The sequence below is a fragment of the Herbaspirillum sp. C9C3 genome (assembly GCF_013359625.1).
In the GTDB taxonomy this organism is placed as follows: Bacteria; Pseudomonadota; Gammaproteobacteria; order Burkholderiales; family Burkholderiaceae_D; genus Herbaspirillum.
Map to the genome: position 1 here is coordinate 1 of NZ_JABFMQ010000023.1, position 56,909 is coordinate 56,909.

General features: G+C 63.0%; 51 protein-coding genes and 1 pseudogene (1 of these 52 running past the window's edge). 35 read left to right on the forward strand and 17 right to left on the reverse strand.

Annotated features, from left to right (window positions below):
- Positions 1-35: 35 nt before the first annotated feature.
- From HNO82_RS17955 to HNO82_RS17975, 5 genes and pseudogenes are all read left to right on the forward strand, one after another.
- Entirely contained in the window at positions 36-2,987 is a 2,952-nt protein-coding gene (locus HNO82_RS17955) for a hemagglutinin repeat-containing protein (RefSeq protein WP_349627575.1), read from the forward strand.
- 2 nt (positions 2,988-2,989) lie between these two features.
- Complete coding sequence (locus HNO82_RS17960) at positions 2,990-3,421, forward strand: hypothetical protein (RefSeq protein ID WP_175344642.1); 432 nt, start codon at positions 2,990-2,992, stop codon at positions 3,419-3,421.
- An 86-nt stretch (positions 3,422-3,507) separates the two neighbouring features.
- A pseudogene (locus HNO82_RS22475) lies at positions 3,508-3,723 on the forward strand (hemagglutinin repeat-containing protein); the annotation flags it as partial.
- Positions 3,724-3,801: 78 nt separating this feature from the next.
- Complete coding sequence (locus HNO82_RS17970; RefSeq protein ID WP_175344643.1) at positions 3,802-4,014, forward strand: hypothetical protein; 213 nt, start codon at positions 3,802-3,804, stop codon at positions 4,012-4,014.
- Positions 3,998-4,636, forward strand: coding sequence for a LysE family translocator (locus HNO82_RS17975; protein WP_008326316.1), 639 nt, complete (start codon positions 3,998-4,000; stop codon positions 4,634-4,636). Before HNO82_RS17970 ends, HNO82_RS17975 begins: the two co-directional genes overlap by 17 nt.
- Before the next feature lie 74 nt (positions 4,637-4,710).
- On the opposite strand, the gene HNO82_RS17980 is transcribed toward HNO82_RS17975, so the two are convergent.
- Positions 4,711-6,258 (reverse strand): methyl-accepting chemotaxis protein, encoded by a 1,548-nt coding sequence (locus HNO82_RS17980; RefSeq protein ID WP_175344644.1) that lies wholly within the window; start codon positions 6,256-6,258, stop codon positions 4,711-4,713.
- 448 nt (positions 6,259-6,706) lie between these two features.
- On the opposite strand from HNO82_RS17980, the gene HNO82_RS17985 reads away from it, so the two are divergent.
- Both HNO82_RS17985 and HNO82_RS17990 read left to right on the forward strand, forming a co-directional pair.
- On the forward strand, positions 6,707-7,618 hold the full coding sequence (locus HNO82_RS17985) for a LysR family transcriptional regulator (RefSeq protein ID WP_175344645.1): 912 nt from the start codon (positions 6,707-6,709) through the stop codon (positions 7,616-7,618).
- A 183-nt stretch (positions 7,619-7,801) separates the two neighbouring features.
- Complete coding sequence (locus tag HNO82_RS17990) at positions 7,802-8,995, forward strand: acyl-CoA dehydrogenase (RefSeq protein ID WP_175344646.1); 1,194 nt, start codon at positions 7,802-7,804, stop codon at positions 8,993-8,995.
- A gap of 59 nt (positions 8,996-9,054) precedes the next feature.
- Here HNO82_RS17990 and HNO82_RS17995 read toward each other — a convergent pair whose 3' ends face one another.
- The 6 genes from HNO82_RS17995 to HNO82_RS18020 all read right to left on the reverse strand — a co-directional run bounded on the left by HNO82_RS17995 (position 9,055) and on the right by HNO82_RS18020 (position 16,934).
- The gene (locus tag HNO82_RS17995) at positions 9,055-10,263 is read right to left on the reverse strand and encodes a CaiB/BaiF CoA transferase family protein (RefSeq protein ID WP_008326320.1); all 1,209 of its coding nucleotides are present in this window, start codon (positions 10,261-10,263) and stop codon (positions 9,055-9,057) included.
- A 72-nt stretch (positions 10,264-10,335) separates the two neighbouring features.
- A complete protein-coding gene (locus HNO82_RS18000; protein ID WP_175344647.1) occupies positions 10,336-11,136 on the reverse strand; it encodes an oxepin-CoA hydrolase, alternative type in 801 nt (266 codons plus the stop codon).
- A complete protein-coding gene (locus tag HNO82_RS18005) occupies positions 11,133-12,278 on the reverse strand; it encodes an acyl-CoA dehydrogenase family protein (RefSeq protein ID WP_175344648.1) in 1,146 nt (381 codons plus the stop codon). Before HNO82_RS18005 ends, HNO82_RS18000 begins: the two co-directional genes overlap by 4 nt.
- Before the next feature lie 10 nt (positions 12,279-12,288).
- Entirely contained in the window at positions 12,289-13,485 is a 1,197-nt protein-coding gene (locus HNO82_RS18010) for an acyl-CoA dehydrogenase family protein (RefSeq protein ID WP_175344649.1), read from the reverse strand.
- A gap of 39 nt (positions 13,486-13,524) precedes the next feature.
- Positions 13,525-14,715, reverse strand: a complete 1,191-nt coding sequence (locus HNO82_RS18015) for an acetyl-CoA C-acyltransferase (RefSeq protein ID WP_175344676.1) — start codon at positions 14,713-14,715, stop codon at positions 13,525-13,527.
- Between the two features lie 77 nt (positions 14,716-14,792).
- Complete coding sequence (locus HNO82_RS18020; RefSeq protein ID WP_175344650.1) at positions 14,793-16,934, reverse strand: 3-hydroxyacyl-CoA dehydrogenase NAD-binding domain-containing protein; 2,142 nt, start codon at positions 16,932-16,934, stop codon at positions 14,793-14,795.
- A gap of 360 nt (positions 16,935-17,294) precedes the next feature.
- Between HNO82_RS18020 and HNO82_RS18025 the strand changes: the two genes are divergently transcribed.
- The 6 genes from HNO82_RS18025 to HNO82_RS18050 all read left to right on the forward strand — a co-directional run bounded on the left by HNO82_RS18025 (position 17,295) and on the right by HNO82_RS18050 (position 22,896).
- A complete protein-coding gene (locus tag HNO82_RS18025) occupies positions 17,295-18,095 on the forward strand; it encodes an IclR family transcriptional regulator (protein ID WP_008326330.1) in 801 nt (266 codons plus the stop codon).
- A gap of 301 nt (positions 18,096-18,396) precedes the next feature.
- On the forward strand, positions 18,397-19,581 hold the full coding sequence (locus HNO82_RS18030) for an ABC transporter substrate-binding protein (protein ID WP_175344651.1): 1,185 nt from the start codon (positions 18,397-18,399) through the stop codon (positions 19,579-19,581).
- A gap of 64 nt (positions 19,582-19,645) precedes the next feature.
- Complete coding sequence (locus HNO82_RS18035; protein ID WP_008326334.1) at positions 19,646-20,518, forward strand: branched-chain amino acid ABC transporter permease; 873 nt, start codon at positions 19,646-19,648, stop codon at positions 20,516-20,518.
- A gap of 4 nt (positions 20,519-20,522) precedes the next feature.
- Entirely contained in the window at positions 20,523-21,503 is a 981-nt protein-coding gene (locus tag HNO82_RS18040) for a branched-chain amino acid ABC transporter permease (RefSeq protein ID WP_175344652.1), read from the forward strand.
- Entirely contained in the window at positions 21,490-22,194 is a 705-nt protein-coding gene (locus HNO82_RS18045) for an ABC transporter ATP-binding protein (protein ID WP_175344653.1), read from the forward strand. Before HNO82_RS18040 ends, HNO82_RS18045 begins: the two co-directional genes overlap by 14 nt.
- Entirely contained in the window at positions 22,195-22,896 is a 702-nt protein-coding gene (locus HNO82_RS18050) for an ABC transporter ATP-binding protein (RefSeq protein ID WP_175344654.1), read from the forward strand.
- A 74-nt stretch (positions 22,897-22,970) separates the two neighbouring features.
- On the opposite strand, the gene HNO82_RS18055 is transcribed toward HNO82_RS18050, so the two are convergent.
- Both HNO82_RS18055 and HNO82_RS18060 read right to left on the reverse strand, forming a co-directional pair.
- A complete protein-coding gene (locus HNO82_RS18055; RefSeq protein ID WP_175344655.1) occupies positions 22,971-24,245 on the reverse strand; it encodes a glucarate dehydratase family protein in 1,275 nt (424 codons plus the stop codon).
- Between the two features lie 44 nt (positions 24,246-24,289).
- Positions 24,290-25,609 (reverse strand): MFS transporter, encoded by a 1,320-nt coding sequence (locus HNO82_RS18060; RefSeq protein ID WP_175344656.1) that lies wholly within the window; start codon positions 25,607-25,609, stop codon positions 24,290-24,292.
- Between the two features lie 211 nt (positions 25,610-25,820).
- Between HNO82_RS18060 and HNO82_RS18065 the strand changes: the two genes are divergently transcribed.
- Positions 25,821-26,528, forward strand: coding sequence for a GntR family transcriptional regulator (locus HNO82_RS18065; protein ID WP_008326349.1), 708 nt, complete (start codon positions 25,821-25,823; stop codon positions 26,526-26,528).
- Between the two features lie 96 nt (positions 26,529-26,624).
- On the opposite strand, the gene HNO82_RS18070 is transcribed toward HNO82_RS18065, so the two are convergent.
- Positions 26,625-28,901 (reverse strand): NADP-dependent malic enzyme, encoded by a 2,277-nt coding sequence (locus tag HNO82_RS18070; RefSeq protein WP_175344657.1) that lies wholly within the window; start codon positions 28,899-28,901, stop codon positions 26,625-26,627.
- 514 nt (positions 28,902-29,415) lie between these two features.
- Here HNO82_RS18070 and HNO82_RS18075 point away from each other — a divergent pair.
- The 4 genes from HNO82_RS18075 (at position 29,416) to HNO82_RS18090 (ending at position 33,788) form a co-directional block, all read left to right on the forward strand.
- Positions 29,416-30,162 carry a DUF2076 domain-containing protein gene (locus tag HNO82_RS18075; protein WP_175344658.1) on the forward strand — a complete coding sequence of 249 codons (747 nt, stop codon included), beginning with the start codon at positions 29,416-29,418 and terminating at the stop codon, positions 30,160-30,162.
- Positions 30,163-30,362: 200 nt separating this feature from the next.
- The gene (locus tag HNO82_RS18080; protein WP_175344659.1) at positions 30,363-30,800 is read left to right on the forward strand and encodes a MarR family winged helix-turn-helix transcriptional regulator; all 438 of its coding nucleotides are present in this window, start codon (positions 30,363-30,365) and stop codon (positions 30,798-30,800) included.
- A gap of 103 nt (positions 30,801-30,903) precedes the next feature.
- Entirely contained in the window at positions 30,904-32,199 is a 1,296-nt protein-coding gene (locus tag HNO82_RS18085) for an MFS transporter (RefSeq protein ID WP_175344660.1), read from the forward strand.
- Between the two features lie 203 nt (positions 32,200-32,402).
- Complete coding sequence (locus tag HNO82_RS18090) at positions 32,403-33,788, forward strand: S1C family serine protease (RefSeq protein ID WP_237713508.1); 1,386 nt, start codon at positions 32,403-32,405, stop codon at positions 33,786-33,788.
- A 92-nt stretch (positions 33,789-33,880) separates the two neighbouring features.
- On the opposite strand, the gene HNO82_RS18095 is transcribed toward HNO82_RS18090, so the two are convergent.
- Genes HNO82_RS18095 through HNO82_RS18105 form a run of 3 tightly spaced genes read right to left on the reverse strand, consistent with a single transcriptional unit; the run spans position 33,881 to position 36,690 of the window.
- Positions 33,881-34,300: a GtrA family protein gene (locus HNO82_RS18095; RefSeq protein WP_157174185.1), complete on the reverse strand. Its 420-nt coding sequence runs from the start codon at positions 34,298-34,300 to the stop codon at positions 33,881-33,883.
- Positions 34,293-35,279 carry a glycosyltransferase family 2 protein gene (locus HNO82_RS18100; RefSeq protein ID WP_008326363.1) on the reverse strand — a complete coding sequence of 329 codons (987 nt, stop codon included), beginning with the start codon at positions 35,277-35,279 and terminating at the stop codon, positions 34,293-34,295. Before HNO82_RS18100 ends, HNO82_RS18095 begins: the two co-directional genes overlap by 8 nt.
- A gap of 10 nt (positions 35,280-35,289) precedes the next feature.
- A complete protein-coding gene (locus HNO82_RS18105; RefSeq protein ID WP_175344662.1) occupies positions 35,290-36,690 on the reverse strand; it encodes a DUF6056 family protein in 1,401 nt (466 codons plus the stop codon).
- Between the two features lie 103 nt (positions 36,691-36,793).
- Here HNO82_RS18105 and HNO82_RS18110 point away from each other — a divergent pair, with 103 nt between their 5' ends.
- From HNO82_RS18110 to HNO82_RS18120, 3 genes are all read left to right on the forward strand, one after another.
- Entirely contained in the window at positions 36,794-37,909 is a 1,116-nt protein-coding gene (locus tag HNO82_RS18110; protein ID WP_175344663.1) for a LacI family DNA-binding transcriptional regulator, read from the forward strand.
- Between the two features lie 202 nt (positions 37,910-38,111).
- Positions 38,112-39,458, forward strand: coding sequence for a glucarate dehydratase (gene gudD, locus HNO82_RS18115; protein WP_175344677.1), 1,347 nt, complete (start codon positions 38,112-38,114; stop codon positions 39,456-39,458).
- A 113-nt stretch (positions 39,459-39,571) separates the two neighbouring features.
- Positions 39,572-40,927, forward strand: coding sequence for an MFS transporter (locus HNO82_RS18120; RefSeq protein ID WP_008326370.1), 1,356 nt, complete (start codon positions 39,572-39,574; stop codon positions 40,925-40,927).
- A gap of 93 nt (positions 40,928-41,020) precedes the next feature.
- Here HNO82_RS18120 and HNO82_RS18125 read toward each other — a convergent pair whose 3' ends face one another.
- Positions 41,021-41,281 (reverse strand): hypothetical protein, encoded by a 261-nt coding sequence (locus HNO82_RS18125; protein WP_175344664.1) that lies wholly within the window; start codon positions 41,279-41,281, stop codon positions 41,021-41,023.
- A gap of 125 nt (positions 41,282-41,406) precedes the next feature.
- On the opposite strand from HNO82_RS18125, the gene HNO82_RS18130 reads away from it, so the two are divergent.
- Entirely contained in the window at positions 41,407-42,330 is a 924-nt protein-coding gene (locus HNO82_RS18130; RefSeq protein ID WP_175344678.1) for a DedA family protein/thiosulfate sulfurtransferase GlpE, read from the forward strand.
- On the opposite strand, the gene HNO82_RS18135 is transcribed toward HNO82_RS18130, so the two are convergent.
- The 3 genes from HNO82_RS18135 to xseA all read right to left on the reverse strand — a co-directional run bounded on the left by HNO82_RS18135 (position 42,312) and on the right by xseA (position 45,159).
- Positions 42,312-42,698 (reverse strand): OsmC family protein, encoded by a 387-nt coding sequence (locus tag HNO82_RS18135; protein WP_008326374.1) that lies wholly within the window; start codon positions 42,696-42,698, stop codon positions 42,312-42,314. The two genes, HNO82_RS18130 and HNO82_RS18135, sit on opposite strands and share 19 nt — an antisense overlap.
- A gap of 138 nt (positions 42,699-42,836) precedes the next feature.
- Positions 42,837-43,415, reverse strand: a complete 579-nt coding sequence (gene sodB / locus HNO82_RS18140) for a superoxide dismutase [Fe] (RefSeq protein ID WP_175344665.1) — start codon at positions 43,413-43,415, stop codon at positions 42,837-42,839.
- Between the two features lie 337 nt (positions 43,416-43,752).
- A complete protein-coding gene (xseA, locus tag HNO82_RS18145) occupies positions 43,753-45,159 on the reverse strand; it encodes an exodeoxyribonuclease VII large subunit (protein WP_175344666.1) in 1,407 nt (468 codons plus the stop codon).
- Between the two features lie 173 nt (positions 45,160-45,332).
- Here xseA and HNO82_RS18150 point away from each other — a divergent pair, with 173 nt between their 5' ends.
- From HNO82_RS18150 to HNO82_RS18210, 13 genes are all read left to right on the forward strand, one after another.
- Positions 45,333-45,938: a MotA/TolQ/ExbB proton channel family protein gene (locus tag HNO82_RS18150; protein ID WP_008326395.1), complete on the forward strand. Its 606-nt coding sequence runs from the start codon at positions 45,333-45,335 to the stop codon at positions 45,936-45,938.
- 21 nt (positions 45,939-45,959) lie between these two features.
- Positions 45,960-46,388 carry an ExbD/TolR family protein gene (locus HNO82_RS18155; RefSeq protein ID WP_175344667.1) on the forward strand — a complete coding sequence of 143 codons (429 nt, stop codon included), beginning with the start codon at positions 45,960-45,962 and terminating at the stop codon, positions 46,386-46,388.
- Between the two features lie 113 nt (positions 46,389-46,501).
- Positions 46,502-47,530: a tetraacyldisaccharide 4'-kinase gene (gene lpxK, locus HNO82_RS18160; RefSeq protein WP_175344668.1), complete on the forward strand. Its 1,029-nt coding sequence runs from the start codon at positions 46,502-46,504 to the stop codon at positions 47,528-47,530.
- Positions 47,511-47,690: a Trm112 family protein gene (locus tag HNO82_RS18165; RefSeq protein ID WP_034349859.1), complete on the forward strand. Its 180-nt coding sequence runs from the start codon at positions 47,511-47,513 to the stop codon at positions 47,688-47,690. The genes lpxK and HNO82_RS18165 overlap by 20 nt, the downstream gene beginning before the upstream one ends.
- Before the next feature lie 55 nt (positions 47,691-47,745).
- A complete protein-coding gene (gene kdsB, locus HNO82_RS18170; protein WP_034349860.1) occupies positions 47,746-48,561 on the forward strand; it encodes a 3-deoxy-manno-octulosonate cytidylyltransferase in 816 nt (271 codons plus the stop codon).
- Between the two features lie 280 nt (positions 48,562-48,841).
- Complete coding sequence (adk, locus tag HNO82_RS18175) at positions 48,842-49,498, forward strand: adenylate kinase (RefSeq protein ID WP_008326404.1); 657 nt, start codon at positions 48,842-48,844, stop codon at positions 49,496-49,498.
- A gap of 271 nt (positions 49,499-49,769) precedes the next feature.
- Complete coding sequence (locus HNO82_RS18180) at positions 49,770-51,809, forward strand: sodium-translocating pyrophosphatase (RefSeq protein WP_008326405.1); 2,040 nt, start codon at positions 49,770-49,772, stop codon at positions 51,807-51,809.
- Positions 51,810-52,024: 215 nt separating this feature from the next.
- Positions 52,025-52,783: an SDR family NAD(P)-dependent oxidoreductase gene (locus HNO82_RS18185; protein WP_175344669.1), complete on the forward strand. Its 759-nt coding sequence runs from the start codon at positions 52,025-52,027 to the stop codon at positions 52,781-52,783.
- 60 nt (positions 52,784-52,843) lie between these two features.
- Entirely contained in the window at positions 52,844-54,049 is a 1,206-nt protein-coding gene (locus tag HNO82_RS18190) for a patatin-like phospholipase family protein (RefSeq protein ID WP_034349863.1), read from the forward strand.
- Between the two features lie 125 nt (positions 54,050-54,174).
- A complete protein-coding gene (locus HNO82_RS18195) occupies positions 54,175-54,570 on the forward strand; it encodes a guanyl-specific ribonuclease (RefSeq protein ID WP_034349949.1) in 396 nt (131 codons plus the stop codon).
- 33 nt (positions 54,571-54,603) lie between these two features.
- Positions 54,604-55,110: a barstar family protein gene (locus HNO82_RS18200; RefSeq protein WP_488928476.1), complete on the forward strand. Its 507-nt coding sequence runs from the start codon at positions 54,604-54,606 to the stop codon at positions 55,108-55,110.
- A 100-nt stretch (positions 55,111-55,210) separates the two neighbouring features.
- On the forward strand, positions 55,211-55,822 hold the full coding sequence (purN, locus tag HNO82_RS18205; protein WP_008326418.1) for a phosphoribosylglycinamide formyltransferase: 612 nt from the start codon (positions 55,211-55,213) through the stop codon (positions 55,820-55,822).
- A 63-nt stretch (positions 55,823-55,885) separates the two neighbouring features.
- Positions 55,886-56,909 carry the 5' portion of an RsmB/NOP family class I SAM-dependent RNA methyltransferase gene (locus tag HNO82_RS18210; protein WP_008326420.1) on the forward strand. The gene runs 239 nt beyond the window's last position, so 1,024 of the gene's 1,263 nt are visible here — the first part of the coding sequence; it begins with the start codon at positions 55,886-55,888; its stop codon lies off the right edge, out of view.

Here is a 56,909-nt window from a genome sequence, read left to right on the forward strand (position 1 = left end):
TCAGCATTCTCGCTGCACAGCAGAGCAGCCGCACCGTGACCGAGGACAAGTTCCGACAGCAAGGGGTGACGGTGGCGGTGACCAGTCCGGTGTTGTCGGCGGTGCAGACGGTGCAGCAGATGGCGGAGGCGGCAGGCAAGACAAGGAATGGTCGCATGCAGGCGCTGGCTGCTGCCAACATGGGCTTTGCGGGCAAGCAGGCGTATGACGCCATCAGTGCCGGACAAGGCAGCACGATCAACGACAAGCCCAACCAGATCGCTACCGGTCCTGCCGATGCGCAAGGCAAGGTGCCGAGCCGCGATGCCAATGCGGCTGACAAGGTGGGCGGTATCAACCTCGCCTTCAGCATAGGCGGCAGCAGCAGCAACAGCCGTAGCGAACAGAGCAGCAAGACGGTACGTGGCTCCGCTGTTGCCGCAGGAGGCAACGTCGGTATCAAAGCACAAGGTGGCGGCAAGGACAGCAGCATCCTCATCCAAGGCAGTGACATCAAGGCCGGCGTCAATGCTTCGCTACAGGCCGAGAACGAAATCCGCCTGCTGGCCGATCAGAACACCTCAGCACAGAACAGCAGCAACCAGAGCAAATCTGGATCGGTAGGCTTCTCCATCGGTACGGATGGATTCATGGTCAATGCCAATGCGTCCGGCAGCCGGGGCCGCGGCGATGGCAGTGACGTGGAACAAGTCAACACGCATGTCGATGCGGGCAACAAGGTCGAGCTCAGATCCGGCACGGACACTACGCTGCGCGGTGCAGTCGTGGCGGGTAGACGGGTGGAGATCGACGCAGGAACCAGCGGACATGGCAATTTGAATATCGAGAGTCTGCAAGACAGCAGCAACACCAAGAGCAAGCAGCAGGGTTTTGGCGCCAGTGTCTCGGTAGGGGCGGGCAAGATGAACGGGAGTGTCAACCTCAGCCACAGCAGGGTCGAGGGTGAGTTCGCGAGCGTCAATGAGCAGTCCGGTGTCCGGGCTGGAGATGAGGGGTTCCAGGTCAGGGTGGCAGGTAACACCGACCTGAAAGGCGGCAAGATTGCCAGTACGGACAAGGCCGCCATTGAGGGCAAGAACAGCCTGAGCACGGAGACGCTGACGCAATCTGACATCCGGAATCGCAGCAGCTACAAGGCGGAGAGTATCAGCGTTGGGGCGGGGCTGGATGGCGCGAAGGGATCATTGGCCGGCACGGGAATAGGCATCGGCAGTAGCAGTGGCAATGAGAGTAGCGTCACGCGTAGTGGCATCAGTGCAGCGGATGTGAGGATCAAGGATGACCTCGCACAGCAGGCGAAGACAGGCAAGACCGCTGCGCAGACGATTGCAGCAATCAATACTGAGGTGAGCAGTGAACGCGACACCAGCGGCAAGCTGAACAAGCAGTGGGATGCGCAGGCGCTGCAGGAGGATGTGCAGGCGCAGGCAAAGATCATGGAGACGTTCGGAACGAATGCCGCTCGGGAGATCGGCAACTACGCCACGTCGAAGGTCGACGAACTGGATCGCAGGATTGGGCTAGCCAGCGAAAGTGAGAAAGTTGCGCTGATTGCCGAGCGGGATAAATGGAACGAGGGAGGGTTCTATAGAACGGTATTGCATGCCGCAGCGGGGTTGTTGAGCGGAGGCATTGGTGGTGCAGCCGGTGCAGCAACCTCATCGATGACGATGCCCCAGTTTGTAAAACTGGTCAATGGCTCAGATCTGCCTGTGCCGGTTCGGCAGGCGCTGGCTCAAGCAGCCGCTGCCGCACTTGGCGGAATCGCTGGCGGCGTCCCCGGCATGGCGGCTGGCCTCAACGTGGAAGCCAACAACCGAGAGTTGCACAAGACGGAAACGGAGAAGCTGACCGGACTGAAAAAGGGAAAATCTCTTGAGCAGCAACAGCGTCTTGACGCTGCGGCATGTGCATTGACCCGGTGTGCTGAGGGTGTACCGGCAAGTGATCCTTACTACGGCTTGTTGAAGGGAATGCAGGAAAAAGGAGCGACGTACAAAGATGAAATGACGACGTTGCTCAACACCGGGGAATTCATCTATCAGCCTTACCTTGATGCTGCACGGGACGCATTGACCAGATACGGTGAGACCAGGCAGCGCACGGGAGGTGCTGCCGATTTGCTCGTTGGGTCGGTCGGGATGGTTGGAGGTGGAGCGTTGACGGTAGCAGGGGCAGCAGCATGTGTCCCGAGCGCAGCCGCCAGCTGTGCGCTGGTGCCATTGGGGGTTTACCTTGCCAAAGTGTCCAATGACCAGGTGCAAACTGGTAATGAGGCGGTCTTTGGGACATACAAATCGAAGGAGGGAAAGCGTGTTGTAGATTCTTTCGATATAGCGACGTATCCAGGAGAGCGTGATCCGCTGGCGGACATTGGTATCGATGCAGGGAAGCTTGGTCTAACTTATCTGCTTGGGAAGTACGTGCCCAAGGGGCTTGCAAAAGCGGAAGAGAAGCTCTCTGATGTACCGGCTAAAGTTTCAAGCAAGCGCACTCCTGAAAGGGCGTCGCCGCCTGGTCGAGGTTTGGACGACAAGTTGCTGCATGAGGCTGATTTTGCAGGTCGGATTCCCGTTCGGGAAGATCTGATCGATCACTTGAGAAATGGAAAGATAGCCGGCAAAGAAATCAGCGGGGGACATAATGAAGAGAACTTTATGCAGACGTTGGTTAGCGCCAAGGGAACGTTGGTGAGTCGGACTGAGGTTGCACCGGGAATCTATGAGATTGAATATCGCTTGCCCAAAGGATCGGGAAAGACTCCTAAAACCAAGACTGTCTATGACCCGAAAGTTCATGACGATATCAGCATGGGAAATTCGGCCCAAGAGGCGGCCGCGAAGGGAATGATTCAGTATCAATCAGGAGAAGGCTACAAGCATCCGAATGGCAGTATGGTGCTAGATGTTCAGGTGAATGGTATTAATTTCAAGGTGCCAATTAATAATGGACGGATTCCAAGCGTATTTCCAGGTAGGAGGAATTAGTAATGAATGTTGATTTATTTAAGGGAGAGCAATTTTCTAGTGAGAAATTAGCGCACCTAAATCTCCTGTTCTGGTGTTTGCTGTGGGCCGTGCATACAAACCCTTTAGATAGATTTCTCAAAGGTATTCTCTTAAATGACTTGATGTCACCGGGCGGTGGCGATCCCGGCTGGTCCTTGGACCTGATCTTGGATAGAAAATTGGCGGACTTTCCGATCGAATGGGACGCATGCGTAAGGCGATCTGCTCAACCTGAAGCTGGATGTTACGAAGCATGGGCAAATTCTGAGTTCAGTGAAATTCTCCCGGAGACGGCTTATTACACGGTCGAAGAGGTTCGTCACTATATTCGGGTCGCATTGAGCAACATAGCGCAACAAAAGCCAGAAAGTGCGGAGGAGGCGCTCGCGACCATTGCCAGATTTGGCTTATGAGACCGGGAGGGGGCTTCAATCAAGGCCGACAGCGTCAAGCGGGCCTTCAGCATCCGCAGCAGCAGTAGCTTAACGCCACGCTCCAAGCGGCGAACGAAATCCGCCTGCTGGCCGATCAGAACACCTCAGCACAGACCAGCAGCAACCAGAGCAAATCTGGATCGGTGGGCTTCTCCATCGGTACGGATGGCTTCCTGGTCAACGCCAATGCGTCCGGCATGGTGGCCGGTGGAGATGAAGTGCGACTGCAGATCGATCAAAAGTTCAGCGTTGAAGCTGAGTTATGTCATCAGTATTGCTGATAGTGGCTGTCATTAAACTCAATTTTACCAATGACTTCGATTGGCGGATGATCTGCCCATTCATCCAGGGAGAAGTCCATGCGGCACATCGTCAGCCAGGTCCTTGCCCGCGTCCTCGGGGACCATCACGCTTCACACGGGGGCGCCGCGCGGGAGTTGCGGGAGATGGGGCCGCGCGAGCTCAATGACCTGGGCATCGGCGCGAGCGAGGTGCCGTTCTTCCTGGAGAAACAACCCAATGAGGACCGTCCTCACCGCCAAAAGGAGGTTATCCATGCAACATCTTGCTGAAATGATCGGACTGGCCGCCACGCTGAGCCTGGCCACCATGAGCCCCGGCCCCAGCTTCGTGATGGTGGCGCGCACCTCGGTGGGCGGCGGACGACCCAATGGCCTGCTGGCGGCACTGGGTATGGGGATCGGCGGCGTGCTCTTTGCCGCAGCGGCCTTGCTGGGGCTGCAGGCAGTGCTGCTGGCAGTGCCTTCGCTCTATCTGGTGTTGAAGTTCGGGGGTGGTGTTTATCTGGCCTACATGGGATGGCGCATCTGGCGCGGGGCGCGTACGCCCCTGATGGCTGACGACGTCGCACCGCGCGACCAATCACCCTCCTTGTCCCGCCGGTCCCTGTGGCTGGGCCTGGTCACCCAGATCAGCAATCCGAAAACCGCCATCGCCTATACCAGCGTGTTCGCCGCCTTTTTGCCGGCCCAGACTTCCCTGTCCTTCAAGGCGCTGACGCTGCTGCTGGTCTTCGTGATCGAAGCGGGATGGTATGGCCTGGTGGCCGTTGCACTCTCTTCATCGCGTCCACGCCGCTGGTATGTGCAGGGCAAGCACTGGTTCGACCGCATCGCGGGCGGCGTCATGATAAGCCTCGGGTTCAGGCTGCTGCTCTCGCGTACGGGGCCGTGACCGCCGGAGCTTGGCTGCACGCGAGGCCAGCGCACGCGGCCGACACCAGGCAATCTGGCGTCGGCCATATCGCTTCAATCCAGCTTGAACTTGCCCACTACAGCTGCGAGATTGCCTGCCTGTCCCTTGAGTGAGTCCGCTGCTGCCGCCGCCTGCTCCACCAGTGCGGCATTCTGCTGCGTGGTCTCATCCATCTGCGTGATGGCGAGGTTGACTTCATTGATGCCGCCACTTTGCTCCTGCGTGGCCGCGCTGATCTCGGCCACCACGTCAGTGACGCGGCGCACGCTGGCCACCACTTCGGTCATGGTGCTGCCGGCGCGTTCCACCAGAGCGCTGCCGGCGCTGACCTTCTGCACCGAGTCGTCAATCAATTCCTTGATTTCCTTGGCCGCACCGGCCGAACGCTGCGCCAGTGAGCGCACTTCCGAGGCCACCACCGCAAAGCCGCGTCCCTGTTCGCCGGCGCGGGCCGCCTCCACCGCCGCATTGAGCGCCAGGATGTTGGTCTGGAAAGCGATACCATCGATCACGCTGATGATGTCGGCGATGCGGCGCGAACTCTCGGTGATGCCTTCCATGGTTTGCACCACCTGACCCACCACTTCACCACCCTGGCTGGCGATGTCCGATGCGGTGGCCGCCAGCTGGTTGGCCTGACGGGCGTTGTCGGCGTTCTGGGTCACGGTGGAGGTCAGTTGTTCCATGGCCGAGGCGGTCTCTTCCAGCGAACCGGCCTGTTGTTCGGTACGGTTCGAGAGATCCAGATTGCCGCGCGCGATTTCGTTGGAGGCGGTGGCGATGGTGTCAGTCCCCTGGCGCACCTCATTGACGATGTCGCGCAGGCTGTCGTTCATCAGGCGCAGGGCTTCCATGAGGCGTCCGGTTTCGTCGCGACCGGCCGGGCGAATGCGCAGGGTCAGGTCGCCACGTGCCACGCGCTGGGCAATCTCTACCGCTTCCTTCAGCGGACGCGAGACATTGGCCGCCACCACGAACGCCAGCAGCGAACCGACGGCAACGGTGGCCGCCAGCAGTCCTACGATCCAGCGCTGCGCACCCCGGAATACGCCCGAGGCTTCTTCATCGGCATCGGCGCTGCCGCTGGCATTGAGCTTCACGATGGCATTGAGGTTGCCGACCATCGCGGCATAGAGCCTGGCCGATTCCCCATGGAACAGGGCACGCGTCTCGTCATACTGCTGGTTGGCAGCCATCTCGGCCAGTTGCTCATCTACTTTCAGATAGGCTGCCAGATTCTTGCCGAACTGGGCGTACTGTTGCTTTTCCTCCGGCTCGGACATGCGCTGCTCAAACACCACGCGCTGCTTGGCCAGCGCATCCAGGCGCTTCTTGATGGCCGCATTGGCCGCACTGCGTTCCTGCGGCGTGACGGCGGTCACCAGTTCCAGTTCAGTGAGTCGTAGCGGCGGCAGCGAACCCTGCAGCTCGCGGGCGGCATCCATGGTCGGCATCCACTTGTTGACGATCTCGCCGGAAGCGCTGTTGACCTGCTTGAGCTCCTTCATGGCAAACAGCCCCTGCAACAGCGTCAGCGCAATCACCACTGCAAAGGACAGGGCCAGTTTCTTGGCGATGTTGAGGTTGTAGAACCAGATCATGTCTTCCTCGCATTTGTTTTATATCGTTTTCAGTTTCGGATCCCGACGATGCGGTCGACGCGTCGATGGCGAGGTCACCCGTTTGGCGTGCGGGCGTCAAGAGGGGCATGCGGCCGGGGGCGTGGTCGCGAGGAGCAATGAAGTGCTGGTGATGTCATGCTGTCATGCCGTCACGAAGCGTCGGCTTCCTGCCCATCCTGTCTCTCTTGTCGCCAACGGCCTCCCTCGGCCGCCGGCGCTTGCTGTTCGATGGTCGCATGGCTGGATCGGGCTTGATCTTAATGAGCGGCAAGAATTCCATCCAATGAAATTAATCATGCAGGCAATGCGCTAATTGATATCGATAGTGATCTGGATGTCAGACAAGATTATTCATATGATCATTTTGGAATGCGCCGCCGCTGTAATAAGATGTGCATAAAATTCACTTCAGAGCCATTTTTGCCCGATGCGCCGAAAGATCCCTTCTACCCAGGCCATGGCGGTCTTCGAGTCTGCTGCACGCCATCAGAGTTTTACCAAGGCGGCGCAGGAAATGGCCGTGACGCAAAGTGCAGTCTGCCGTCAGGTGGCTGCGCTGGAGGAATTCCTGGGCCTGAAGCTGTTTCGCCGTACCAAGCGCGGCGTGCGCCTGACCGAGGCCGGGGTGAGCTACAGTCATCAGGTCGGTCAGCGCCTGGACGAGATCGAGCGCGATGCCCTGCACCTGATGTCGCGCGACGGTCATGGCGATACCCTGGAGCTGGGCGTGATGCCGACCTTCGCCACCCGCTGGCTGTTGCCGCGCCTGCGTTCCTTCCTGGAGGCGCATCCGGGCGTGACCGTCAACCTGCGGCCGCGCACCCGGCCCTTCCTCTTCGAAGAGACCAATCTCGATGCCACGCTCTACGCCGGGCAAGCCAGCTGGCCCGGTACCGAGGGTGTGTTCCTGATGCGCGAGAGCATGGTGGCGGTGGCCAGCCCGGAACTCATCGGTCCCGACCGCAAGCTCACGCCCACCGGGCTGCTCGCTTATCCGCTGCTGCAGCAGAGCACTCGTCCCTACGTGTGGCGGCAGTGGTTCGCCTCCTTCGGCATGCAGGTGCAGAACGATCTGGTGGGCACCCAGCTGGAACTGTTCTCCATGCTGACCCAGGCGGCCATCGTGGGGATGGGCGTGGCGCTGATCCCGCGCTTCCTGATCGAGGATGAATTGCGGCGCGGCCTGCTGGTGGTGGCCGTTGATCACGATTACCTGAGCACCCACTCCTACTACCTGATCTATCCCGAGCGCACCTCCGAGCGGCCGCTCCTGCGCCTGTTCCAGGACTGGCTGGAAGAGCAGGCCAAGGCCTATCGCCTGCCCAGCGGATTGGGTTGAGCCGGGTCGGAGAAGGCCGTCTCGACAGGCGGAACCGGAGTGCGAAAAACGCACACGGTGATGCAAACAATTCGTTTGCGCCGGGGCAGGGCAGTCCGTATATTTTTGTCCACCGCCGCTGCGGGATCACTGTCTGCGCGACAGTGATCCCGCAACGATTCCTGATGCACAAATGAGGCTTCCATGAGCAAAACATCGCAACGACATTCCTTCGATTACGCCGATCCCCTGATGCTGGAGCAGCAACTGAGCGACGATGAACGCCAGGTGCGCGACGCCGCCCAGGCCTATTGCCAGGATCGCCTGGCCCCGCGCGTGCTGGAAGCCTTCCGCCACGAGAAGATGGATGTGAGCATCTTCCGCGAGATGGGCGAACTGGGCCTGCTGGGCGCGACCATCGATGAGCAATACGGTGGTGCCGGTCTGAATTACGTTTGCTATGGCTTGATCGCGCGCGAAGTCGAGCGCGTCGATTCCGGCTATCGCTCCATGATGAGCGTGCAGTCCTCGCTGGTGATGACCCCCATCAATGCCTTTGGGACGGAGGCGCAGAAACAGAAATACCTGCCCAAGCTGGCCAGCGGCGAATGGATAGGCTGCTTCGGCCTGACCGAACCCAACCACGGTTCCGACCCCGGCAGCATGATCACCCGCGCGCGCAAGGTGGACGGCGGCTACAGCCTGTCCGGCAGCAAGATGTGGATCACCAACAGCCCGGTGGCCGACGTCTTCGTGGTGTGGGCCAAGGATGACGAAGGCGAGATTCGCGGCTTCATCCTCGACAAGGGCGCCAAGGGCTTGTCGGCCCCGGCCATCCACGGCAAGGTCGGCCTGCGTTCTTCCATCACCGGGGAAATCGTGATGGACAACGTCTTCTGCCCGGAAGAAAACGCCTTCCCCGACGTGCGCGGATTGAAGGGCCCCTTCACCTGTCTGAACAGCGCGCGTTACGGCATCGCCTGGGGCGCACTGGGGGCGGCCGAAGACTGCTACGAGCGTGCGCGCCGTTACACCATGGAGCGCCAGCAGTTCGGCCGTGCGCTGGCGGCCAACCAGCTGGTGCAGAAGAAACTGGCGGACATGCTCACCGAAATCTCGCTGGGCCTGCAAGGCTGCCTGCGCCTGGGGCGTTTGAAGGATGAAGGTTATTCAGGCATCGAGCAGACCTCGATCATGAAACGCAACAGCTGCGGCAAGGCCCTGGACATCGCCCGCATGGCGCGCGACATGATGGGCGGCAACGGCATCTCCGACGAGTTCGGCGTGGCGCGTCATCTGGTCAATCTGGAAGTGGTCAACACCTACGAGGGTACGCATGATGTGCATGCGCTCATCCTCGGCCGCGCCATCACCGGGCTGGCGGCTTTCTCCAACTGATGCCGCATCGCCTGCGGGCCGCCTCCATGGTGGCCTGCAGGCGGTCTACCCCCCTCTCGCTACAACACCCCTCGCTCGCGCAGCGCGGCGATCTGCGCTTCTTCCATCCCCAGCAGCGACTGCAAGACTTCTCCCGTGCCTTCACCCAACGAGGGCGGTGCCCTGCGTACCGGCAGACGTTCCCCATCGAAACGATAGGGCGGCGTCAGCACCTGTACGCTGCCCGCTTGCGCATGCGGATGCGTGCTGACCAGGCCGGCAGAGCTAGCGCGCGGGCTGGTCAGGGCCTCATGCAGGCCCAGCACTTCACCGCAGGGAATGCCGGCCTGGTGCAGCTTGGCCAGCAGGTCGGCGCGCTTGCGGGCCTTGAGTTCGCGGTTGATTTCCGGGACCAGCACGTCGCGATGCTGGCCACGGCTGACGTTGGTCTTGAAGCGCGCATCCTCGGCCAGGTCGGGACGGTCGATGACGCTGTGGCAGAAGCGCTGGTACTGGCTGTTGGTGCCTACCGTGATGACCAGGCGGCCATCGGCCGCATCGAAGACGCCATAGGGAATGATGGAAGGATGCGCATTGCCATAGCGCGGCGGATCGTCGCCCAGGATCAGTGCTTCCAGTCCGTAATACGAAGTGATCATGACGCCGCAGTCGAACAGCGCCATCTCCACATGTCGGCCCTGTCCGGTCTGCTGGCGCTGGTACAGCGCGGCCAGCACGCCCTGGGCGGAATACATGCCGGTGAACAGGTCCACCGCCGCCACGCCCAGTTTCAGCGGCGGCTGGCTGGCCTCGCCATTGAGTGACATCAGGCCGGATTCGCCCTGGATCACCAGGTCATAGCCGGGCCGTGTGGCCTCCGGCCCGCTGCTGTCGTAGCCGGTGATGGAGCAATACACCAGACCGGGATTGTCGCGGCGCAGGGTCTCGTAATCGAGGCCAAATTTCTGCACGCCGCCGAACTTGAAATTCTGGATCACCACATCGCTCTTGCGGGCCAGCTGGCGCACGATGTCCTGGCCTTCTTCGGTCTGCAGGTCCACGCTGATGGAGCGCTTGTTGCGGTTGACGCTGTTGAAATACGCGGTCTCGGTCGAGCCGATGCGGGTACCCCAGTCGCGCGTGTCGTCGCCGCGTTCGGGGTGCTCGACCTTGATCACTTCGGCGCCCAGGTCGCCCAGTACCATCGCACACCAGGGGCCGGCCAGCACGCGCGAGAGGTCCAGTACGCGCACGCCGGCCAGCGGCAGGGATGCAGTTTGTTCAGTCATGTCGTCTCCTCATGGACGGGATGCGTGCTGCGCTTGTTGTTCTGTATGACGTCCGTGCGCATCCCGGTACAGCTATTGTTTCGGTGCCTGACGCAGCCGCCGGAAATCGGCAGGCCGTTTTTCGAGGAAGGCGTGAATGCCCTCGGCCGCTTCGTCTTCGCCCTGCGAGAGCACCATGTGCTGCGCTTCCAGTTCCAGTTGTTCTTCCAGCGTGGCGCCGTAGGCATGCTGGCACAGGTGCTTGATGCGGGCCATGGCCTGTGCCGGACCGTCGGCCAGGGTGGCGGCCAGTTGCACGGCCGCTTCCAGTGCCTGTCCTGCCTCGGCCAGCTGATTGACCGCACCCATGGCATGCAGGCGTTCGCCATTGAAACGCTCGCCCGACAGGCACAGCTGCGTCAGCATCTGGCGCGACAGGAATTGCGCGAGGAAGGCCGTCACGCCGCCATCAGGCGTGAGCCCGACCTTGACATAGGCCACCGAGAACTGCGCTTGGCGCGTCGTCACCAGCAGATCGCAGGCCAAGGCCAGCGACAGCCCGGCACCTGCTGCGCCACCTTCGACGGCGGCGATCACCGGCTTGCTGCAGCGGCCGATGTGGCGGATCAGGTCGTGCAAACCTTCCAGCTTTGCACGGCGCTGCTGGGGTGCCATGCTGCGGCGCTGGGCCAGCAGGCGCAGGTCGCCGCCGGAGCAGAAGAAATTGCCGCCCCCGGCCAGCACGATGGCCCCCACTTGCGGATCAGCCTGGGCCTGGTCGAGCGCGGCCATCAGAGCGGCATACAGGTCAGCGTTGAGGGCATTGCGCGTGGCCGGATCGTGATTGATGAGCACGCGCACCGCACCGCGCTGCTCCTGCAGGACTTCGCTCATGCCGGCATGTCGCGGCTCAGCGCGATATAGCGTTGCAGGTGGTAGTCCTCGTCACCGAGCTGGTGGTCGATCATCACCAGGCGCTTGGCGTAATGCGACAGCGGCAGTTCCCAGGTCATGCCGATGCCGCCGTGCAGCTGGATGGATTCTTCGGCCACCAGCGTACCGATGCGGCCGATGCTGAACTTGGCCGCCGACAGGGCGCGTTCACGTGTGAGGCGATCGGCCTCCAGTGCAGCAGCGGCATTGATGACCGCCGAGCGCGCCTGTTCCACTTCCAGCAGAAGATCGGCCATGCGATGTTGCAGGGCCTGGAAGCTGCCGATGGGCAGGCCGAACTGCTTGCGGGTGCGCAGGTAATCCAGCGTGGCTTCCTTGGCCACTTCCATCGCGCCCAGTGCTTCGGCGCACAGCGCCAGCACGCCGCGTCCGAGGATGCGCTCCAGCAGCGCAGCGCCTTGGCCCGCGCTGCCCAGCAGGGCGTCGGCGGGCAGGGCCACATCTTGCAGCAGCAGGTCGGCTACGCGGCCACCGTCGATGGTGTCGCTGCCTTGCAATTGCAGGCCCGCCGTATTGGCCGGGATCAGGAACAGCGAGATGCCGTCAGCGTCATCGCTCGCGCCGCTGGTACGGGCTGAGACCAGCAACACATCCGCCGCTTCCGCTTGCACCACGACCGCCTTGTGGCCTTGCAGGCGCCAGCTTCCGTCGGCTTCTTGCGTGGCGCGCGTGGTCACATGCGTGGGTGCATAGTGACTGTCGGCTTCTTCATGGGCCAAGGCGGCCAGGGTCTGGCCGGCGATGATGGGTTCCAGCAAGGCCTTCTGTGCGGGTGTGCCAGCCGCCGCGATGGCCTCGCCGACCAGGATGGCGCTGTCCAGCAAGGGCTCCAGCAGCAGGCCGCGGCCGATTTCTTCAAAGACCACGGCAATATCGAAACCGCCACCGCCGTAGCCGCCGTCTTCCTCACGGAAGAGCGCGCCGATCACGCCCATCTCGGCCAGTTGCGACCACATGTCGCGGCTCATGCCGGGTGCGGATTGCAGCAGGTGCTTGCGTTCTTCAAAACCATACTGTTCGGTAATGAGACGACGCAGGCTGTCGGCCAGCATGCGGCGTTCTTCGGTGTGCTCGAAATTCATGGGCATTCCCTCACAGGCCAAGGATCATCTTGGAGATGATGTTCTTCTGGATTTCATTGGAGCCGCCGAAGATCGACAGCTTGCGATTGTTGAAGTAATGCGCGGCCGCGCCGGCAGCGGCCTCCGGGCCGAGCGTGTGTCCGTCGTGGCCTTCGTCCTGCGCCTGCCATTGATACGGGCGCGCGTAAGGGCCCATGGCACGGCGGGTGAGGGCGGTGATTTCCTGGCGGATCTCGGTGCCGCGTATCTTGAGCATGGAGCTTTCTGCACCGGGTGCGCCACCGCCGGCGACCGCCGAGATGACGCGCAGGTTGGTGGTCTTCATGTTTTCCAGATCGATTTCCACGCGGGCCATGCGGGCAGCGAAGAGCGGGTCGTCGGCCAGCGGACGACCATGGCTGCGTTGCGTGGTGGCGATTTTCTTCAGGCGTTGCAGGGCGGCCACCGAGAAGCCGATGCCGGCGATGTTGGTGCGCTCGTAGGTCAGCAGGTACTTGGCGCAACTCCAGCCGCGATCTTCCTCGCCGACCAGGTTTTGTACCGGCACGCGCACATCGGTGAAAAAGACCTCGTTGACTTCGTGCTCGCCGTCCAGGGTGATGATGGGGCGCACTTCCACGCCCGGTGCATTCATGTCGATCAAGAGGAAGCTGATGCCTTCCTGCTTCTTGGCTTCGCGGTTGGTACGTACCAGGCAGAAGATCATGTTGGCGTAGTGGCCCAGCGTGGTCCAGGTCTTCTGGCCATTGACGATGTAATGGTCGCCATCGCGAACCGCATGCGTCTTCACGGCGGCCAGGTCGGAACCTGCACCGGGTTCCGAATAGCCCTGGCACCACCAGTCCTCGCCACTGAGGATGCGTGGCAGCCAGTATCGCTTCTGCGCTTCGTTGCCGTACTTGATCAATACCGGCCCCAGCATGTTGACGCCGAAAGGCACCACGCGCGGCGCATGCGCCAGGCAACACTCATGTTCGAAGATGAATTTCTCGATCACGGTCCAGCCGGTGCCGCCATATTCTCGGGGCCAGTGATTGGCCAGCCAGCCGCGTTCGTTGAGGATGGCGTGCCATTGTTCCATGTCGTCGCGGCTCAGGTGCTTGCCGCTGGCCACCTTGTCCGACAAGGCCTTGGGCAGCTTCTCGGCGAGGAAGGCGCGCACGCTGTCGCGGAAGGCTTCTTCGGCCGGGGTGAAATTCAGATCCATTCCAGTCTCCTTGGGGATGCAGTGCAGCGATGCTGCGCTTCAATAGATTTCAAACAGGCCGGCCGCACCCATGCCGCCGGCGATGCACATGGTCACCACGGCGTAGCGCACACCGCGCCGCTTGCCCTCGATGAGCACGTGGCCGGCCAGGCGCGCTCCGGTCATGCCGAAGGGATGGCCGATGGCAATGGCACCGCCGTTGACGTTGAGCAGTTCGTCCGGAATGCCCAGGCGGCGCTGGCAGTACAGGGCTTGCGAGGCGAAGGCTTCGTTGAGTTCCCACAGGCCGATGTCATCCATGCGCAGGCCATGACGCTGCAACAGGCGCGGCACCGCAAAGACCGGGCCGATACCCATCTCGTCGGGTTCGCAGCCGGCCACCACCAGGCCACGGAAAGCGCCCAGCACCGGCAATCCGGCGCGTTCGGCGGCGCGCGCTTCCATCATCACGCAGGCCGAGGCGCCATCGGAGAGCTGCGAGGAATTGCCGGCGGTGATGAACTGGTCCGCACCCATCACCGGGGCCAGCTTGGCCAGCGCCTCATAGGTGGTGCCGGGACGATTGCAGTTGTCGGCCTCCACCGTGACTTCGCGCAGGCTGGTCTGGCCGCTGGCCTTGTCGGTGACCTGCATGGTGGTGGTGCAGGCGATGATCTCGTCGCGGTAGCGTCCGGCTTCCTGTGCTTCGGCGGTCTTGCGCTGGCTGGCTTCGGAGAAGCGATCCTGGTCTTCGCGCGAGATACCGTAGCGCGCGGCCACGATGTCGGCGGTCTCGATCATGGGCAGATAGAGATCGGGCTTGTGTTCGACGATCCACGGGTCCATGCCGCTGTCGCCGCTGTCGGTGGCACTACGGCTGCGGATCTGCGAGATGCTTTCGACACCGCCTGCGATCATGGCGTCAGCACCATCGACCACGATGCGCCCAGCCGCCATGGCAATGGCTTGCAGGCCCGAGGCACAGAAACGATTGACGGTGGTGCCGGCGATGCTGATGGGCAGGCCCGCGCGCACGATGGCCTGGCGCGCGATATTGCGGCCGGTGGTACCTTCCGGATAGCCGCAGCCGAGGATGGCATCCTCGATCTGGCCCGGATCGATGCCGGCGCGCTCAACCGCTGCGCGCACCGCAAAGGCCGCCAGGGTAGGACCGGGCGTGACGTTGAATTCGCCGCGATGGGCCTTGGTCAAGGGGGTACGCGCGGTGGATACGATGACGGCTTCCCGCATCATGGAATTCTCCTGGAAGGATGGTGCAATGGGGAGACCGGCGATGCGCACGGTCTCCGGCGAGTCCGGTTTGGCGATCAGCCGGCCTGGTTCAGCGAATCAAAATTGGCACCGCGTTCGACCAGCTCCACCAGCAGCGGCGAGGGTGTCCAGAACAGCGGGTCTTCGGCGGCAAAGGCACGGATGTCGGCCAGCACATTGGGCAGGCCGACCATGTCGGCATATTTCATGGGACCGCCACGATGGCGCGGGAAACCGTAGCCGTACAGGAAGGTGATATCCACATCCAGCGGGCGTAGCGCAATGCGCTGGTGCACGACATTGGCGCCCTCATTGATCATGGCGGCCAGGTAGCGGCGCTGGATCTCTTCCTTGCTGAAGCTGCGCGGGGTGATGCCGGCGCGTGCACGTTCCTCGTCGATGAGCGCCAGCACTTCCGGATCGGGTGCGCCGCTGCGCGGACCATCGGGATAGCGATAGAAGCCGCGTCCACTCTTCTGTCCGAACCAGCCGCGCTCGCACAGGCGGTCGGCAATGTGGACGTAGCGCGCGCGCGGATCGCGGGTAGCGGCACGGCGTTTGCGGGTGGCCCAGCCGATGTCGCCACCGGCCAGGTCCACTACCTGATAGGGCCCCATGGCAAAACCGAAGTCGCGCACGGCGGCATCGATCTCATAGGGTGAAGCGCCATCTTCCATCAGGGCATCGGCTGCCTGGCGATACACGGCCAGGATGCGGTTGCCGATGAAGCCATCGCAGACACCAGCGCGCACCGGCACCTTGCGCAGGCGCTTGGCCAGTTCGAAGGCGGTGGCCACCACATCGGCGGCGACCTGGCGCGGCACCACGATTTCCAGCAGCTTCATCACATTGGCCGGCGAGAAGAAATGCAGGCCGATCACGTCCGCAGGACGGGAGATGCTGGCGGCAATCGCATCGATGTCGAGGTAGGAAGTGTTGGTCGCCAATACGGCACCGGGTTTGCAGACGCGGTCCAGTTCAGCGAAGACGGCTTGTTTCACGTTCAGATCTTCGAACACGGCTTCGATCACCACATCGGCGGCGGACAAGTCTTCATAACGGGTGCTGCCGTGCAAGCGCGCCAGCACGGCATCGCGGGCCTCATGCGTGAGACGACCCTTGGCCACCTGCGCGTCGTAAACTTTTTCCACATGGCCGCGTCCACGTGCGAGGGCTTCATCGTCGCGTTCGATCATGGTCACCGGCAAACCGGCATCGAGTACCGCCACGGCGATGCCCGCGCCCATGGTACCGCCGCCGACCACGCCGATCCGGGCGATGGGGCGGGGCTGGGCGTTGCGGGTCTCGGGGGCTTTCTGCACTTCGCGTTCGGCGAAGAAGGCATGGATCAGACCGGCGCGCTGCGGGCTGTCCAGACATTGCAGGAAGAACTGGCGTTCCAGCGCCAGGCCCTGGTCGAAGGGCAGGGTGGTGGCGGCTTCGACGGCATCGATGATCTTGTGCGGGGAGAACAGGCCGCGCGATTTCTTGCCGGTCTCGGCGCGGGCGGCGCTGATGGCGGCCTGCGCGGCAGCGCTGTCGGCCAGGGCGCTGCCGTCGCGACTGCGGCGCACCGGGGCGCCCATGTCCAGCAGCGTCTGCAATTCGCGCAGACCGGCCGCGCGCGCTTGTGCGGCGTCCTCACCCTCGGCCAGATGGTCGACCAGTCCCAGCCCCAGGGCTTCCTTGGCGCTCAGGTGGCGACCGCTGAGCATCATCTCCAGCGCGGCCTGCGCGCCGATGAGGCGTGGCGTGCGCTGGGTGCCTCCGGCACCGGGCAGCAGGCCCAGCTGGACTTCCGGCAGCCCCAGACGGGCGTTGGCGAGGGCCAGCCGGTAGTGCGCTGCCAGCGCCACTTCCAGTCCGCCGCCCAGGGCCGCGCCGTGGATGGCCGCCAGCACCGGCTTGCTGCAGGCCTCGATGCGGTTGCACAGCTCGGTCAGCAGCGGTGCCTGGGGCGGTTTGCCGAACTCGCGGATGTCGGCACCACCGATGAAGTTGCGGCCCGCGCCAGTCACCAGGATGGCGGCCACGCCTGCATCGGCCTCACCTTCTTCGATGGCCGCCAGCAAGCCACGGCGCACTGCGACACCCAGTGCATTGACCGGCGCATTGTCGATGGTCACGACCAGGATGGCGCCTTCGCGCGCCAGATGAACGGGGGGCAGCTCGCCCGCAACCGTGGCTTGGTTGGACATGCAGCAGTCTCCTGATTTAGTTGGTTCGCATAGCGAAATTCAAGTTCGCAAATTGGATTTTCCGGCAACGATACCGCATTTGCGTCGTGTGTGTAAACCGTGCATGAACAAGGGTGGCAATCTGCACAATTCTCTAAGGGAGGCAGAAGAGGAGCGGCTTTGCGGGCGATTCTTCAGAATGGGGCCGGGGCCGGCAGGGCTTTTCCACGATGCAGATGGACCACACGTAGAGCGATAATTTCGCACAGCGGAACACGCGTTCGCAAATAATTGACACTGCCAATTCAGGTGTGTACATTCCACTGCCAATGAGGGCGACGTGACCACTCGGCACGACCCTGCCACGCGGAGAAGTGACGGATGGATGAGATAGTGTCGTTCAAGGGAGAAGATGAGAGCCACGACCGGCAGTTCGTCAATGCCCTGGCGCGTGGACTGGAGATTCTGCGCTGCTTTCGTCCCGGCGAGATCTATCTCACCAACACTGAACTGGCCAAGCGTACCGGCCTGCCCAAGCCGACCATCTCACGACTGACGCATACCCTGACCCGGCTGGGTTATCTCGAATATTCCGAAGACCAGGGCCGCTATCAGCTCGGCTCGGGCGTGCTGGCGCTGGGTTATTCGCTGCTCTCCGGCATGGATGTGCGCAAGCTGGCGCGTCCGGCCATGCAGGAGCTGGCTGACTATTCGCAATGCAATGTGGCGCTGGGCATCCGCGATCGCTTGAGCATGGTCTACATCGAGGCCACGCGCGGCCAGTCCGCGGTGACCTTGCGCCGCGACGTCGGTTCGCGCATCCCGCTGGCCACCACCTCCATGGGCCGCGCGCTGCTGTGCGCACTGCCCCAGAACGAACGCGATTTCCTGATGGACCACATCCGCCTGCGCAACGAAGAGCAATGGCCCAAGGTCAAGGCCGGCATCGAGCAGGCTTTCAAGGATTATCAGGATCATGGCTTCTGCATTTCCGTCGGCGAATGGGAAAAGACCATCAGTGCCGTGGGCGTGCCCATGATCGATGCCAACGAGGAAAAGATCATGGCCTTCAACTGCGGCGGCCCGGCCTTCATGCTCACGCGCGAGATGCTCATGGAAGATCTCGGTCCGCGTCTGGTGAACGTGGTGCGCACGGTAGAAGCCAGCATGGGCCGCCATTGAAGGGCAGCAGTACAGAACAGGCAAGAACCAGGTCGGAGACAGGCAAGCCGGCAGCGCCGCAGGCGTGAGCGCTTCCGGCAATCGTGCAGTAGCGTGCAGTAGCGCAAGTCCATCACAACAAGAAACAACAAGATCGAGCCGTCCGGGTCATGGCGACCCGTTTCGGCAATGGCTGCCCGGTGCGGTGAGGCCGGGATGCGTCCGCATGGATGGCCTCATCCTGCGTACGTCCATTGCTGAAACGAGCGCTGTGCGTGGCGGACATCACATCAACATCACTCAGATGAAAAAGGTGGAGACAATGACGAACAAGCATCACGGCATCAAGCGACTGGTCCTGCTGGCCGGGTTTGCCTCGGCACTGGCCGGCGGCATGGGCAGGGCGGTGGCCGACGAACTCAAGGTCGGCGTGGAGATTCCCCTCACGGGTAGCCTCGCGCGGGTTGGCTCGGGCATGCAGGAAGGCATCAACGTGGCTGCCGACGTCTTCAACAAGACCAATGGCAAGCACAAGATCAAGCTGGTCACCATCGATAACGAGTCGGCCCCGGCCAAGGCCATCGCCGCCGTCGAGAAGCTGGCCGGCGAGGGCGTGGTGGCCATCACCGGCGGCTACGGTTCCAACAACATCGCGCCGGCCGCCGATGCGGCGGGCAAGGCCGGCCTGGTCTACGTGACCTCGGGCGGGGTCGATGACAACCTGGTCAATAGCGGCCGCAAGAACTTCTTCCGCATCAACAATGTGGCCGGTTACCAGAAGGCCATGGTGGGCCTGCTGGAGGACATGAATGCCCGCTCGGTGTCGATCGTCTATTCCACCAAGGAAGCCACTGCCGCCCTGGCCAAGGATCTGGAGAAAGCCTGGGGCGCCAAGGGGCTCAAGGTGACCTCCCATGCCTTCGATCCGGCCATCAGTGACTTCAAGCCCATCATCAACAAGATCAAGCTGCAGGACAAGCCGGAAGTCATTGCCATGATCGGCTACGAGAATGACTACGTCGGCATCCTGCGCGCCGCACGCGTGTTGAAGCCTGCCGTCAAGGCCATGGTCGGCGTCTGGTCGCTGGCCACTCCCAAGATGGCCCAGGACTTCCCCGATCTGGTGCCCAACGTCTACGGCACGGCACTGCTGCCTTATCCGGCACAGTTCACCAGCGCCGACGGCAAGCTCTTTGAGGAAACCTACCGTCGTCTCTACAAGAAGGACCCGGACTATCTTGGTCAGTTCGGTTACGTGCAATCGATGCTGCTGTTCGAAGCCATCGCCCGCGCCGCCGACAAGGGAACGCTGAAGAAGGATGGCGTGGCCGAGGAAATGCGCAAGACCGACCGCGAGACCCTGATCGGTCGCGTGCAGTTCGGTGCCAATGGCGACAACCTGAACTTTACGCATCACATGGGCCAGCACCAGGGGGACAAGATCGCCATCGTCTGGCCCAAGTCGGCCGCCACCAACAAGATGAATTATCCGGCAGTGCCCTGGTAATGCCCGGCCGGCGCGTGCTGCCCTGAGGCGACCGCGCCGCAGCCTACTCCAACGGAATGCAGACATGACTGAACTGATACTGCAAGCCCTATATTCCGGGCTGCTGCAGGGGGGCTCCTACGCTCTCATTGCCCTGGGCCTGGCGCTGGTATTCGGTGCCATGCGGGTCATCAACCTGGCCCAGGGCGAGCTGGTGCTGCTGGCCGCCTACATTGCCTACTCGGTGGAATCCGGCCTTGGTCTCAATCCGGTGCTGGCCATTCCCATCGCGCTGGTGGTGGTGTGCCTGACCTCGGCCATCGTGTATTTCGTGGTCAGCCGCATCAAGAAGGACCGCGAGATCAATTCGCTCATCCTCACCTATGGCATCGGCGTGATCCTTACCAACGGCATGCTGCTGATCTGGAAGGCCGACATCCGTTCCACCAGTTCGGAATGGCTACAGGAAGCCTTCGTGCTCGGTCCCTTTTACAGCATGCGCAGCGAGGTGCTGTTCTTTGGTGTGAGCCTGCTGATGATGGCGGCGCTCTGGTGGTGGCTCTCGCGCAGCTGGTACGGCCGCGCGGTGCGTGCCGTCTCCAGCAATCGCGATGCGGCCAAGCTCATGGGCATCAACCCCGGCTATACCGAACTGGTGTCCTTCATCGTGGCAGGCGTGCTGGCTTCCTTCGCGGGGGTGGCGCTGTTCAGTTATGGTGTCATCAGTCCAGCTTATGGCGGGGTGCTCACGGTCAAGGCTTTCATTATTACTGTGCTGGCCGGTGTGGGTTCGATTCCGGGCGTGCTCATCGGTGCGGTGCTGCTGGGCGTGGCCGAAGCGCTGACCGTGACGTTGGCCAGTTCGGCCTTGCAGGAACTGGCCGGCATGGGATTGTTCCTGCTGGTGCTGTTCATCATGCCCAACGGCTTGTTCGGCGTGCGGGCAAGGAGGGGGTGAGACCATGACGATGAACAAGAACAAGCTTTCCGCTCTGGTGCTGCCGCTGTTGCTGGTCGCTGCCCCCTTGCTGCTGGCGCAGGATCACTACGTGATGAGCCTCATGGTGGCCGCCATGGTGATCGGCGGCATCGCGTTGTCATGGGCGTTGCTGGGCAATCTGGGCGGCATGATCAGCTTCGGCCATTCTGCCTTCTTCGGTGTCGGGGCTTATACCTCGGCGGTATTGAGCATGAAATTCGGCGTACCCGTACTGATCGCACTGCTGCTGGGCGGCGTCGGTGCGCTGGTGGCGGCGCTGGCGATGTTGCCGGTGCTGCGCCTGCGCGGACCGTATTTCGCGCTGGCCATTCTGGCGTATGCGCATATTTTCCGCATTCTGGCCACAGAGTGGACCTCCATGACGGGCGGCTCCGGCGGGCTCTCCAGCATCGCGCGCCTGCCCACGGTGATGGGGGTGGACTTGTCCAGCAAGATCGGTGCGTATTTCGTGATCCTGGTGATCGTGGCCCTCTTCGCCGCCATCTATGCCGCCGTGCGCGAGAGCCACCATGGGCTGGCGCTGCGTGCCATGCACGAGAGCGAGGATGCGACTCGCGTGGTCGGCGTCAACAGCACCGTGCTCAAGGGCATGATGCTGCTACTGTCGGCCTTCATGTGCGGGGTGGTGGGCGCCTTCAATGCACACTACATCAGCTTCCTGGAACCGGACTACGCCTTCAGTGGCCTGTGGGTCACCATCCCCATCGTGGCGGCCATCTTCGGTGGTTATCGCAGCATCACCGGACCGGTGGTCGGTGCGGTGGTGGTCTACCTGCTGGATCAACTGGTATTCAAGAACATCATCCCCTCCGGCCATCAACTGGTGCTGGGCGCCTTGCTGGTGGCGATGATCGTTTTCAGTCCCGATGGCCTGCTGCCGCTGCTGCGCAAGCTGGGACGGGGCAAGGGCAACGGTGCAGGAGGTCAGCATGCTGCAACTTGAAAAAGTGTCGGTACGTTTCGGTGGTCTCACCGCCGTCGATGAAGTCTCGCTGCAGGTCGGCACCGGCGACGTGGTCGGACTGGTCGGCGCCAATGGCGCGGGCAAGACCACGCTCTTCAACGCCATTTCCGGATTGGTGCGGCCCACGGGCGGGAGCATCCGCTTCGACGGCACCGATATCCTGAAGGCACCGCTGCATCGCCGTGCACGGCTGGGCATCGGACGCACCTTCCAGATTCCGCAGCCCATGCACGAACTGACGGTACGGCAGAACCTCATCGTGGCGCAGCGCTTTGCCACCGGCAAGGTGGATGCGGGCAGGATTGCCGAGGTGCTGGCCTTTACCGGCCTGGCCGAGAAGGCCGATCGCGATGCCGCCACCGGCCTGGCGCTGACCGAACTGAAGGCGCTCGAAGTGGCCAAGGCCCTGGCCACGCAGCGCAAGCTGCTCTTGCTCGATGAAGTGCTGGCCGGTCTGGAGACCAATGGCAAGCGGCGTTTCATGCAGATGCTCAAGGGTTTGCACGAAGCCTTCGCGGTGGGCATCGTCATCATCGAACACGACATCGAGACCATCAGCAACCTGTGCGCGCGCGTGGCCGTGCTCAACTTCGGGCAGCTCATCGCCGAGGGTACACCGGCGCAGGTGTTCAATGATCCGGCCGTCATCAAGAGCTACACGGGAGCCTGAATGCTTGAAGTCACCAAGCTGCGCGCCGGCTATGGCGCCATCAACGTGCTGTGGGATGTCTCGCTGACGGTGGGGCGGGGACAGTTGACCACCATCATCGGCCCCAATGGGGCCGGCAAGACCACGCTGCTGCGCGCGATCATGGGCCTGATCCCGATCGGGCAGGGGCAGGTCGCGCTGGAGGGGCGCGTGCTCAATGGCACGCCGACCTGGGAGATGTCCAAGGTCTCGATGGCGATGATCCCGGAAGGGCGGATGATTTTCCGTGCCATGAGCATCGAGGAAAACCTCATCGTCGGCGCCTTCGGCCCGCAGCATCGCGCCCGCGTGAAGGACAACCTGGAGCGCGCCTACACCATGTTCCCGCGCCTGCGCGAGCGGCGCCGCCAACTGGCCGGATCGCTCTCGGGTGGCGAGGCGCAGATGCTGGCCATGGCGCGCGGGCTGATGTCGGAGCCCAAGCTGCTCATCATCGATGAACCCTCGCTGGGACTGGCACCGGTGGTGGTCAACGAACTCTTCGAGATCCTTGCACGCCTGAAAGAAGAGGGGCGCACCATCATCCTGGTGGAACAGAACACCGAGCGCGCCGTGGGCGTGGCCGATCATGTCTATCTGATGCAGGGGGGCAAGGTGATCCTGTCGCAGCAGGCCGATCAGGTGGCGCTGGACCACCTGCATGATCTTTACTTCGCACGATGAGGCGGGGGCCGCGATGTTCCTGCTTGCCCCTGCGCGGCAGGGTGAAGCTTTCTGTCAAAAACTGAGAGCGGCCCTCAGAAGCGCGGCTTGACGGTCTTCCACTCGGGTTTGTACTTGCGCATCTGCCCCACGTCGTCGCGCTGGCGGATGCCGCATTCCAGGTAGAGCTGGTGCAGCTTGCGCAACTGTTCCGGGTCCACCTCCACGCCCAGGCCCGGTGCGTCAGTGATCTGTACGCAGCCGTTGCGAATGGGCAGCTTGCCGCCCCGGATGACTTCCTCGTCCGGCTCCTGCCAGGGATAGTGGGTATCGCAGGCATAGGAGAGATTCTCCACCGCTGCCGCCACATGCGACATCGCCATCAGGCTGATGCCCAGGTGCGAGTTGGAGTGCATCGACACGCCCAGGCCGAACACATCGCACATCTTGGCCAGTTGCTGGGTATCGCGCAGGCCACCCCAGTAGTGGTGATCGGCCAGGACGATCTGGACGCTGTTCAAGGCCACGCTGCGGCGCAGTTCATCGAAGTCGGTCACCACCATGTTGGTGGCCAGCGGCAAACCGGTGCGGCGGTGCAGTTCGGCCATGCCTTCCAGGCCGGGGGTCGGGTCTTCGTAGTATTGCAGATCGTCGCCCAGCAGTTCGGCCATGCGGATGGCCGTCTCCAGCGACCAGTTGCCGTTGGGGTCGATGCGCAGCGGGGCGTCGGGGAAGGCTTTCTTGAGCGCCTTGATGCAGGCTACCTCATGCTCGGGGTCCAGCGCGCCGGCCTTGAGCTTGATGCTCTTGAAGCCGTTTTCCTCGATCATCCTGCGCGCCTGCGCGACGATCTGTTCTTCGCTCAGCGCCTCGCCCCAGACGTCCGGTGCATAGGGGCTGTCGATGTGCCGGGCGTACTTGAAGAACAGATAGGCGCTGAACGGGATTTCCTTGCGCACCGCGCCGCCCAGCAAATCCACCAGCGGTACCTTCAGATAGCGTGCCTGCGCATCCAGGCACGCCACTTCGAAGGCCGAATAAGCGTTCGAGACGGCCTTGCCGGCATGCGAACCCGGTGCCAGTTCGGCGCCCGCATTGCTGGCCGGGGCCGTCCTGGCGACCACGCCGCGCACGATGGCGCGCAGACCGTTGAGGTTGAACGGGTCCAGACCGATCAACCGGTCCTTGACCAGATCGAGGATCTTCAGCGCCGGTGCGTCTCCATAGCTTTCGCCCAGGCCGATGTGGCCGTTGTCCGTTTCGATCTCGATGATGGAGCGCAGCGCATAGGGTTCATGGATGCCGCTGGCATTCAAGAGCGGGCCATCCTTGAAGGCGATGGGCGTGACGGTGACGCGGGTGATTTTCATGTTGGACTTCCTATGATGTGCGGGAAACGGATTTGCTCTGTTGTTCAGCGCGAGGCGCCCGGCCCCGAGCGGGCCAGAAACACCACGCCGGCAGCCACCAGCGAGGTGATCGCCAGGCCCATCAGGCCGCCCTGGATGGAGCCGGTGCGCTGCTCCAGAAAGCCGAAGGCGGTCGGTGCAACGAAGCCGCCCAGGTTGCCGATGGAATTGATCAGCGCGATGACGCCGGCGGCGATGCGCGCATCCAGATACCCCTGCGGCAGTGGCCAGAACAGGGAAGAAGCCGCCTTGAAACCGACTGCCGCAAAGCAGATCGAGACGAAGGCGTAGACCGAGTCGCCAAAGGTGGAGGCGAACATGCCAATGGCCGCAATCACCAGCGCCGTTGCGGCCCAGGCCTGCTGGTACTTGTAGCGGGCCGCCAGGGCGGCAAAGAGGTACATGGCGAGAATCGAAATCAGCCACGGAATGGAATTGAACAAACCGACCTGGAAATCGCTGAAGTTGCCCATCTTGCGGATGATGCTGGGCAGCCAGAAGGTGGCGCCATAGATGGTGAGCGAGATCGAGAAGTAGATGAAGCAGAAGATCAGGATCTGCGGATCGCGCAGCAGGCGCAACGATGACACATGTTCGGGTTTGTGCTTCAGGCGCTCGGCCTGTTCTGCCACGATGGCGCGGGTGATGGCAGTGCGTTCCTGTTCGGTGAGCCATTTGGCGTCGCCGGGCATCGAATCCAGCCAGAACCAGACGAAGCCGCACAGCACCACCGAGGCCATGCCCTCGATGATGAACATCCATTGCCAGCCATGCAGGCCGCCGCCACCGAGTTGCAGCAGCCCGCCCGAGATCGGGCCGGAGAGAATGGACGCCAGTGCCGAGCCGGACAGGAAGATGGCCATGGCGCGCCCGCGCTCGCTGGCCGGCAGCCATTGCGTGAAGTAGTAGATCACGCCGGGGAAGAAGCCGGCCTCGGCTGCGCCCAGCAGGAAGCGCAGCACGTAGAAGGTGGTTTCGCTGTTGACGAATGCCATTGCGGTGGCCGCCAGGCCCCAGGTCGCCATGATGCGGGTGAGCCAGGCCTTGGCGCCGAAGCGTTGCAGCAGCAGGTTCGAGGGGACCTCGAAGATGGCATAGCCGACGAAGAACAGGCCGGCGCCCAGGCCGAAGGCGGCGGTGCCGATGCCCACATCGGTGGCCAGATGGCTGCGTACGAAGCCGATGTTGACGCGGTCAATGTAGTTGACGATGAACATCACCACGAATAGTGGCAACACCCGATGCTTGATCTTTCTGACCGCCTGCAACAGCAGCGAAGGTTCGGCCGCTGCGAAGGCGCTGGCCGATGGCTTGATGGTTTCCACGCATGTCTCCTGAATGGGAAGGGCGCTGCCGCCGGGCCTCTCCCGGGCCGTGCCGTCCAGACTCGACGGTCGTCATGCGTAGCGCGATGTGGTGCATTAAAACACTAATATATTAGTGCGTCAATGAGGCGAGGACGGGTATCATGCCGGGCAGGAGCGCGGGCTGGTCGTTTATATGAAGCCTGCCAGTTTTGAGCTGAGGATTGTCTGCATGAGCACTGCCACCGAACCGATCACCATTACGATTCCGCCGCTGGACCGTTCACGGCACGCTGCGCCGCAGGTCTTCGAGCATCTGCGCGAACTCATCATCGGCATGCGCCTGGTACCGGGCACCGTGCTGCAGCGTGCGGAACTGGCCACGCAATACGGATTGAGCCAGACGCCGATCCGCGATGCACTCATCAAATTGGGCGAGGAGGGGCTGGTGGACATCTTCCCCCAGCATGCGACGGTGGTCAGCGCGATCAATGTGACGCAGGCGCGGCAGGCGCATTTCCTGCGGCGCTCCATCGAGCTGGAGATTGTCCATACGCTGGCGCGGCGCATTGATGGCGCGCTGGTGAAGCGATTGCGCGACAGCATCGAGGTGCAACGCGTATTGGCCGGGCGCGAGAACTACAGCGAGTTCGTGCTGGCCGATCAGGCCTTCCATCGCCAGATGTACGAGGCCGCGCAAGTGCCGGAGCTATGGGTGATGGTGCGGCGGCAGAGCGGCAACCTGGACCGCCTGCGCAATCTGCATGTACCCATTCCCGGCAAGGCCAAACGCGTGCTGCGCGATCACGCCGCGTTGGTCGATGCCCTCGCGGCGGGCGATGCGCCGACGGCACAGGCGGCGCTGCGCGAGCACCTGTCGGGCACCCTCACGCATCTGGAAGAGATCCGCGAGCGTTTCCCTCACTACCTCAAGGATTGAACGGCACGGCCAGCAGCCTGACGCCCATGAACAACGCCCCGCCATCTCACGATGGCGGGGCGTTGTTCATGATGCCGCTGAAACGGCGTTACCAGATCATGCCTTGGATTTGCCGTCCTGCGCCTTGGCCGCAGCCAGTGCGGTCATGTTGATGACGCGGCGCACGGTGCTCGACGGGGTCAGCACGTGCACCGGGGCGGCGGCGCCCAGCAGGATGGGGCCGATGGTGGTGCCCTGACCGCTGCTGGTCTTCAAGACGTTGAAGAGGATGTTGGCCGCATCCAGGTTGGGGCAGACCAGCACGTTGGCCGCACCGGTCAGAGCGCTGTCGGTCAGGCCCGCATTGTGGCGGATCTTCTCCGACAGGGCGGCGTCGCCATGCAGTTCGCCGGCGGACTCGACCCCCGGTGCCAGCTTCTTGAAGGCGTCATGCGCGGCGGCCATCTTGCGGGCCGAGGGGCGCGAGGAGCTGCCCCCGTTGGAGTGCGACAGGAAGGCCACCTTCGGCGGCACACCAAAGCGCGCCACCTCTTCGGCAGCGGCCTTGGCGATGCGGGCCAACTGCTCGGCGTCCGGGGTGTCATTGACGTAGGTGTCGGTGATGAAGAGCGTCTGTTCCGGCAGCAGCACGGCGTTGAGGGCAGCGAATTCCTGCGCGCCGTCCTTCAGGCCAATCACCTTTTCCACATGGGCCAGATGGCCATCGTAGTTGCCATCGAGGCCGCACAGCATGGCATCGGCATCACCGGCCTTGACCATCAAGGCCGCCAGCAGGCTGGCGCTGGCGCGCACGTCCGCTTCGCTGCCATCCTTGTATTGGGCGGCGTACTGCGCCACGCGGGCATCGCTGGCCGGGTCGATCACTTGCACGTTCTGGCCGATCTTGATGCGCAGGCCGGCCTTCTTGATGCCGGCTTCGATGGCGGCCGGCTGGCCCACCAGGATCGGTGCGGCCAGGCCTTCGTCGGCCACGAACTGCACGGCGCGCAGTACGCGCTCATCCTGGCCTTCGGCGTAGACCACGCGTTGCGGCGCGACCTTGGCGGTATTGAAGACAGGCTGCATGAACATGCCGGTCTGGTAGATGAAGCGGGTCAGTTCTGCACGGTAGGCGTCGTAGTCCTGGATGGGGCGGGTGGCCACACCCGACTCGGCGGCGGCCTTGGCTACGGCGGGGGCGATCTTGAGGATCAGGCGCGAATCGAACGGGGTCGGGATCAGGTAGTCAGGGCCGAACACCAGTTCCTTGCCCGGATAGGCGGCGCTGACTTCGGCGCTGGTCTCGGCCTTGGCCAGGTCGGCGATCTGGCGCACGCAGGCCAGCTTCATGGCTTCGGTGATCTTGGTGGCGCCGCAGTCCAGCGCACCACGGAAAATGTAGGGGAAGCACAGCACGTTGTTGACCTGGTTCGGATAGTCCGAACGGCCGGTGGCGATGATGCAGTCGGGACGGACCGACTTGGCCAGTTCGGGACGGATTTCCGGTTCCGGATTGGCCAGCGCCAGGATGATGGGCTTGTCGGCCATGGTCTTGACCATCTCGGCAGTCAGCACGCCCGGGGCGGAGCAGCCCAGGAAGACGTCGGCACCATTGACCACATCGGCCAGGGTGCGTGCTTCGGTCTTGATGGCGTAACGCTGCTTGGAGGCGTCCAGGCCACCGGGGCGACCTTCATAGATGACGCCCTTGCTGTCGACCATGTAGACGTTCTCGCGCTTCACACCCAGGCCGATCATGACTTCCACGCAAGCGATGGCGGCCGCGCCCGCACCGGAGACGGCGATCTTGACTGCGCCGATGTCCTTGCCGACCAGTTCCAGGCCGTTGAGCAGTGCCGCCGAAGAGATGATGGCGGTGCCGTGCTGGTCATCGTGGAAGACCGGGATGTTCATGCGGGCCGAGAGTTTCTGCTCGATGTAGAAGCATTCCGGGGCCTTGATGTCTTCCAGGTTGATGCCGCCCAGGGTCGGTTCCAGTGCGGCGATGATCTCGACCAGCTTGTCGGGGTCGTTCTCGGCCAGTTCGATGTCGAACACGTCCACGCCGGCGAACTTCTTGAACAGGCAGCCCTTGCCTTCCATCACGGGCTTGGAGGCCAGCGGACCGATGTTGCCCAGGCCCAGCACGGCGGTACCGTTGCTGATGACGGCCACCAGGTTGCCGCGCGAGGTGTAGTCGAAGGCCTTCAGCGGATCGGCTTCGATGTCCAGGCAGGGATAGGCCACGCCCGGCGAATAGGCCAGCGACAGGTCGCGCTGGTTCGACAGGGGCTTGGTGGCGCGCACTTCGATCTTGCCGCGGGTCGGGGTACGGTGGTATTCGCGGGCGGCGTCACGCAGGAGTTGCTCGGCGGCGGAAATTTGTTGGGTCATGGTCTTCTTGAGGGGTTAAACGGTCCTGGACAAGCGGTCTGTGCAACGACGGGCGTCGGCGGCCAGCTTGCGCTGTTCTTGTTTCCTGGTCTTGAATGCGGCGGGCCGATCGGGAAGGATGGTGGATTCTCGTCGGTCCGGAGTGGGGTGCGGGAACCGCTGGCCAGTTCTGCCTGCCGGTGGTCCGCGCCTGCCTCCGCCCGCTCCGGGCTTGTGGCCGCTGGAACGGGTGCGGGGAGGGGGATATTACCTAAAAATTCACACTTCGGGTTTTTTGCGGCCATGCCGTTTGATATCAGGGGCCGCGTGCGGCTGTTACAAGCTGTTTCCAAGTTGACGATTGTTGACACAAATCTTCGGCTTCCGCGCGCGCATAATCATTCATACCGCGAAGATGAGGGCGCTTCAGGTCATCCACGTCAGCTGTTTCCATCGTTGTGTCTACAGTCTTCGTTTCAAACGCGATGCACGCGTTTTTCTTGGATTTTTCATTTTTCGTTGGGAGCCAGGCATCATGAGTCCGCAAGAAACACAAGCACTCCAGGATTTTCTCCAGCAATTGACGCAGGTGCAGGGCATCAGCAAGGATGCCCAGGCCGACGCCATGATCCAGGCGGCGGTGGCGCGCCAGCCGGATGCGGCTTACCTGCTCGTGCAACGGGCCTTGCTGATGGAGCAGGCCCTCAACGCCACCAAGGCGCAAGTGGCTACGCTGCAAAGCCAGGTGCAGTCCTTGCAGGCCGGTGCGGCGGGCGGTGGGCGCGAGCCGGGCTTTCTGGATGGCAACGCCTGGGGGCATGCCCCGGCAGCTGCATCCGCCCGCCCGCAGGCTGCTGCGCCGGCTTATATGCCACCCCCGGCGCAAGCTTATGCTTCGCCTCAGCAGGCTGTGCCCGCTTATCAGGCCGCACCGGCTGCGGCGCCTTCCTCCGGATTCTTCGGCGGTGGCATGGGCAGCATGCTCGGCACCGTGGCGGCAACTGCTGCGGGGGTGGCCGGTGGTGCCTTCCTGTATCAGGGCATCGAACACCTGTTCAATGGCAGCGGCGGATCGGGGTTTGCGCACCAGAATGGCTTGAGTACGCCGGTGGAGAATATCGAGAACACTACCGTCAACAACTATTACGGGAGTGATGGGGATCGCCAGTCCGCTTTCGCCAGCAATGACAATGGTAGCGATTCCGGTAGCAGCAGCGACCTTGCCGATCTGAGCAATGTCGATCTGGATGACAGCGGAGGGTATGACGATTCGCTGGTGTGAGCCACGGCCAGTATCGTGAAAGCCTGCGTGAGCGGGCTTTTTTTTCGTTCTTCGGTTTTTCTTTCGTCCTTTCTCACTGGGTGTCCGAACGTTTTCGCGCTTGACTTCCCGCGACACCCTTCATATCATGCGCATACATCGATGTATATACATACTTAACGTATCACCTGCTCTGCAGGTCAGCCTCCACCGGACATTCCATGAGCAAGGACATTTGCACCTGCGCCCCCCTGCGCCGTCTCACGCGCCGGATCACCGTGATCTACGACCATCATCTGCACGACAGCGAACTGAGCATCACCCAGTATTCGTTGTTGAGCCGCATCGGCCGCAAGGGCCCGATCGCCAACATCGTGCTGGCGCAGGACATGGGCATGGATCGCAGCACTCTGAGTCGTGCACTCAAGCCCCTGATGGCCGCCGGTTGGGTCGAGACCGTGGACCTGCCCGAGGACGAACTGCTGGACAAGCGCTCCTTCGCGCTGCAGCTCTCGCGCTCAGGTCGCGCCAAGCTGGAAGAGGCCCGCCCGCGCTGGCGCCGCGCCCAGGACGAGATCGATCGCCGCCTCGGCCCCCAGCTTGCGCGTGAATTCAATGACCTCATCGAGGATGCCTACACCCGCCTGCAGGACGCCTGACGCGGCCGCTTGCCCGGTTTGAGCACGCTATGAAGATTGCTTCAGCCAACGATTTCCTCACTCCCATCCCACAAGCTCGCACCGCCCTCCCGACAGGATCGCCATGAACAAACTGACCCAAACGCTGGCCAACGCCGTCGCGCCCCGCTTCCACTATGCCTGGGTGGTGGTGGGCGTGATCTTCCTCGTGCTGCTGTGTTCGGCCGGCATCCGCGCCACGCCCTCGGTGATGATCCTGCCGCTGGAGCAGGAATTCGGCTGGAATCGCTCCACCATCTCGGTGGTGATCTCGGTCAACATCGCGCTCTACGGTCTCATCGGTCCGTTCTCGGCAGCGGCGATGCAGCGCTTCGGCATCCGCCGTGTGGTGCTGGGGGCGCTGGTCCTGCTGGCCAGCGGGACCGCCTTGTCCACCCTCATGCACATGCCCTGGCACATGCTGCTGTCCTGGGGCTTGCTGGTCGGTGCCGGTACCGGCGTGGCCGCCAATACCCTGGGCGCCACCATCGTCAGTCGCTGGTTCGAAACCCGGCGCGGCCTGGCCATGGGCTTGCTGACCGCCAGTGCCGCCACCGGGCAGATGGTGTTCCTGCCGCTGATGGCCTCCATGGTGGGCAGCTATGGCTGGCGCTCGGTGGCTTTCCTGGTCTCGGCGGTGGCACTGCTGGCCATTCCGCTGGTGTGGTTGCTGCTGCCGGAAAATCCGGCTGCCATCGGCCAGAAAATGGTCGGCCAGACCAGCGACACTGCGGACGATGGCCGTTCCAGGCGCAATCCCCTGGCCATCGCCCTGGATGCACTGCGCAGTTCGGTGCGCATGCCCGATTTCTGGCTGCTGTTCATGAGCTTCTTCGTCTGCGGGCTCTCTACCAATGGCTACATCGGCACCCAGTTCATCGCCATGTGCAATGACTACGGCATCAATGAAGTCAGGGGCGCCTCCATCCTGGCCGCCATGGGCATGCTGGACCTGGTCGGCACCACGCTCTCGGGCTGGCTCTCGGATCGCTACAACCCGCGCGTGCTGCTGTTCTGGTACTACGGCCTGCGCGGCCTGGCGCTGATCTTCCTGCCGTACGCCTTCGGCCTGCAGTATTACGGGCTGACCATCTTCGCCATCTTCTACGGCCTGGACTGGATCGCCACGGTGCCGCCCACGGTGCGCCTGGCCAATGATGTCTTCGGTCGCCTGGCCGCGCCCATCGTGTTCGGCTGGATCGTGGCCGGGCACCAGCTGGGGGCCGCCACCGCCACTACCATCGCCGGCTATCTGCGCGCTACGCTGGGCAACTACACGTTGTCGTCGATCATGATGGGCGTGGCCTGCCTCATCGGGGCCGTGCTGGTTTTGCGCATCAAGGGCCATCAGGGGGCGCAGCCGCAAACGGCCAGCGCGTAAATTATTTCACCTGCCTCTTTTGGAGAAGGTCATCTTTCTTGTGGGAGATGACCTTTTTTTTCACATATCGGGCATTTGGTGCAATCGCGGAGACATCCGGGGGCATGCGAGAATCGCTCATCGGCCAGCAGCGGTGCTGGCCTCCTATTGCTCGCTCGATGATGAACAAGACACTCCGGCAATCCCGGCAGCACCCTTGCGCCATGCTGCCCGTCAAGCTTGCGCTGCTGGCCTGCGCGTTCGGCGTGGTGCCAGGCGCGCAAGCCACCCAGGCGCTCATGCCCGCCGTGGACAACAAGACTCCGCTGCTGCTGCCTGCGCAAGCCAGTGCGCGCCCGGCCTTTTTGGCGCGCGCCCAGCGTCGTTTCGATCAGGGCAGTCAGGGCCGCGAGGTCATCGGTGAGCTGCAGGGCGGCTTGTTCTGTAGCCGCAAGAACGAGATCGTCTGGAACCAGGGCAGTGCCGATGTCATGTTGCCGGCCAATGCGCTGTTCCAGCGCTTTCGCAACGAGTTGCAGCAGCATGGCTATCCGGTGCCGACGGCACCGGTCGAACCGCTGTTCGAGGAAAAAGGCGACGATGCCGCCGGCGAGCGTGCGCGCCCGGCTGATTTCAACCTGCAGGTGGGCGTGATCATCACGCAATTGCAGACCAATCTCTGCGCCAAGGGCGGCGACAGCTGGACGGGCGAGGCCTATATCCGGCTGGAATGGCAGGTGTTCGCACCCGAGCAGCGCAAGGTGATCTATCGCGCCACCACCGAAGGAGTGTTCCGCTCTCGCGAGCGCAGCCTCGATGGCACCGCGCCGCCGATTCCGATGGAAGCCTTTGGCGTGGCGGTGCGCAACCTGCTGGCCGATCCCCGCTTCGCCCTGGCCTTGCAGTCCCCCTATGACAGCGTGGCTGCCGCCGCCAACGGCCGCGCCAGTGGTGAGGCCACGCGTGCCCCCGTCGCCTTGCCGCCGGGCAGTGCGCTGCCGATCGACAACCAGCCGACCGAACCCGGCGGGACCGAGATCGCCAGGCTGATGCCCGATCTGCGTTCGGCCGTGGTGACGGTGTTTGCTGAGCGGGGTTCCGGAACCGGCTTCTACATCGGCAGTTCCGGCTGGTTGCTGACCAACCAGCACGTGATCGGCCAGGCGCGCGCCGTGCGGGTACGCCTGCCGAGCGGACGCGAACTGCTGGCCGAGGTCGTGCGGGTGGATGCAGCGCGTGACATCGCGCTGCTCAAGACCGAAGCGCCGGGGGTACGACCGATGCCACTGCGCACCGGCGAGCCGGGCATCGGCGAAGACGTCTATGCGCTGGGTTCCCCGCTGGGAGATGCGTTCAATGCCACGCTCACGCGCGGCATCCTCAGTGGTGTGCGCAAGGTGCGCGACCTGGAGTTCCTGCAGAGCGACGTGGCGATCCTGCCAGGCAGCAGTGGCGGGCCCCTGCTGGACAAGTCGGGCCAGGTGATCGGCATTACCGTGGCCGGGCTCGGCGCCAAGGGAATGGCCGGGATGAATTTCTTCATCCCGGTGGGCAGCGCCATCGAGCGCCTGCAACTGCAATTGCGGAACCCGGAGCCGCGCAAGCCTTGATCCGGGGTGCAGTTCGTCAAGGCATTGCCTCGAAAACGCATTGTTGAATCAAAGTTAACAATGTACCGGAGCCGTTGACGACGGGCACTTCGCTACTGCGGTGCTGCAAATGCCCAGAGGGCACTGAGGACATAGTTCAGCAGCAGGACGATGAGAGTGACGAGCAGTTGCGCGATGCGATAGTCCCATCCCGTCAAACGCAGGACGAGCTGCAGTAGCAGTGCATTGAGTGCCAGACTCAATGCGGCAACGAGCATGAAGCGCATGATCGTGCGGCGGTATTTCTCTTTGCTGGCAAAGGTCAGCCGATGGTTGAGAAAGAAGTTCACCAGCGCGCCCACCAGCGCACCGCAGGCCGTGGCCATCACTGCGGGCTGCCGGAAGCATTCCACCAGCGTGAGCAGTACCGCGTAGTGCGCCAGCGTACCGACAGCGCCGACGAGAGCGAACATCAGGAATTGAAGCGGTCGCAGACGTGTCGGCCGCAGCTCTCCCGCTACGCGCTTATTCATGACCTGTTGCTGGCACGGTATCCGCGTCTGCATCCTTTGCCTGGGCCCGGTGACGATGGCGGATCACATAGATGGGACGCTGTTTGCTTTCCATGTAGATACGTCCGACATACTCGCCGAGGATGCCCATGCCGATGAGTTGGAGACTGCCGGTGAACAGGATGGCCACCAGAAGAGAGGCATAGCCTGGGACATCGACGCCGTGCAGCAAGGTGCGAACGACGATGTAGAGAGCGTAGAGCGAGGTAATCAGGGTGCCGATGATGCCCAGGTAGGTCATCACTCGCAGCGGGGCGGTACTGAAGCTGGTGATACCTTCCAGCGCGAAATTCCAGAGTTTCCAGCCGGAGAACTTGGTCTGCCCGACTTCCCGCGCCTGGCGACTGTAGTCCAGCGTCACCGTCTTGAATCCGACCCAGGCGAACAGGCCTTTCATGAAGCGCTGGCGTTCCGGAAGCTGTCGAAGCGCCTCGATCACGACACGGTCCATCAACCGGAAATCACCCACGTTTTCCGGGATTTTGATGCCTGACAGTGCGTTATGGAAACGATAGAACAGTGAGGCAGTCTGGCGCTTGAGGTAGGAGTCACTGCTGCGATCACTCCGTTTTGCCAGCACCACTTCCGCGCCCTGTTCCCAGAGTGCGATCATCTGCGCGATCAGCTCGGGCGGGTCCTGCAGGTCTGCATCGATGGGAATGACCGCGTCCCCGAGTGCCGCGTCGATACCGGCCGTCATGGCCGCTTCCTTACCGAAATTGCGAGAGAGCTCGAGTACCGTGAAACGGGGATCGCGCTGATGCAGCATCAGCAGTTCATGGAGCGTACTGTCGCGGCTGCCGTCATCAATGCAGATGATTTCGAAGCGGTAAGCCGCAAGGTCCGCAAGGATCGCCGAGATGGATCGGGCAAAGCTGTCTACGCCGCCCCCTTCGTTGTAGAAGGGGACGACCAGCGAAATGGTCTTGGGGGCGGTCATGTTGGGATTCTCACCGGGCGGAGACTTCTTTCAGATGGAAATAATCGGCAAAGCAGACATTTTCCCATTGGCGGGGATCGGCCAAGACGTCATTGAAATACGTGATCGGCTTGGGCTCGTGAGTATAGGCTTTGACGACCAGTGATTGATGATCGGACTGTTGTACCGAGACGAATCGCTCTTCCATCAGCCGGCGCAGCGCGGCGCTTTCCTGCATTTCGTTCAACAAGGGCAGAATGGTGGCCTTGGGTATCAGGATGGCACTGCCCACTGCGCCCAGCAATACAAGCCCGAGCAAACCGGCCACCACCGGACGGGCTATATCGTCGCGCGCCGAGCGCTTGCCATTGAGCCAGAGCGCTACCACCATGGCCATCACGTTGACCAGCAGGAAGTCGATGGTCCGCGAGCGCTCCGGTCCCAGTTCGTTGAGCGCATAAGCGCGCGGGAAGATCCCCGCCCACAATGCCAGCAACAGCACACCGATCAGCACGGCTGGGCGCAAGCCCTGCGGCCTGGTACCCGGCGTCACGCGGCACGCCCACAGGAGGACGAAAAAGATCAGGGAGTGCAGGACGACCGTCGCTGCGTATTTCCTGACCAGCAAGCTCAGGGACATCAGCAGTGCCGACACCAAGCTTGTGTCATGCGCTTTGCTCGCGGCACGTGCGAAGTTGCCGGGCGCCAGGCCAGCCACCAGCGTTCCTGCAAGGGCGGCGAGCGCGGCCAGCAGATAAAGTGTGCCACGGCGTTGCCGCAGCAGTAGCGAGCCGCTCAGCAGGACCACCAGCGTCAGATGCACGAGCGAAGCAACCTCGTTGAAACCGGCCAGCAAGAAACCACCGAGTGCCAGCCACAGAATACGGATCCCCTGCGCCTCGACGGCGCCCGCATAGATCTTCCACTCCTGCGCCATCAAGACCAGCAGCAAGGCGCATGCAGTGCCGTAGGTGGCGCCGCCGGAGAGCCAGAACAACGATTCCCGCATTCGGAAGGTCGTCATCAGCATCATGCAGAACAGTACATAGAATGCCAACGAGCGCAGCCCGACCGCGCCCAGGAAATACCAGGCGGCCAGCAGATTGAGCAGCAGGATTGTCAGCGGTACCACGTAATAATGATCCAGCAGCAGCGATTGCGCGCCGGCAAAGGCCGAGATGAGGATGGTCGCGGCAAACCGCCCGCCCCAGTTGAAATATTCGAAGACAACGTTAGACCAAAGGCCACGCTGTTGTGCCCCGTGTCCGTAGCAGAAATCGTCGACCGCAGGAATGGCATGCCAGGCATTCCAGGCGATCCAGGCAAAAAGGCAAAATGCACCGGTCAGCAAGAGTACGCGCACGATAGCGGCCAGTCTTGCATCGGAAAAGCGGAGGTCGGCGTGGGGGGCGGTCGGGAAGGTGCTTGCCATGGTGGAGCGATTCAGTCGGTTTTTGACCGGCGACATTGTACATAAGGGCAGGCTCATCCGGTGAGAAGTCCGGTTTGGTATCGCTACCAGCGGCGATGCTAAAATGCCGCCCATGCCCGAACATAGTACCTTCCCCCCCGATTCCTCCATGGATGCGAACCGCAGCGCGCGCGACGACGACAGCACCGAACCGCGCCGTCGTGGTCCGCGCAAGAGTGCCGGCGGCATCACCCTGCGCGACGTGGCGCAGCTGGCCGGGGTGGCACCGATCACCGCCTCGCGGGCGTTGAACACACCGGCGGCGGTCTCGCCCAAGGTCTTGCAGAAGGTGCGCGAGGCGGTCGAGAAGACCGGCTACGTCCCCAACCTGCTGGCCGGTGGACTGGCCTCCAACAAGAGCCGCCTGGTGGCGGTGGTAGTGCCCACCGTCATCGGACCGGTGTTCCAGGAAATCGTCCACACCCTCACCGAAACCCTGGCGGCGGCCGGTTACCAGGTCATGCTGGGCCAGAGCGGTTATGAAAACTCGCGCGAAGATGCACTGCTCGAAGCCATCATCGGTCGTCGTCCCGATGGCGTGGTGCTCACCGGCATCATGCGTTCGGCCGAGGCGCGCAAACGTCTGCTGGCCAGCGGCATTCCGGTGGTGGAGACCTGGGACCTGACCCCCACGCCCATCGACATGCTGGTGGGCTTCTCGCACGAGGCCATCGGCCGGGAGGTGGCGCGCTACCTGCATGCGCGTGGTCGCCACAAGGTGGCCGTGGTGGGCGGACGCGATGAACGCAGCCAGCGGCGCATGAATGCCTTTGCCGACGAATGCGCGGCGCTGGGCATGCAGCAGGGCAGGGCCTGCGTGCCGATGTATCACGTCACTGCGCCCACCACACTGGGCCAGGGACGCCAGGGCCTGGCCGAACTGCTGCAGGCACGGCCCGACCTGGATGCCATCTTCTGCAGTTCCGACCTGCTGGCCCTGGGGGTGATGATCGAGGCGCAGAGCCGCGCGATTTCCATCCCCGGACAACTGGCCGTGGTCGGGTTCGGCGATCTCGAATTCTCTCGCGACCTGCAGCCGCGCCTGACCACCGTGCGCATCGATGGCACCGGCATCGGCCAGCGGGCAGCACGCTTCATCATCGACCGCGCCTCGGGCATCGAGGTCAATGAACGCATCGTCGATGTCGGCTTCTCCATCATTGCGCGCGACAGCGCCTGAGTTTCCCCCTCTGCCTTTCATCCTAGCCCTGCCGAGATTTTAATGATGCCTTGAGGCAACAGAAAATCCCCATTGACATCTCAATTTGGTACCGCTACCATTCGATCATTCCAATTTGGTACCGCTACCAAATCACGTCCTATCTTTTCCGCAAGGGAGAACGCTTCTCATGACCCAGCCTTCTGCTTCCGTAACGTCCTCGATGTCTTCGCCGGATCTGCACAAGGGGGCGCCGCGCGTGACCGCCATGCGCGTCATCCCGGTGGCCGGGCATGACAGCATGCTGTTGAACCTGTCCGGGGCGCACGGTCCGTATTTCACGCGCAACATCGTCATCCTCACCGATAGTGCGGGCAACACTGGCGTGGGCGAAGTGCCGGGCGGGGAGGGCATCCGCCAGACACTGGAGGATGCACGCGCACTGGTGGTGGGCCAGTCCATCGGCAACGTACAGGGCATCCTCAACCGTGCACGTACCGCATTTGCGGACCGCGATGTGGGCGGGCGCGGCCTGCAGACCTTTGACCTGCGCATCGCCATCCACGCGGTGACCGCGCTGGAGGCCGCCTTGCTGGATCTGCTGGGCAAGTTCCTTGACGTACCGGTGGCGGCCCTGCTGGGCGAAGGCCAGCAGCGTGACGAGGTGGAGATGCTGGGCTATCTCTTCTACGTGGGCGACCGCAACAAGACCGATCTGCCTTACCTGGCTGCGCCCGAGGCCGACGACGACTGGCTGCGTCTGCGCCATGAAGCCGCACTCACGCCGCAGGCCGTGGTGCGCCTGGCCGAGGCGGCCTATGCCCGCTATGGTTTCAATGACTTCAAGCTCAAGGGCGGCGTCATGCGCGGCGAGGACGAGATCGCTGCCGTCACGGCCTTGGCCGAGCGCTTCCCCAAGGCGCGCATCACACTGGACCCCAACGGTGGCTGGCTGCTCAAGGATGCGATCCGCCTGTGTCGGGATCAGCACGATGTGCTGGCCTACGCGGAAGATCCCTGCGGCGCCGAGGACGGTTATTCGGGCCGCGAAGTGATGGCTGAATTCCGCCGTGCCACCGGCTTGCAGACCGCGACCAACATGGTGGCGACCGACTGGCGCCAGATGGGTCATGCGATCTCGCTGCAATCGGTGGACATCCCGCTGGCCGATCCGCATTTCTGGACCCTGCAGGGCTCGGTGCGTGTGGCGCAGATGTGCCATGAGTGGGGCCTGACCTGGGGTTCGCATTCGAACAATCACTTCGACATTTCGCTGGCCATGTTTACGCACGTTGCGGCCGCGGCGCCCGGCAAGATCACGGCCATCGATACTCACTGGATCTGGCAGGACGGCCAGCACCTCACGCGTGAACCGCTGAAGATCATCGGGGGCAAGGTGCAGGTGCCGTGCAAGCCGGGCCTGGGCGTGGAGCTGGACATGGCGCAGGTGGAAGCGGCGCACCAGACCTATCGCAACATGGGGCTGGGCGCGCGCGATGACGCGGTGGCCATGCAGTACCTCATCCCGGGCTGGAAGTTCGATCCCAAGAAACCTTGCCTGGTGCGTTGAGCACGAACCTTCCTGTTTTTCAGCAGGGCCGCGACAAGAGCGCGCTGCAAGCGCCGGCGGCCTGAATTTTCTTTCATCCACCGTCAGTACGGGCTCAACAGAGGAGACAACCCGTGAATCCATCCCAGTCATCCCCCGCCGGCAACCTGGCGCTCACCTCGGCGGTGAGCAAGATCAAGTGGCGCATCCTGCCGCTGTTCGTGGCCATGTTCATCATCAACTACATCGACCGCGTCAACATCGGTTTCGTGCGCAGTCATCTCTCCACCGACCTGGGGATCGGTGCCGCCGCCTTCGGGCTGGGGGCAGGCTTGTTCTTCGTCGGCTATGCGATCTTTGAAGTCCCTTCCAACATGCTGCTGCAACGCTATGGCGCCCGCGCCTGGTTGACGCGCATCATGTTCACCTGGGGCCTGGTGGCGGCCTGCATGGCCTTCGTGCAGAGCGAGACCAGTTTCTATGTCATGCGCTTCCTGCTGGGAGTGGCCGAGGCCGGATTCTTCCCGGGCGTGGTGTATTACTTCACGCAATGGCTGCCCAACCATGAGCGCGGCCGGGCGATGGCCATCTTCCTGTCGGGCTCGGCGATTGCCTCCATCCTCTCCGGCCCGATCACCGGCGCGCTGTTGCTCATCGAGGGCGGCGGCCTGCATGGCTGGCAGTGGATGTTCATCATTGAAGGTGCGGCATCGATGGTGTTCTGCGTGGTGGTGTGGCTGGTGCTGGACTCGAGTCCGCGCGATGCGAAGTGGCTCTCTGCGGAGCAACGCGAGGCACTGGCTACGGTCATCGCGGCCGAGCAGGAGCAACGCGCGGCCAATCGTCCGGCGCATGTGTCGGCGCTGACACTGCTGCGCGATCCGCAGATCGTGTTGTTCTGCCTGATCTATTTCGCCATCCAGCTCACCATTTACGGTGCGACCTTCTGGCTGCCGACCATCATCAAGAAGATGGGGCACTTCAATGATTTCCAGGTGGGCCTGTTCAACACGATCCCATGGATCGTGGCCATTGGAGCGATGTATCTCTTCGCGGTGCTGGCGGCGCGGCACAAGAAGCCGCAGATGTGGGTGGCCACGGCATTGGTGATTTCGGCCGTCGGCATGGCCATCTCGGCCTCGACCGGTCCGGTGATCGGCTTCGCGGCAGTGTGTTTCGCCGCCCTCGGGTTCAAGGCAGCCTCGTCGCTGTTCTGGCCGATTCCGCAAGCCTACCTGGATGCCCGCATTGCAGCGGCGGTGCTGGCACTGGTCAATTCGCTGGGCAACCTGGGTGGCTTCTTCGCGCCGGCGACCTTCGGCTATCTGGAGCAGAAGACCGGTTCCATCGAGGGCGGTCTGTATGCCTTGTCGGCAGCCTCGCTGGTGGCGGCGGTGCTGGTGTTCCTGGCCCGTACGCGGCCTTCGGCGCAGGATGGCGGTGATGCGGTTCAGGCACAGGGCGAGGCGGTGGCCAAGCGCGCGGCCTGAGCGCTTCACAGTATTGGTTTCTCCGAGGTCTTTCCTCGTTTGCCCCGTGTCTCTGGTGGTAGCCAGAGGCCGGGGCATCTTTGTATATACAGATCAGAACCTGTCCAGCAAGTCGGGATGCTTTTCAACCCGGAAATGGGCTTGTGCATCGATATAGACATCCACCCGGCTGAAGGGCGGGCCAATTTCTACGCCTTCGTCGTTGACAAAAGGCGTGCTGACAATGACCCAGAAATCTTCGCCGGGGAACATGGGCGTGGAGAATCGAACGCTTTGGCCGGGGTTGAGATGGTCGCGGATGAGGTCGTGTTCTGCATTTTGCGGCGGGAATTCTCCATAAATTACGATGAACAATTGGTCTGCTTCGGTCTGCGGCGAGCATACCGGACCCGGCAAAACTATAATGGCACCCTGCAATCCGCCATCACGGCGGAACAGTCGCCGCCTCCCCGGTGGCGGGACATCAAGGCAGCATGGCCATGGACACCCTCTATCACCTGATCGAGCAATACGGTCTGATCCTCGTTTTCGTCAACGTGCTGGTCGAGCAGTTGGGCGCGCCGGTGCCGGCATACCCCACGCTGATCATCACCGGCGCGCTCTCGGCCACTGGCCGCTATTCGCCGGCGCTGTTGCTGCTGCTGGCGGTGAGCGCGGCACTGATCGCCGACTACTGCTGGTATCTGGCCGGGCGCCGTTATGGCCGCCGGATCATGACGCAGCTGTGCCGTATTTCGCTCTCGCCGGATTCCTGCGTGCGCCAGACCGAATCGATCTACCTGCGCTGGGGCGCGCGTTCGTTGCTGGTGGCCAAGTTCATTCCGGGATTCGCCTCGATCGCCAGCGCGCTCTCCGGCACCATGGGTACGCGCCGCCTCAGCTTCGTATTGTGGGATGCGGCAGGGAGTGCCCTGTGGGCAGGACTGGGGATTTTTCTCGGGTCGCTGTTCAGCTCGGCGGTGGATGATCTGCTCAACGTGCTGGCCGAGTTGGGCCACTACGGCATGCTCATGATTGCCGTGGCGCTGGCTGCCTTCGTGGCCAACCGTTGGTGGCAGCGTCGGCGTTTTCGCAAGTCGCTGGAGATGGCGCGCATCTCGGTCGATGAGTTGAATACCCTGCTCGAAGAGGGCAATGCGCCCACCATCATCGATGTGCGCTCGCCGATGTCGCAGCAGGATGGTCGCATCCCGGGGGCGCTGACGATCTCCAACCAGGAGATCCAGACCTTCGTCTTCGATGGCCCTGTCGAGGGCGAGGTGGTGGTCTATTGCGCCTGTCCCAATGAAGCCTCGGCGGCCATGGTAGCGCGCCAGCTGATGCGGCGCGGCTATACGCGGGTGCGGCCGCTGACCGGCGGCATCGATGCCTGGCGCGCGGCGGGCTACGCCATCGACGTCTGAATCGCGGTGCCCTGGCGGATGGTCTTGGTGACCGGGGTCTTTTCGCAGATCTCGGCCAGGCGGGTCAACTGCTCTTGAGTGAGCGTATTGCCGAAGCTGATCTTGCGGGTGATGGTTTCCAATCCGCTGTCGTCTCGCCCGAAGTGGGCATCCACCGAAATGCTGCCCAGGTCCCAGCCCTTGCGGTCGGCATACATGCGTAGCGTCAGCGAGGTGCAGGAGGCCAGTGCGGCCAGCAGCAATTCATACGGGGCCGGGCCGGTGTCCTTGCCGCCATTGCTTTCGGGTTCATCGGACTTGAGCTGGTGGATGCGCGCCTTGATGTCCTGGGCGTAGCCGGCGGCATTGTGCAGGGTGACGTGGGCCATGAGGGTCTCCGTGGGGTGAAGGTGGGGATGGACGATTGTGGCACAGGCGGGCCGTGCGATCTTGTATTTTCCTGCCGTGCTGCGGGCGAAAAAAAACCACGCTTGCACGTGGTTTTTTCTTGCCCGGAAGCCTGTGGATCAAGCGAAGTTCTTGGCCACGAAGTCCCAGTTGATGATGCCCCAGTAGTTTTCGACGTACTTGGCGCGTGCATTGCGGTAGTCGATGTAGTAGGCGTGTTCCCACACGTCCACGGTCAACAGCGGCTTGCTGTCGGTGGTCAGCGGGGTGCCGGCGCCGGTGGTGTTGACGATGTCCAGGGTGCCGTCAGCCTTCTTGACCAGCCAGGTCCAGCCGGAACCGAAGTTGCCCAGGCCCTGCTTGGTGAACTCGGCCTTGAAGGCGTCGAAAGAACCCCACTTGGCGTTGATGGCGTCAGCCAGCGCGCCGCTCGGAGCGCCTTGGCCCTTCGGGGTCAGGCCGTTCCAGTAGAAGGTGTGGTTCCACACCTGGGCGGCGTTGTTGAAGATGCCGCCGGAAGATTTCTTGATGATCTCTTCCAGGGACAGGTTTTCGAATTCGGTACCCGGGATCAGGTTGTTCAGGTTGGTCACATAGGTCTGATGGTGCTTGCCATAGTGATATTCCAGGGTTTCCTTGGAAATCGTGGGCGCCAGCGCGTCCAGATCGTAAGGCAGTGCCGGAAGGGTATGTGCCATGATGAATCCTTTCAGTCTTGTTGGTTTGCTACGAAGGGGTCTTTTCCGAACCTGAGATTCTAAAGCGGAAGACAATTCTTTGCACTCGGTCAAATCTTGCGCGCGTCAGGCGGGCATCGGCCTCCAGTGCGGCAATGCGAATGGTTCCCAATGGCAGGAGCCGGTCGCCGGTGCAAGGAACTTCATAGATGCCAGTCCCCGCAAGACGTTCCAGCTCATCTGCACATCCGCATCCGACCGCAACGGGCGTAATACGGCAGTCTGGCCTGTATTTCACCGGAACATGCTTATGCCAAAAAAGTCTGCTACAGCTGTCAAGCAGGGCAACCGGATCACCTCAATCCAGCCGCGGCTGCACGCTGGCAATGCCGACCTCGGCGCTGCCTTCAGCCAGGCGGATGGTGACCTCGCTGCGTGCGGCCAGCTCGGCCGGGGCGTGCAAGACACGTCCGTGGCGATCGCTGACGATGGCGTAGCCTCGTTCCAGCGTGCGTTGCGGATTCAGTAGTTCGAGTTGCGTGGTCAGGCCCGCCAGCGCCTGCCGCTGGCGCAACTGCCGGGCGGCCTGGGCCCCTTGCAGGCGTCGCGTCAGGTCCAGCAGGTCGCGGCGGGCGTGGGCGGTGTCGGGCATCTGGTGCGACAGATGGGTAGCCAGTTGCTGCAGGCGATGGCGCATGCGGGTCAGCGGCACGCGCGTAGCGTGGGCGAGCCGGGTTTGCAGCGCGGCCAGCTTGACGCGTTCGTGCTGTATATACGCACCCGGGTTGACCAGGCGGCGTGAGAGCCAATCCACGGTCTGCGTTTTTTCGGTCAGGCTTCTGCGCAGCGACCGGGTCAGGTCGTTGGCATGGCTGCGCAGCTCGGCCAGCCAGTCCTCGCGGGCGGTGGCGGCCAGCTCGGCGGCGGCGGTGGGAGTGGGTGCGCGCAGGTCGGCGGCGAAGTCGGCAATGGTGAAATCGGTTTCGTGCCCCACGCCGGAAATCACCGGCATGCGCGCCGCCACGATGGCTCGCGCCACCACCTCTTCATTGAAGGACCACAGGTCCTCGATGCTGCCCCCGCCCCGGCAGACCAGCAGGACTTCGCATTCGCCACGCTCGGAGGCGCTCTGGATGGCGTTGGCGATGCGTTGGGCCGCGCCTTCGCCCTGCACGGGCGTGGGGTAGAGCACCACTTCCACATGCGGCGCGCGGCGGCGCAGGGTGGTCAGTACGTCGCGCAGGGCCGCCGCCTGGGGGCTGGTGACGATGCCGATGCGACGCGGGAAGCCCGGCAGGGCGCGTTTGCGCTCACGGTCGAAGAGCCCCTCGCGTTCCAGCCTTTCCTTGAGCTGTACGAAGGCGGCGTAAAGATCGCCGACCCCCGAGCGACGGATGGCTTCCACGTTGAGCTGGTAATCGCCGCGCGGGGCGTACAGCGTCACCAGCGTGCGCACCTCGACCTTGTCGCCCTCGCGCGGCATGAAACCGGCGTATTGCGCGCGGCCTTTGAACATCACCGCGCGCACCTGGGCGCCGTCATCCTTGAGGTTGAAATACCAGTGGCCGGAGGCGGCGCGGGTGAAATTGGAAATCTCGCCCTTGACCCAGATCAGCGGGAAATTGCGCTCCAGCATGCGTGCCACCGCCTGATTCAGGGCCGAGACGGTGAGCATGGGCGGGCCGCCCTCGGTGGCGCCGGTCGCCGGCAAGGTGTCGGAACGGGGGCGGGCGGTGGGGAAGGGCGGGAACTTGTCGGCAGGCATGGGACGCAGAGACTCCAGGGGCGATACAATGCCGCATTGTAAAGCCAAGCCGGCTGCGCTTGCCGAGCCGCACACAACCGGCTACATTCTGCACCGCAGAAACGGCTGTGTTGCGACAGCGTCGCCGCCTGCCCCGGATTCACCGCTCATCCGCATTTCATTAGGAGTACGTTTTGCTCGCCATCATCCTCGCCGCCGGCTGGCCGATCTGGCCCTTGCTGATCGCTTCCATCATCGGCCTGGCGCTGGTCATCGAAAGACTGGTCTACCTGCGCCGCACCCGCATCCTGCCGCCGGACCTGCTGGGTGAAGTGGTCCGGGTCTACCAGAGCGGGCGGGTCAATGAGGACGTGATCGACAAGCTGGAACAGAATTCCCCGCTGGGCCAGGTACTGGCTGCGGGCCTGCGCAATGTCGATGCCCCGCGCGAAGTGATGAAGGAAGCCATCGAGGAAGCCGGCCAGGCCGCCGCGCACCGGCTGGAACGCTTCCTCACCACACTGGGCACGATCGCCTCGCTGGCGCCGTTGATGGGCCTGTTCGGTACGGTGGTCGGGATGATCGAGATCTTCGCCTCGCAGAACGCCGTCGGGACCAATCCGGCGCAGCTGGCGCATGGCATTTCCATTGCGCTCTACAACACCGGGTTCGGGCTGGCCATTGCCATGCCGGCGCTGGTGTTCTATCGCCATTTCCGCGCGCAGGTCGACGGCTTCGTGGTGGACATGGAGCAGCAGGCGGTCAAGTTCGTGGACATCGTCCACGACGTGCGCCGCTGATTGCGCAGGCTGGAGAACCGCATGAACTTCCGCAAGGGACGCCCCCGCGAAGACCTGGAGATCAATCTGATCCCCTTCATCGATGTGCTGCTGGTGATCGTGATCTTCCTGATGGTCACCACCACCTACAGCAAGTTCACCGCGCTGCAGATCACGCTGCCTACGGCCGATGCACAGAAGGCACTGGAACAGCCCTTCGAGATCAACATCGCAGTCGACGCCAATGGCCGCTACGCGGTCAACAACAAGCGCATCGCCGCGCGCGATGCACAGGGCCTGTCGGAGGAGATGCAGGCGGCGGTCAAGGCCAGTGGCAGCAAGGTCGATCCGGTCATCATCATCAATGCCGATGCACTGGCGACGCACCAGACCGTGATCAACGTGCTGGAGGCCGCGCGCATGGCGGGGTATCCCAAGGTGACCTTCGCGGCGCAGTCGAGCAGCAAGTAGTGCGCAGCAGGTCTTGCTGAAAATTTACAAATGGCTTCACGTCATCCCAAAGCGATGGCGCCCCGGCCAGGCCCCGCCTGGCCCTCGTTTTTTTTATTCACTGGAACAAGAAAATGGCCGAATCCAGGCCCTCCGCCGAAGCCATCCTGACCCGTGCCTGGCAAGGTCGCGGTCTGCTGGCCTGCCTGCTGTGGCCGCTGTCGCTGCTCTTCGGCACGCTGGCGGCGCTGCGCCGTGCGCTCTTTGCGCTCGGCATCAAGCGCGCAGAGCGGCTGCCGGTGCCGGTGATCGTGGTAGGCAACGTGTTCGTCGGTGGCACTGGCAAGACCCCGTTTGCGATCTGGCTCATCGAAGCCTTGCGTGCTGCCGGCCGCAATCCTGGTGTGATTTCACGTGGCTATGGCGGCGGTGCAGAACAGGTGCAGGAGGTCATGGCCGATGCGGCGGCGGCCGAGGTGGGTGACGAGCCTTTGCTGATGGTTCAGCGCACGGCCGTGCCGCTGGTGGTGGGACGGCGTCGCGTCCAGGCCGGGCGCGCCTTGCTGGCGTGGCATCCGGAAGTTGATGTGATCATTTCCGATGATGGCCTGCAGCACTACGCCCTGGCGCGCGACATCGAGATCGTGCTCTCGGACGCGCGCGGCGTGGGCAATGGCTGGCTGCTGCCGGCCGGGCCGCTGCGCGAGCCGGCCTCGCGCCGACGCGATTTTTCGGTGCTCAACGTGGGTGTGCAGGGGGTGGCGCCCGCGGGCTTGTACGCCATGCGGCTGCAGGCGGACCAGGCCGTGCAGCTGGCGCCCCCCGGTGCGCACAGGCCGCTGGCCCGGATGGGCGAGGGTGGTCTGCGGCTGGCGGCGGTGGCGGGAATCGGCAATCCGGAGCGTTTTTTCGCTACCCTGCAGGGCGCGGGTTTGTCCTTTGCGCGCCATCCCTTGCCTGACCATTTTGACTTTGCCAGCAATCCCTTTGCCGGCCTTGCGGCCGATGTCATCCTGATCACGGAAAAGGATGCAGTAAAATGCAGGGCTATTGAGGCCATCCGAAACGACCCGCGCATCTGGGTCGTGCCTGTCTCGGCGCGCATCGACGGCGCGCTGGCTGAACACATAGTGGAGAAACTCCGTGAATGCCCGACTGCTTGATATCCTGGTTTGCCCCCTCTGCAAGGGCCCGTTGGACTATGACAAGAAAGCCCAGGAACTGATCTGCAAGGCAGACAAGCTGGCTTACCCCATCCGTGATGGCATCCCCATCATGTGGGCCGACGAAGCGCGTGAACTGGCGGCTGCCCCGGCAGCCTGAGTCCGGCGCCTGTCTCTTGATTCCCGATTTCTGCCTTCCTGCTGCGGTTGATTCCATGACCTTCACCGTCATCATCCCGGCGCGCCTGGCTTCCACGCGCCTGCCCAACAAGCCCCTGGCCGACCTCGGCGGCAAGCCCATGATCGTGCGCGTGGCCGAGCGGGCCGCGCTCTCGGGGGCGGCCCGCATCATCGTGGCCACCGACCATCACGACATCCACGCCGCCTGCGAGCAGCATGGCATCGCCGTGGCCATGACCCGCGCCGATCACCCTTCCGGCACCGACCGCATCGCCGAAGTGGCCGCCGCGCTGGGCCTGGGTGAGGATGAAGTGGTGGTCAATGTGCAGGGCGACGAGCCGCTGATCGATCCCGGCCTGATCGCCGCCACCGCCGCCCACATCAAGGCTGGCGTGCCCATGGCCACGGCCGCGCACGCCATCGAGACCGCCGAGGATGCCTTCAATCCCAACGTGGTCAAGGTGGTGTTGAACAAGGAAGGCTGCGCCATGTATTTCTCGCGGGCCACCATTCCCTGGCATCGCGACGCCTTCGCCAAGTCACGTGACACGCTGCCCGACGCCAGCGGCCCCGATCACGCCAATGAATACGTGCCGCTGCGCCATATCGGCCTGTATGCCTACAGCAACCGCTTCCTGCAGCTCTACCCGACGCTGGCCCCGGCCCCGCTGGAACGCATCGAGGCGCTGGAACAGTTGCGCGTGCTCTGGCACGGCCATGCCATCGCGGTCCACGTGACCTCGCTGGTGCCGGAAGCCGGCGTCGATACGCCCGAGGATCTGTTGCGCGTGCGCAAGCATTTCGAGCTGCCGCCCGACAGTGCGCTGGTGCAGACCATCTCCGCCCTGTGATGTTGGCGCGGCAGGCATGATCCGGCGCAAGGCCGGACGGATCGGCCTGCTGTAAGTTCCGTGTCAAGCTGACACGACACAATCAGAGTCCGGAGACTGCTTAAAAATCAGGCGTTTGTCATGGTTCGGTAAGATTTTGTGGTAAGTTTCGTCCCGGAGCTGATGCAAAACGGCGCGCAAACAAGCTGCATAACCGTCCAGATGATAGCGATCCTCTGCCATCACGTCGCAAAAGAATTCAAGCATTCATATTTCAGAAACCCTCAATTTAGGAAACGACATGCGCCTCATCCTTTTAGGAGCGCCTGGTGCCGGTAAAGGCACGCAAGCCACTTTTATCAAGGAAAAATTCAACATTCCGCAAATCTCCACCGGCGACATGCTGCGCGCGGCCGTGGCGGCGGGTACCGAACTTGGCATCGCGGCCAAGAAGGTGATGGATGCGGGCGGCCTGGTTTCCGACGACATCATCATTGGTCTGGTCAAGGATCGCCTGCAACAGGCTGACTGTGCCAATGGCTACCTCTTCGACGGCTTCCCGCGCACCACGCGTCAGGCCGATGCGATGAAGGAAGCGGGCGTGGCCATCGACTACGTGCTGGAAATCGACGTGCCCGACAGCGCCATCGTCGAACGCATGAGCGGTCGCCGCGTGCACCCGGGTTCGGGCCGCACCTATCACGTCAAGTTCAACCCGCCCAAGGTCGAGGGCAAGGATGACCTGACCGGCGAAGCGCTGATCCAGCGCGACGACGACAAGGAAGAAACCGTCAAGAAGCGCCTGGCCGTGTATCACGAACAGACCGAAGTGCTGGTGGGCTATTACGGTGACTGGGCCAAGTCGGGCCAGCCGGGCGCACCCAAGTATCGCAAGATCGCCGGCGTCGGTCCGGTGGAAGAAATCAGGGATCGTGCATTTGCCGCCCTGGCGGAGTAAAGTGAAGCGGACTTCGGTCCGCTTTTTTTATGCTGTTGCTGTTGATGCAGTCAGCACGGCAGTACGCAAAAACTAAGTAAACCGATCACCGGTAGTGACGCCCGCCCGAGGACGTTGCACTGGCGGCCCGGCAAGACAGAACAAGTCCAATAAAAAGGGCGACGCAATTTGCAGGCGCAGTATCGGCCGTGACGAACCGGAACAGCAGAACCCGGATGGCGCAGCCGATGTTCGTGATTGTTGATGAGTCGTGATAACAAAGGAGACGAAGATGGCACTTGCCCTGTGGTTTGCCATTGCCTGCGGCTTGGTCGCGGTGATCTATGGCCTGGTTTCACGGAGCTGGATTCTCAAGCAGGATCCCGGCAATCCCCGCATGCAGGAAATCGCCCTGGCCATCCAGCAGGGTGCTGCGGCCTATCTGGCGCGGCAGTATCGCACCATCGCCATGGTCGGGGTGGTGCTGCTGATCGTCATTGCACTCATTCCGGGTTTGGGTTGGCTCACCGCCATCGGCTTCCTGCTGGGGGCGGTGCTCTCCGGCGCCTGCGGCTTCATCGGCATGAATGTCTCGGTACGCGCCAACGTGCGCACTGCCCAGGCTGCCACGCGCGGGATGAACGAGGCGCTGGGCGTGGCCTTTCGGGGTGGCGCCATCACCGGGATGCTGGTGGTGGGGCTGGGATTACTAGGAGTGTCGCTGTTCTTCTGGGTCTTGTACGTCCATGGACAGGGCCGCGCAGCCAGCCTGCATGATGCCATCCAGCCGCTGATCGGGCTGGCCTTCGGGGCCTCGCTCATTTCGATCTTCGCGCGCCTGGGCGGCGGCATCTTCACCAAGGGCGCCGATGTAGGCGCCGACCTGGTCGGCAAGGTCGAGGCCGGCATTCCCGAGGATGACCCGCGCAACCCGGCCGTCATCGCCGACAACGTCGGGGATAACGTGGGCGATTGCGCCGGCATGGCCGCCGACCTGTTCGAGACCTACGTGGTTACGCTGGTGGCGACCATGCTCCTGGGCAGCCTCATGTTGAAGGGACTGGAGACGCTGGCGGTGCTCTATCCACTGGCGCTGGGCGGGGTCTCCATCCTTGCCTCCATCGTCGGCTGCGCGATGGTCAAGGCGCAGCCGGGCAAGAAGATCATGTCGGCGCTCTATACCGGATTGTGGTGGTCAGCCGGTCTGTCGCTGGTCGGTTTTGCTGTGGTCACCTGGCTGCTGCTGCCGCCCGAACTGCGGCTGCCGCTCATGGGCGCCGCGGTGGTGGGCATCGTGCTGACCGGTCTCATGGTCTACATCACCGAGTACTACACCGGCACCGACTTCAAGCCGGTGCGTCATATCGCCCAGGCTTCCACTACCGGGCATGGCACCAACATCATTGCCGGACTGGGCGTGTCGATGAAATCCACGGCCTACCCGGTGCTGGCGGTGTGCGCGGCGATCCTGGCCTCCTACTGGCTGGCGGGCTTGTACGGGATTGCCATTGCGGCCACCGCCATGCTCTCCATGGCCGGTATCGTGGTGGCGCTGGATGCTTACGGCCCCATTACCGACAACGCCGGTGGCATCGCCGAGATGTCCGGCTTGCCGGATTCGGTACGGGCCATCACCGACCCGCTCGATGCCGTGGGCAATACCACCAAGGCCGTCACCAAGGGCTATGCCATCGGTTCGGCGGGACTGGCGGCGCTGGTGCTCTTTGCCGATTACACGCATGCGCTGGAGTCGGTCGGCAAGACGGCCAGCTTCGATCTCTCCAGCCCTGCCGTCATCATTGGCCTGTTCATCGGTGGGCTCATTCCTTATCTGTTCGGCGCCATGGCCATGGAAGCGGTGGGGCGCGCGGCGGGGGCCGTGGTGGTGGAGGTGCGGCGCCAGTTCCGCGACATTGCCGGCATCATGGATGGCAGCGGGCGTCCCGAGTATGACCGCGCAGTGGACATGCTGACCTCTTCGGCCATCCGCGAGATGATCCTGCCCTCGCTGCTGCCGGTGATCGTGCCCATTCTCGTGGGGCTGCTGTTGGGGCCGTCGGCGCTGGGCGGGCTGTTGATGGGGACGATCGTGACCGGGCTCTTCGTGGCCATCTCCATGACCACCGGCGGTGGCGCCTGGGACAACGCCAAGAAATACATCGAGGACGGCCACCACGGCGGCAAGGGCTCCGATGCGCACAAGGCGGCCGTCACCGGCGATACCGTGGGCGATCCCTACAAGGACACGGCCGGACCAGCGGTCAATCCACTCATCAAGATCATCAACATCGTGGCGCTGCTGCTGGTGCCGCTGCTGCCGACGGTCTCCTGATTCAATCTGACGCAATCTGACACTTCCCATGATTGTCGCCGCACGGATAGTCTCCCGTGCGGCGACCTGCGCATAATCCCGGCACCACGAAGCGATGGTCTGCATTGCCAGGTCGGCCGATTCGTCAAATAATGCCCCCTGATGTATCCCATCATCATTGGCTCGTCAGCCCGGCCATCCGCCTGGCTGTGCGCAGAGAAAAAACAGGAGACTCCATGCGTATCGAAGGAAATGTTTTCATTGTCACTGGCGCCGCGTCCGGCCTGGGTGCGGCCACCGCCCGCATGATTGCGGCAGCCGGTGGCAAGCCGGTGCTGGCCGATCTCAACGAGCAGGCCGGCAGCGCGCTGGCCGCGGAACTGGGTGGCGTCTTCGTGCGCTGCGATGTCAGTTCTGAAGACGATGCGCAGGTTGTGGTACGGGCCGCGCAGGAACTGGGGACGGTACGCGGACTGGTCAATTGCGCCGGTATCGCGCCGGCCGAGAAGCTGGTCGGCAAGAGCGGGCCGCACAGCATGGCGCTGTTCATGAAGACGCTCAACATCAACCTGGTCGGCAGCTTCAACATGGCGCGCTGGGCCGCCGATGCGATGGCCAAAACGGAGCCGCAGGAAGAGGGCGAGCGCGGCATCATCATTCATACCGCGTCAGTGGCCGCCTACGACGGGCAGATCGGGCAGACCGCCTATTCGGCTTCCAAAGGGGCCATCGTCGCCATGACCCTGCCGATGGCGCGCGATCTTTCACGCAGCGGCATTCGCGTCATGACCATCGCCCCCGGCATCTTCGAGACCCCCATGATGCTGGCCATGCCGCAGGAAGTGCGCGATTCGCTGGGCCAGGCCGTACCCTTCCCGCCGCGCCTGGGCCGGGCCAGCGAGTACGCGCAGCTGGCCAGGACCATCATCGAGAACGTGATGTTGAACGGCGAGACCATCCGTCTGGATGGCGCCATCCGCATGCAGCCCAAATAGACGGCATTTGCCTGCCAATTCTCTTGTCCACGATGAGGGGCCTGCTGATAAGCTCCCCTCATGGAGACCATGGAACACAAAACAGGCTTGATCCTGACCGGCGGCGGCGCGCGGGCAGCTTACCAGGTGGGTGTACTCAACGCCCTCTCGATGATCCTGCTCGAAGCCGGCTGGCCGGTGCACAGCAATCCCTTTCCCATCATCTGCGGTACCTCGGCCGGCGCCATCAACGGCACCGCGCTGGCCTGCCGGGCTGACGATTTCGGCGAAGCCGTGCGCGAGCTGATGGCGGTATGGAGCAATTTTCAGGTGGAGCAGGTGTACCGCGCCGATTCGCTGGGCGTGATCCGCTCGGGCGCGCGCTGGCTGTCCCTGTTCTCCTTCGGGTGGCTGCTGCGCAAATGGCGCGCCAACCCGCCCAATTCCTTGCTGGACAATACCCCGCTGGTGAGCATGCTGCACCGTCTGCTGGACCTGCCGCGACTCGATGCCGCGCTGGCCGAAGGCCAGCTGCATGCGCTGGCAGTGACCGCCTCGTCCTACACCAGCGGCCAGCACATCACCTTCTATCAATGTGCGCAAGAGATCGAACCCTGGCGCCGCACCCAGCGCCTGGCCATGCGCGACCAGATCGGTATCGATCATCTGCTGGCCTCTTCAGCCATTCCCTTCATCTTTCCGGCCATTCCGGTGTACATCGACGGGCGTTGCGAGTATTGCGGCGATGGCTCGATGCGCCAGATTGCGCCGATTTCCCCGGCCATCCACCTGGGCGCCACCAAGGTCCTCATCATCGGGGCCGGACGCATGGGCGAGAAGGGCGAACAGGCACCCACCCATACCCCGCACTACCCCAGCCTGGCGCAGGTGGCGGGGCACGCGATGTCGGGCATCTTCCTCGATGGCCTCTCCGCCGACATCGAACGTATCAACCGGGTCAACCAGACCTTGTCGGTTCTGAACGATGAGCAGCGCCGCCATACGCCCTTGAAACCCATCCGCACCCTGGTGATCTCGCCCTCGCAGCGCATCGACAGCATCGCCAGCCGCCATGTCGGCAGCTTGCCGCGCCCGATCCGCACCATGCTGGGTGGCATCGGCGCCACCGAGGTCCGCGGCTCGGCGCTGGCCTCCTACCTGCTGTTTGAACAAAGCTTCACACGTGAGCTGATCGCCCTGGGCCAAAGCGATACCTACGCCAAGCGTGAGGAGGTATTGGCCTTTTTTGAACCGGATACCGCTCAACTGCTCCAAGCCTCTGCCTGAATTGCTGCCGGTCAAGTTCCTCGCCTGCCGTGGTTGCCTAGCCGAAAGCAACGGGTTAATCTACCGAGTGCTGTTGCCATTAATTGACAAAATTGCAATTAACAGAATAAATGCAGACGATGCAAATGCGAGCCCGCTTCATTTCTTCCTTCTTCGCCCGCTACTGGCTGGTTCTTCTGACGGCGCTGATGCTGGCAGCGCCGGTCCATGCCAAGGGGCCGGTACCGGGCAATTTGCCCGAGGTCAACCTCGACCAGCTGCCGCGCGAAGCCCAGCAGACCATGGCCCTGATCCGTCAGGGCGGCCCTTTCCCGTATGAAAAGGATGGCGCGGTCTTCGGCAACTATGAAGGGGTTTTGCCCAGGCAAAAGCGCGGGTATTATCGCGAATACACGGTCAAGACGCCGCGCGCCCGCAATCGCGGCGCCCGTCGCATCGTCAGCGGGGGAGAACCGGCCACTTCGGGCGAATACTATTACACCAGTGACCATTACAAGACCTTCCGCCGCATACGCGATTGATCTTGTGCGGGAGCAGGGCAGGGCTCGCAGGTCCTGCTGCAACCAGCGTCACGGCAGTTCCGCCAGGTCAGCCATCACCCTCCAGACAATTACGACAACTACGATAGCCACACTGCCCCGCTTATGGATACTGAAGGGAAAATGAGTTTGTTCAAAACGGTGCCGCCCAACATCGTGCAGTCGATTCGCGCCTTCCGCGTGACCGAGCTGCAGCAGGAGGCCGCCGACCTGCAGCAGCATTTTCTCTATGCCTATTGCGCCGAGGCCGTGACCAAGCAGCAGGTGCTGACCACCATCGCCACCGCCTTCCAGTTTCCCCGGCACTTCGGCAAGAACTTCGATGCCCTGCATGACTGTCTGACCGACCTCACCCACAAGGCCGGCAAGCAGATCGGGTTCGTCGTGGTGCTGGAGCAACTGCCCAACACCCAGAAATTCGACAAGGAAGCGCGCGAGACCTTGCTCGATGTCTTCCGCGATGCGGCCGATTACTGGGCCGAAAAGAAGGTGCCGTTCCGCGTGTTCTATTCCTTCCAGTAAATTTTCTTCACATTTTGATAAACCTTTTACGCCACGCCGGACCTTTCACATCGTGAAAACCGGCGGCGGAGAGGCCGCCAGCAGGTACAATGCGCACACCATGAGAAGCATTGTCATCCTGATTTCCGGACGAGGCAGCAATATGGAAGCCATCGTCCGTGCTGCACAGGCCGAGCGGTGGCCTGCCAGAATCGCCGCTGTCATCAGCAACCGCGCCGACGCCAGCGGGCTTGAATTTGCCGCCCGCCACGGCATTGCGACCGCCGTCGTGGCCAACCGCGACTATTCCACGCGCGACCAGTTCGATGCCGCCCTGCGCGAGCAGATCGATGCGTTCGCGCCGGACCTGGTGGTGCTGGCCGGCTTCATGCGGATCCTGACGGCACCGTTCGTCAACCATTACCAGGGCCGCATGCTCAATATCCACCCGTCACTGTTGCCCAGTTTCCCGGGCCTGGCGACGCACCGCCAGGCGCTGGCCGCCGGGGTGAAGCTGCACGGCGCGACCGTGCACTTCGTCACGCCCGACCTCGACCACGGTCCCATCGTGGCCCAGGCCGCCGTGCCGGTGCTGGAAGAGGACAGTGAGGAGACCCTGGCCGAGCGTGTCCTGGAACAGGAACATGTGATCTATCCGCGCGCCGTGCGCTGGTTCGTGCAAGGCCGCCTGGCGCTGGACGGCGCCCGCGTGCGGCTGGCCGCCGACGCCTGAAGCGCAAACGAGCCAACGCCGCCGCGCACCCTCTTATCTTGAATTGAACATGAAGGACCTAGCATGAGATTGCCTCCCGCGATCATCCCCCATACCGAAGAACTGCTGCGTGAAGTGCTGCGCTTTACCGGCCCGGCCGACGTCACCTTGTCGCGCTACTTCCGTGACAATCCGCGCCTGGGCAGTCGCGAGCGCGGCGTGATCGCCGAAGCGGTCTACGGCCTGCTGCGCAACAAGACGGTGCTGACCAACTTCGCCGAATCCGGCAGCGGCCCCATGATGCGCCGCCTGGCCCTGCTGGGCCTGGCCGATGCAGTCGGCGCCGAATCCATTGCCGGTTTGCAGGAAGGCGAAGCCGAGTGGCTTGAGCGCGTCGCCCAGATCGACCGCACCCAGCTGGCGCCCCAGATGCGCAGCAACCTGCCGCCCTGGCTGTGGGAAAAGCTGGTCGCCCGCATGGGCGAGGAAGCCACCCTGCAACTGGCCGATGCCATGAACCGTCCGGCACCGCTGGACCTGCGCGTCAACGCCCTCAAGGCCGACCGTGACACGGTCATGGCCGAACTGGCCAAGGCCCCGGTGGCCTGCGAGCCGACCCCGTATTCCCCGCTGGGCCTGCGCGTGTTCAAGAAGCCGGCCCTGCAGAACCTGCCGCTGTTCAAGGATGGCGCCATCGAAGTGCAGGATGAAGGCAGCCAGTTGCTGGCCCAGATCGTCGGTGCCAAGCGCGGCGAGATGGTGGTCGATTTCTGCGCCGGTGCCGGTGGCAAGACCCTGGCACTGGGCGCACTGATGCGCAATACCGGCCGCCTGTATGCCTTCGACGTGTCCGAAAAGCGCCTGGCCAAGCTCAAACCGCGCCTGGCGCGCAGTGGCCTGTCCAACGTGCATCCGGTGGTGATCGCCCACGAGAACGACGCCAAGGTCAAGCGCCTGGCCGGCAAGCTCGATCGCGTGCTGGTCGATGCGCCCTGCAGCGGCCTGGGCACCCTGCGCCGCAATCCCGACATGAAGTGGCGCCAGAGCGTGGAGACGCTCACCGAAATGCGTGCCAAGCAAGGCTCGATCCTGGCTAGCGCCGCGCGCC

Bases quoted from the DNA above. Each gene is read 5' to 3' on its own strand.
- purN (WP_008326418.1), top strand. From the start codon at position 55,211: ATGAGAAGCATTGTCATCCTGATTTCCGGACGAGGCAGCAATATGGAA.
- HNO82_RS18105 (WP_175344662.1), bottom strand. From the start codon at position 36,690: ATGGCAAGCACCTTCCCGACCGCCCCCCACGCCGACCTCCGCTTTTCC.
- HNO82_RS18135 (WP_008326374.1), bottom strand. From the start codon at position 42,698: ATGGCCCACGTCACCCTGCACAATGCCGCCGGCTACGCCCAGGACATC.
- HNO82_RS17960 (WP_175344642.1), top strand. From the start codon at position 2,990: ATGAATGTTGATTTATTTAAGGGAGAGCAATTTTCTAGTGAGAAATTA.
- HNO82_RS18015 (WP_175344676.1), bottom strand. From the start codon at position 14,715: ATGCGGGAAGCCGTCATCGTATCCACCGCGCGTACCCCCTTGACCAAG.
- HNO82_RS18035 (WP_008326334.1), top strand. From the start codon at position 19,646: ATGACTGAACTGATACTGCAAGCCCTATATTCCGGGCTGCTGCAGGGG.
- gudD (WP_175344677.1), top strand. From the start codon at position 38,112: ATGTCTTCGCCGGATCTGCACAAGGGGGCGCCGCGCGTGACCGCCATG.
- xseA (WP_175344666.1), bottom strand. From the start codon at position 45,159: ATGCCTGCCGACAAGTTCCCGCCCTTCCCCACCGCCCGCCCCCGTTCC.
- HNO82_RS18195 (WP_034349949.1), top strand. From the start codon at position 54,175: ATGCGAGCCCGCTTCATTTCTTCCTTCTTCGCCCGCTACTGGCTGGTT.
- HNO82_RS18040 (WP_175344652.1), top strand. From the start codon at position 20,523: ATGACGATGAACAAGAACAAGCTTTCCGCTCTGGTGCTGCCGCTGTTG.
- HNO82_RS18180 (WP_008326405.1), top strand. From the start codon at position 49,770: ATGGCACTTGCCCTGTGGTTTGCCATTGCCTGCGGCTTGGTCGCGGTG.
- HNO82_RS18075 (WP_175344658.1), top strand. From the start codon at position 29,416: ATGAGTCCGCAAGAAACACAAGCACTCCAGGATTTTCTCCAGCAATTG.
- HNO82_RS18055 (WP_175344655.1), bottom strand. From the start codon at position 24,245: ATGAAAATCACCCGCGTCACCGTCACGCCCATCGCCTTCAAGGATGGC.
- HNO82_RS18000 (WP_175344647.1), bottom strand. From the start codon at position 11,136: ATGAGCGAAGTCCTGCAGGAGCAGCGCGGTGCGGTGCGCGTGCTCATC.
- HNO82_RS17970 (WP_175344643.1), top strand. From the start codon at position 3,802: ATGCGGCACATCGTCAGCCAGGTCCTTGCCCGCGTCCTCGGGGACCAT.
- lpxK (WP_175344668.1), top strand. From the start codon at position 46,502: ATGGCCGAATCCAGGCCCTCCGCCGAAGCCATCCTGACCCGTGCCTGG.
- HNO82_RS18085 (WP_175344660.1), top strand. From the start codon at position 30,904: ATGAACAAACTGACCCAAACGCTGGCCAACGCCGTCGCGCCCCGCTTC.
- HNO82_RS18050 (WP_175344654.1), top strand. From the start codon at position 22,195: ATGCTTGAAGTCACCAAGCTGCGCGCCGGCTATGGCGCCATCAACGTG.
- HNO82_RS17990 (WP_175344646.1), top strand. From the start codon at position 7,802: ATGAGCAAAACATCGCAACGACATTCCTTCGATTACGCCGATCCCCTG.
- HNO82_RS18025 (WP_008326330.1), top strand. From the start codon at position 17,295: ATGGATGAGATAGTGTCGTTCAAGGGAGAAGATGAGAGCCACGACCGG.
- HNO82_RS18045 (WP_175344653.1), top strand. From the start codon at position 21,490: ATGCTGCAACTTGAAAAAGTGTCGGTACGTTTCGGTGGTCTCACCGCC.
- HNO82_RS18095 (WP_157174185.1), bottom strand. From the start codon at position 34,300: ATGAATAAGCGCGTAGCGGGAGAGCTGCGGCCGACACGTCTGCGACCG.
- HNO82_RS18090 (WP_237713508.1), top strand. From the start codon at position 32,403: ATGCTGCCCGTCAAGCTTGCGCTGCTGGCCTGCGCGTTCGGCGTGGTG.
- sodB (WP_175344665.1), bottom strand. From the start codon at position 43,415: ATGGCACATACCCTTCCGGCACTGCCTTACGATCTGGACGCGCTGGCG.
- HNO82_RS18065 (WP_008326349.1), top strand. From the start codon at position 25,821: ATGAGCACTGCCACCGAACCGATCACCATTACGATTCCGCCGCTGGAC.
- HNO82_RS18070 (WP_175344657.1), bottom strand. From the start codon at position 28,901: ATGACCCAACAAATTTCCGCCGCCGAGCAACTCCTGCGTGACGCCGCC.
- HNO82_RS18020 (WP_175344650.1), bottom strand. From the start codon at position 16,934: ATGTCCAACCAAGCCACGGTTGCGGGCGAGCTGCCCCCCGTTCATCTG.
- HNO82_RS18110 (WP_175344663.1), top strand. From the start codon at position 36,794: ATGCCGCCCATGCCCGAACATAGTACCTTCCCCCCCGATTCCTCCATG.
- HNO82_RS18190 (WP_034349863.1), top strand. From the start codon at position 52,844: ATGGAGACCATGGAACACAAAACAGGCTTGATCCTGACCGGCGGCGGC.
- HNO82_RS17980 (WP_175344644.1), bottom strand. From the start codon at position 6,258: ATGATCTGGTTCTACAACCTCAACATCGCCAAGAAACTGGCCCTGTCC.
- HNO82_RS18080 (WP_175344659.1), top strand. From the start codon at position 30,363: ATGAGCAAGGACATTTGCACCTGCGCCCCCCTGCGCCGTCTCACGCGC.
- HNO82_RS18185 (WP_175344669.1), top strand. From the start codon at position 52,025: ATGCGTATCGAAGGAAATGTTTTCATTGTCACTGGCGCCGCGTCCGGC.
- HNO82_RS18030 (WP_175344651.1), top strand. From the start codon at position 18,397: ATGACGAACAAGCATCACGGCATCAAGCGACTGGTCCTGCTGGCCGGG.
- HNO82_RS17975 (WP_008326316.1), top strand. From the start codon at position 3,998: ATGCAACATCTTGCTGAAATGATCGGACTGGCCGCCACGCTGAGCCTG.
- HNO82_RS17995 (WP_008326320.1), bottom strand. From the start codon at position 10,263: ATGACTGAACAAACTGCATCCCTGCCGCTGGCCGGCGTGCGCGTACTG.
- kdsB (WP_034349860.1), top strand. From the start codon at position 47,746: ATGACCTTCACCGTCATCATCCCGGCGCGCCTGGCTTCCACGCGCCTG.
- HNO82_RS18100 (WP_008326363.1), bottom strand. From the start codon at position 35,279: ATGACCGCCCCCAAGACCATTTCGCTGGTCGTCCCCTTCTACAACGAA.
- HNO82_RS18010 (WP_175344649.1), bottom strand. From the start codon at position 13,485: ATGGATCTGAATTTCACCCCGGCCGAAGAAGCCTTCCGCGACAGCGTG.
- HNO82_RS17985 (WP_175344645.1), top strand. From the start codon at position 6,707: ATGCGCCGAAAGATCCCTTCTACCCAGGCCATGGCGGTCTTCGAGTCT.
- HNO82_RS18130 (WP_175344678.1), top strand. From the start codon at position 41,407: ATGGACACCCTCTATCACCTGATCGAGCAATACGGTCTGATCCTCGTT.
- HNO82_RS18005 (WP_175344648.1), bottom strand. From the start codon at position 12,278: ATGAATTTCGAGCACACCGAAGAACGCCGCATGCTGGCCGACAGCCTG.
- adk (WP_008326404.1), top strand. From the start codon at position 48,842: ATGCGCCTCATCCTTTTAGGAGCGCCTGGTGCCGGTAAAGGCACGCAA.
- HNO82_RS18155 (WP_175344667.1), top strand. From the start codon at position 45,960: ATGAACTTCCGCAAGGGACGCCCCCGCGAAGACCTGGAGATCAATCTG.